General features: G+C 71.4%; 56 protein-coding genes (1 of these 56 cut by a window edge). 31 read left to right on the top strand and 25 right to left on the bottom strand.

Features of this window, described 5'->3' with window-relative positions:
* Positions 1-378 carry the 5' portion of a TetR/AcrR family transcriptional regulator gene (locus WH85_RS06150; RefSeq protein ID WP_211275294.1) on the bottom strand. It extends 213 nt beyond the left edge of the window, so only the first 378 of its 591 coding nucleotides appear in the window; it begins with the start codon at positions 376-378; its stop codon lies off the left edge, out of view.
* A gap of 59 nt (positions 379-437) precedes the next feature.
* Here WH85_RS06150 and WH85_RS06145 point away from each other — a divergent pair, with 59 nt between their 5' ends.
* On the top strand, positions 438-1,094 hold the full coding sequence (locus WH85_RS06145) for an NAD(P)H-dependent oxidoreductase (protein WP_083448823.1): 657 nt from the start codon (positions 438-440) through the stop codon (positions 1,092-1,094).
* On the opposite strand, the gene WH85_RS06140 is transcribed toward WH85_RS06145, so the two are convergent.
* Positions 1,070-1,459: a hypothetical protein gene (locus tag WH85_RS06140; protein ID WP_045740719.1), complete on the bottom strand. Its 390-nt coding sequence runs from the start codon at positions 1,457-1,459 to the stop codon at positions 1,070-1,072. The two genes, WH85_RS06145 and WH85_RS06140, sit on opposite strands and share 25 nt — an antisense overlap.
* 203 nt (positions 1,460-1,662) lie before the next feature.
* Here WH85_RS06140 and WH85_RS06135 point away from each other — a divergent pair, with 203 nt between their 5' ends.
* The 6 genes from WH85_RS06135 (at position 1,663) to WH85_RS06110 (ending at position 6,803) form a co-directional block, all read left to right on the top strand.
* Positions 1,663-2,646 (top strand): Bug family tripartite tricarboxylate transporter substrate binding protein, encoded by a 984-nt coding sequence (locus WH85_RS06135; RefSeq protein ID WP_083448822.1) that lies wholly within the window; start codon positions 1,663-1,665, stop codon positions 2,644-2,646.
* Positions 2,643-3,122, top strand: a complete 480-nt coding sequence (locus WH85_RS46720) for a tripartite tricarboxylate transporter TctB family protein (RefSeq protein WP_052720188.1) — start codon at positions 2,643-2,645, stop codon at positions 3,120-3,122. Before WH85_RS06135 ends, WH85_RS46720 begins: the two co-directional genes overlap by 4 nt.
* Position 3,123: 1 nt before the next feature.
* Positions 3,124-4,611, top strand: a complete 1,488-nt coding sequence (locus WH85_RS06125) for a tripartite tricarboxylate transporter permease (RefSeq protein ID WP_045740718.1) — start codon at positions 3,124-3,126, stop codon at positions 4,609-4,611.
* A 21-nt stretch (positions 4,612-4,632) separates the two neighbouring features.
* The gene (locus tag WH85_RS06120) at positions 4,633-5,268 is read left to right on the top strand and encodes a hypothetical protein (protein WP_045740717.1); all 636 of its coding nucleotides are present in this window, start codon (positions 4,633-4,635) and stop codon (positions 5,266-5,268) included.
* A 213-nt stretch (positions 5,269-5,481) separates the two neighbouring features.
* Positions 5,482-6,174, top strand: a complete 693-nt coding sequence (locus tag WH85_RS06115; protein WP_045740716.1) for a hypothetical protein — start codon at positions 5,482-5,484, stop codon at positions 6,172-6,174.
* A gap of 5 nt (positions 6,175-6,179) precedes the next feature.
* Positions 6,180-6,803 (top strand): DUF6308 family protein, encoded by a 624-nt coding sequence (locus WH85_RS06110; protein ID WP_045740715.1) that lies wholly within the window; start codon positions 6,180-6,182, stop codon positions 6,801-6,803.
* Between the two features lie 21 nt (positions 6,804-6,824).
* Here the strand turns inward: WH85_RS06110 and WH85_RS06105 are convergent, their stop codons facing one another.
* Both WH85_RS06105 and WH85_RS51515 read right to left on the bottom strand, forming a co-directional pair.
* Complete coding sequence (locus WH85_RS06105; RefSeq protein ID WP_045740714.1) at positions 6,825-7,754, bottom strand: winged helix-turn-helix domain-containing protein; 930 nt, start codon at positions 7,752-7,754, stop codon at positions 6,825-6,827.
* 348 nt (positions 7,755-8,102) lie between these two features.
* On the bottom strand, positions 8,103-8,255 hold the full coding sequence (locus WH85_RS51515) for a hypothetical protein (protein WP_169792416.1): 153 nt from the start codon (positions 8,253-8,255) through the stop codon (positions 8,103-8,105).
* A 1,067-nt stretch (positions 8,256-9,322) separates the two neighbouring features.
* Here WH85_RS51515 and WH85_RS50045 point away from each other — a divergent pair.
* Complete coding sequence (locus tag WH85_RS50045) at positions 9,323-9,841, top strand: hypothetical protein (RefSeq protein ID WP_157410805.1); 519 nt, start codon at positions 9,323-9,325, stop codon at positions 9,839-9,841.
* A 119-nt stretch (positions 9,842-9,960) separates the two neighbouring features.
* Here WH85_RS50045 and WH85_RS06095 read toward each other — a convergent pair whose 3' ends face one another.
* The 3 genes from WH85_RS06095 to WH85_RS06085 all read right to left on the bottom strand — a co-directional run bounded on the left by WH85_RS06095 (position 9,961) and on the right by WH85_RS06085 (position 11,739).
* On the bottom strand, positions 9,961-10,317 hold the full coding sequence (locus WH85_RS06095) for a nitroreductase/quinone reductase family protein (protein ID WP_045740712.1): 357 nt from the start codon (positions 10,315-10,317) through the stop codon (positions 9,961-9,963).
* 255 nt (positions 10,318-10,572) lie between these two features.
* Positions 10,573-11,274 carry a hypothetical protein gene (locus WH85_RS06090; RefSeq protein WP_045740711.1) on the bottom strand — a complete coding sequence of 234 codons (702 nt, stop codon included), beginning with the start codon at positions 11,272-11,274 and terminating at the stop codon, positions 10,573-10,575.
* Between the two features lie 150 nt (positions 11,275-11,424).
* The gene (locus WH85_RS06085) at positions 11,425-11,739 is read right to left on the bottom strand and encodes an STAS domain-containing protein (protein ID WP_169792415.1); all 315 of its coding nucleotides are present in this window, start codon (positions 11,737-11,739) and stop codon (positions 11,425-11,427) included.
* 123 nt (positions 11,740-11,862) lie between these two features.
* Here WH85_RS06085 and WH85_RS06080 point away from each other — a divergent pair, with 123 nt between their 5' ends.
* From WH85_RS06080 to WH85_RS06070, 3 genes are read left to right on the top strand one after another with little or no spacing between them, the layout of a single operon-like run.
* On the top strand, positions 11,863-12,540 hold the full coding sequence (locus WH85_RS06080; protein WP_045740709.1) for a response regulator transcription factor: 678 nt from the start codon (positions 11,863-11,865) through the stop codon (positions 12,538-12,540).
* Complete coding sequence (locus WH85_RS06075; protein ID WP_045740708.1) at positions 12,537-13,889, top strand: sensor histidine kinase; 1,353 nt, start codon at positions 12,537-12,539, stop codon at positions 13,887-13,889. Before WH85_RS06080 ends, WH85_RS06075 begins: the two co-directional genes overlap by 4 nt.
* A gap of 59 nt (positions 13,890-13,948) precedes the next feature.
* Complete coding sequence (locus WH85_RS06070; RefSeq protein WP_045740954.1) at positions 13,949-14,509, top strand: GerMN domain-containing protein; 561 nt, start codon at positions 13,949-13,951, stop codon at positions 14,507-14,509.
* Here the strand turns inward: WH85_RS06070 and mnhG are convergent.
* The 8 genes from mnhG to WH85_RS06030 are packed head-to-tail and all read right to left on the bottom strand — an operon-like array spanning position 14,453 to position 22,003.
* Positions 14,453-14,836, bottom strand: coding sequence for a monovalent cation/H(+) antiporter subunit G (gene mnhG, locus WH85_RS06065; protein WP_045740707.1), 384 nt, complete (start codon positions 14,834-14,836; stop codon positions 14,453-14,455). The two genes, WH85_RS06070 and mnhG, sit on opposite strands and share 57 nt — an antisense overlap.
* A complete protein-coding gene (locus WH85_RS06060; RefSeq protein WP_045740706.1) occupies positions 14,836-15,099 on the bottom strand; it encodes a monovalent cation/H+ antiporter complex subunit F in 264 nt (87 codons plus the stop codon). The genes mnhG and WH85_RS06060 overlap by 1 nt, the downstream gene beginning before the upstream one ends.
* Entirely contained in the window at positions 15,096-15,677 is a 582-nt protein-coding gene (locus WH85_RS06055) for a Na+/H+ antiporter subunit E (protein WP_045740705.1), read from the bottom strand. The genes WH85_RS06060 and WH85_RS06055 overlap by 4 nt, the downstream gene beginning before the upstream one ends.
* Positions 15,674-17,188 (bottom strand): Na+/H+ antiporter subunit D, encoded by a 1,515-nt coding sequence (locus tag WH85_RS06050; RefSeq protein ID WP_045740704.1) that lies wholly within the window; start codon positions 17,186-17,188, stop codon positions 15,674-15,676. Before WH85_RS06050 ends, WH85_RS06055 begins: the two co-directional genes overlap by 4 nt.
* A complete protein-coding gene (locus WH85_RS06045) occupies positions 17,185-17,586 on the bottom strand; it encodes a Na(+)/H(+) antiporter subunit C (RefSeq protein WP_045740703.1) in 402 nt (133 codons plus the stop codon). Before WH85_RS06045 ends, WH85_RS06050 begins: the two co-directional genes overlap by 4 nt.
* Positions 17,583-20,396: a Na+/H+ antiporter subunit A gene (locus tag WH85_RS06040; protein ID WP_045740702.1), complete on the bottom strand. Its 2,814-nt coding sequence runs from the start codon at positions 20,394-20,396 to the stop codon at positions 17,583-17,585. Before WH85_RS06040 ends, WH85_RS06045 begins: the two co-directional genes overlap by 4 nt.
* 15 nt (positions 20,397-20,411) lie before the next feature.
* Positions 20,412-21,059 (bottom strand): response regulator, encoded by a 648-nt coding sequence (locus tag WH85_RS06035; protein ID WP_045740701.1) that lies wholly within the window; start codon positions 21,057-21,059, stop codon positions 20,412-20,414.
* Positions 21,056-22,003 carry a sensor histidine kinase gene (locus WH85_RS06030; protein WP_045740700.1) on the bottom strand — a complete coding sequence of 316 codons (948 nt, stop codon included), beginning with the start codon at positions 22,001-22,003 and terminating at the stop codon, positions 21,056-21,058. The genes WH85_RS06035 and WH85_RS06030 overlap by 4 nt, the downstream gene beginning before the upstream one ends.
* 145 nt (positions 22,004-22,148) lie before the next feature.
* On the opposite strand from WH85_RS06030, the gene WH85_RS06025 reads away from it, so the two are divergent.
* The 5 genes from WH85_RS06025 (at position 22,149) to WH85_RS46715 (ending at position 27,888) form a co-directional block, all read left to right on the top strand.
* Positions 22,149-23,378, top strand: a complete 1,230-nt coding sequence (locus WH85_RS06025) for an acyltransferase family protein (RefSeq protein ID WP_045740953.1) — start codon at positions 22,149-22,151, stop codon at positions 23,376-23,378.
* A 2-nt stretch (positions 23,379-23,380) separates the two neighbouring features.
* The gene (locus WH85_RS06020) at positions 23,381-24,196 is read left to right on the top strand and encodes an SAM-dependent methyltransferase (RefSeq protein WP_045740699.1); all 816 of its coding nucleotides are present in this window, start codon (positions 23,381-23,383) and stop codon (positions 24,194-24,196) included.
* A gap of 202 nt (positions 24,197-24,398) precedes the next feature.
* Positions 24,399-26,078 (top strand): putative bifunctional diguanylate cyclase/phosphodiesterase, encoded by a 1,680-nt coding sequence (locus WH85_RS06015; protein ID WP_045740698.1) that lies wholly within the window; start codon positions 24,399-24,401, stop codon positions 26,076-26,078.
* A gap of 371 nt (positions 26,079-26,449) precedes the next feature.
* The gene (locus WH85_RS06010; RefSeq protein ID WP_045740697.1) at positions 26,450-27,121 is read left to right on the top strand and encodes a hypothetical protein; all 672 of its coding nucleotides are present in this window, start codon (positions 26,450-26,452) and stop codon (positions 27,119-27,121) included.
* 398 nt (positions 27,122-27,519) lie between these two features.
* Positions 27,520-27,888: a DUF6578 domain-containing protein gene (locus tag WH85_RS46715; RefSeq protein ID WP_052720185.1), complete on the top strand. Its 369-nt coding sequence runs from the start codon at positions 27,520-27,522 to the stop codon at positions 27,886-27,888.
* A 232-nt stretch (positions 27,889-28,120) separates the two neighbouring features.
* On the opposite strand, the gene WH85_RS06000 is transcribed toward WH85_RS46715, so the two are convergent.
* Entirely contained in the window at positions 28,121-29,563 is a 1,443-nt protein-coding gene (locus WH85_RS06000; RefSeq protein ID WP_045740696.1) for an MFS transporter, read from the bottom strand.
* A 65-nt stretch (positions 29,564-29,628) separates the two neighbouring features.
* Between WH85_RS06000 and WH85_RS05995 the strand changes: the two genes are divergently transcribed.
* The 4 genes from WH85_RS05995 (at position 29,629) to WH85_RS52165 (ending at position 34,080) form a co-directional block, all read left to right on the top strand.
* Entirely contained in the window at positions 29,629-30,168 is a 540-nt protein-coding gene (locus WH85_RS05995; RefSeq protein ID WP_245673841.1) for a TetR/AcrR family transcriptional regulator, read from the top strand.
* A 59-nt stretch (positions 30,169-30,227) separates the two neighbouring features.
* Positions 30,228-31,544, top strand: coding sequence for a KAP family P-loop NTPase fold protein (locus WH85_RS05990; RefSeq protein WP_157410803.1), 1,317 nt, complete (start codon positions 30,228-30,230; stop codon positions 31,542-31,544).
* The gene (locus WH85_RS05985; protein WP_045740693.1) at positions 31,541-33,298 is read left to right on the top strand and encodes an Hsp70 family protein; all 1,758 of its coding nucleotides are present in this window, start codon (positions 31,541-31,543) and stop codon (positions 33,296-33,298) included. The genes WH85_RS05990 and WH85_RS05985 overlap by 4 nt, the downstream gene beginning before the upstream one ends.
* 209 nt (positions 33,299-33,507) lie before the next feature.
* Positions 33,508-34,080: a hypothetical protein gene (locus WH85_RS52165; protein ID WP_211275293.1), complete on the top strand. Its 573-nt coding sequence runs from the start codon at positions 33,508-33,510 to the stop codon at positions 34,078-34,080.
* Between the two features lie 102 nt (positions 34,081-34,182).
* Here WH85_RS52165 and WH85_RS05975 read toward each other — a convergent pair whose 3' ends face one another.
* The gene (locus tag WH85_RS05975; protein ID WP_045740691.1) at positions 34,183-34,926 is read right to left on the bottom strand and encodes a class I SAM-dependent methyltransferase; all 744 of its coding nucleotides are present in this window, start codon (positions 34,924-34,926) and stop codon (positions 34,183-34,185) included.
* Between the two features lie 68 nt (positions 34,927-34,994).
* Here WH85_RS05975 and WH85_RS05970 point away from each other — a divergent pair, with 68 nt between their 5' ends.
* Positions 34,995-36,020 carry a hypothetical protein gene (locus WH85_RS05970; RefSeq protein ID WP_045740690.1) on the top strand — a complete coding sequence of 342 codons (1,026 nt, stop codon included), beginning with the start codon at positions 34,995-34,997 and terminating at the stop codon, positions 36,018-36,020.
* On the opposite strand, the gene WH85_RS05965 is transcribed toward WH85_RS05970, so the two are convergent.
* Entirely contained in the window at positions 35,984-38,233 is a 2,250-nt protein-coding gene (locus WH85_RS05965; RefSeq protein ID WP_052720184.1) for a putative bifunctional diguanylate cyclase/phosphodiesterase, read from the bottom strand. The two genes, WH85_RS05970 and WH85_RS05965, sit on opposite strands and share 37 nt — an antisense overlap.
* A gap of 151 nt (positions 38,234-38,384) precedes the next feature.
* Between WH85_RS05965 and WH85_RS05960 the strand changes: the two genes are divergently transcribed.
* On the top strand, positions 38,385-39,572 hold the full coding sequence (locus WH85_RS05960) for a S8 family peptidase (protein ID WP_045740688.1): 1,188 nt from the start codon (positions 38,385-38,387) through the stop codon (positions 39,570-39,572).
* Between the two features lie 10 nt (positions 39,573-39,582).
* Here the strand turns inward: WH85_RS05960 and WH85_RS05955 are convergent, their stop codons facing one another.
* Entirely contained in the window at positions 39,583-40,434 is an 852-nt protein-coding gene (locus WH85_RS05955) for a hypothetical protein (RefSeq protein ID WP_045740687.1), read from the bottom strand.
* Positions 40,435-40,593: 159 nt separating this feature from the next.
* Between WH85_RS05955 and WH85_RS05950 the strand changes: the two genes are divergently transcribed.
* Together WH85_RS05950 and WH85_RS05945 are read left to right on the top strand one after the other, a co-directional pair.
* A complete protein-coding gene (locus tag WH85_RS05950) occupies positions 40,594-41,181 on the top strand; it encodes a S26 family signal peptidase (RefSeq protein WP_045740686.1) in 588 nt (195 codons plus the stop codon).
* A gap of 65 nt (positions 41,182-41,246) precedes the next feature.
* Positions 41,247-42,608: a glycoside hydrolase family 6 protein gene (locus WH85_RS05945; protein WP_045740685.1), complete on the top strand. Its 1,362-nt coding sequence runs from the start codon at positions 41,247-41,249 to the stop codon at positions 42,606-42,608.
* A gap of 142 nt (positions 42,609-42,750) precedes the next feature.
* Here the strand turns inward: WH85_RS05945 and WH85_RS05940 are convergent, their stop codons facing one another.
* Both WH85_RS05940 and WH85_RS05935 read right to left on the bottom strand, forming a co-directional pair.
* On the bottom strand, positions 42,751-43,221 hold the full coding sequence (locus WH85_RS05940) for a hypothetical protein (RefSeq protein ID WP_045740684.1): 471 nt from the start codon (positions 43,219-43,221) through the stop codon (positions 42,751-42,753).
* Positions 43,222-43,290: 69 nt separating this feature from the next.
* A complete protein-coding gene (locus WH85_RS05935) occupies positions 43,291-44,181 on the bottom strand; it encodes a LysR family transcriptional regulator (protein WP_045740683.1) in 891 nt (296 codons plus the stop codon).
* A 73-nt stretch (positions 44,182-44,254) separates the two neighbouring features.
* Here WH85_RS05935 and WH85_RS05930 point away from each other — a divergent pair, with 73 nt between their 5' ends.
* Positions 44,255-45,346 (top strand): DMT family transporter, encoded by a 1,092-nt coding sequence (locus tag WH85_RS05930; protein WP_063775465.1) that lies wholly within the window; start codon positions 44,255-44,257, stop codon positions 45,344-45,346.
* Positions 45,347-46,176: 830 nt separating this feature from the next.
* Positions 46,177-46,521, top strand: coding sequence for a TM2 domain-containing protein (locus WH85_RS05925; protein ID WP_045740682.1), 345 nt, complete (start codon positions 46,177-46,179; stop codon positions 46,519-46,521).
* On the opposite strand, the gene WH85_RS05920 is transcribed toward WH85_RS05925, so the two are convergent.
* Positions 46,481-49,216, bottom strand: a complete 2,736-nt coding sequence (locus WH85_RS05920; protein ID WP_157410801.1) for a hypothetical protein — start codon at positions 49,214-49,216, stop codon at positions 46,481-46,483. The genes WH85_RS05925 and WH85_RS05920 overlap by 41 nt on opposite strands.
* A gap of 57 nt (positions 49,217-49,273) precedes the next feature.
* On the opposite strand from WH85_RS05920, the gene WH85_RS05915 reads away from it, so the two are divergent.
* Entirely contained in the window at positions 49,274-50,287 is a 1,014-nt protein-coding gene (locus WH85_RS05915; RefSeq protein WP_045740950.1) for a phosphatidylinositol-specific phospholipase C, read from the top strand.
* Positions 50,288-50,404: 117 nt separating this feature from the next.
* On the opposite strand, the gene WH85_RS05910 is transcribed toward WH85_RS05915, so the two are convergent.
* Positions 50,405-51,157, bottom strand: a complete 753-nt coding sequence (locus WH85_RS05910) for a TetR/AcrR family transcriptional regulator (RefSeq protein ID WP_045740680.1) — start codon at positions 51,155-51,157, stop codon at positions 50,405-50,407.
* A gap of 263 nt (positions 51,158-51,420) precedes the next feature.
* Between WH85_RS05910 and WH85_RS05905 the strand changes: the two genes are divergently transcribed.
* Positions 51,421-51,861: a hypothetical protein gene (locus WH85_RS05905; RefSeq protein WP_045740679.1), complete on the top strand. Its 441-nt coding sequence runs from the start codon at positions 51,421-51,423 to the stop codon at positions 51,859-51,861.
* Positions 51,862-52,090: 229 nt separating this feature from the next.
* Here WH85_RS05905 and WH85_RS05900 read toward each other — a convergent pair whose 3' ends face one another.
* Together WH85_RS05900 and deoC are read right to left on the bottom strand one after the other, a co-directional pair.
* A complete protein-coding gene (locus tag WH85_RS05900) occupies positions 52,091-52,894 on the bottom strand; it encodes an SDR family oxidoreductase (RefSeq protein ID WP_045740678.1) in 804 nt (267 codons plus the stop codon).
* Positions 52,895-53,123: 229 nt separating this feature from the next.
* Positions 53,124-53,819 (bottom strand): deoxyribose-phosphate aldolase, encoded by a 696-nt coding sequence (gene deoC / locus WH85_RS05895; protein ID WP_045740677.1) that lies wholly within the window; start codon positions 53,817-53,819, stop codon positions 53,124-53,126.
* 70 nt (positions 53,820-53,889) lie between these two features.
* On the opposite strand from deoC, the gene WH85_RS05890 reads away from it, so the two are divergent.
* Genes WH85_RS05890 through WH85_RS05880 form a run of 3 tightly spaced genes read left to right on the top strand, consistent with a single transcriptional unit; the run spans position 53,890 to position 56,460 of the window.
* On the top strand, positions 53,890-54,609 hold the full coding sequence (locus WH85_RS05890) for a GntR family transcriptional regulator (protein WP_045740676.1): 720 nt from the start codon (positions 53,890-53,892) through the stop codon (positions 54,607-54,609).
* 22 nt (positions 54,610-54,631) lie between these two features.
* Positions 54,632-56,014 carry an FAD-binding oxidoreductase gene (locus tag WH85_RS05885; RefSeq protein ID WP_052720183.1) on the top strand — a complete coding sequence of 461 codons (1,383 nt, stop codon included), beginning with the start codon at positions 54,632-54,634 and terminating at the stop codon, positions 56,012-56,014.
* A 14-nt stretch (positions 56,015-56,028) separates the two neighbouring features.
* Entirely contained in the window at positions 56,029-56,460 is a 432-nt protein-coding gene (locus WH85_RS05880; protein WP_045740675.1) for a hypothetical protein, read from the top strand.
* Positions 56,461-56,623 lie beyond the last annotated feature (163 nt).

The raw sequence follows: 56,623 nt of genomic DNA, 5'->3' as shown, positions 1-56,623 counted from the left end.
CCTCCGCAGTTCGGGTGAGCCGTCCAGCGCCCCGACCAGGCCCGGCACTTCGATGCCTTCGGCGACGGCGCAGCTGATGTACGCGTCCGCGACGATCCCGGCCACCGACGGCAGGTCGTCCGGCGCCGACGCGAGGGCCTGTTCGAGGGCGTCGTACTGGCGGTTCTCGAACTGCCGGTACAGCTCGGCGAGGACCGCGGTCCGGGTGCCGAAGTGCTGGTAGACGAGGGGTTTGGCGACTCCGGCCCGGTCCGCGATCCGGGCCAGGGTCAGGGCGTCGCTGCCGTCGGCGCGGATCAGCAGCCGCGCCGTCTCCAGGAGTTGGGCGTGGCGGGCTTCCCGACTCATCCGCCGCCGCGGGCCTTCCGATGGCTGCACCCGATCATGCTAACTTACGAAAGGTAAGTTACGAATCGTAAGTTAACCGGGAGGTCACCATGCACACGCTCGTCGTCTTCGCCCACCCCGAGCCGGACTCGCTGACCGGCTCCACCGCACACAGCATCGCCACCGGCGTGACCGGCACTCCGGGCCACACCAGCGAGGTCGCCGACCTGACCGCGGAGGGCTTCGACCCCACGTTCACCACGGCCGACCTGGCGGTGATCCGGGGCACCGGCAGACCCCCGGAGGACGTACGCCGCGAGCAGTCCCGCATCGAGCGCGCCGACCGGCTCGTCCTGGTCTTCCCGGTCTACTGGTGGACGATGCCGGCCCTGCTCAAGGGCTGGGTCGACCGGGTGTTCACCGACGGCTGGGCCTACGGCGACGGCGGCGACGCCCTGGTGAACCGCGAGGTGCACCTGGTCGCCCTGGCCGGGGCGTCGGCCGGCGTCTACGACCGGCACGGCTACACCGAGTCGATGCGGGTCGCGATCGACCACGGCGTCTTCGAGTACTGCAACAGCCGGGTCACCTCGTCCCACGTCCTCCACGACGTCGATCAGGTCGGCACCGCCACGCTCACCGCGAAGATCGACGCACTGGTCGGAGTGCTCAACTCGTACCCCGGAAAGCGGCCCGGCCACCCGGGAAGGGTGACCGGGCCGGCAGTGACGGAGAGCCACGATCAGGTCAGCAGTGTCACCGAGTAGTTGAGGGTGGTGCCACTGGCCGTGTAGGTGGCCGTCTGACCGTTGGCGCAGTAGGAGACGAACACGTTGCCGGGCACGTCGTTGCCGGCCTGCGCGTGCACGAGCGGGCGCACGTCGACGCCCTCGGCGAATCCGGTGGAGACGAGGTCCACGATCCGCCACTGGTTGATCGGGTAGTCGTCGGTCGCGGCGGACAGCTGCCCGTCGCGGGTGGTGATCTGGAAGTTCATCACGAAGCCGCCGTTGTTGACCACGGCGACCTTCTGCACACAGGGGACAGCCTGCGCGGATGCCGGCGATGCGGCGAGCCCCACCAGGCCGGAGGTGGCCACGAGGGCGGCGGCGAGCACGGTCCGGGTCTTCATCCGGATCCTCCTTCTCGAGTCTCGGGAACGGTCGACGCCCCAGTATCCGGAGCGACCCGAACCAAACACCCTCATCTATATTTTCTGGTTTTTATATAAGTCGTCACCCGTTAGGGGTACGAAGATCCGTATAGCCAACGACGTCGATACGAGGCAGACTGATCCTCCCGTCACCGGAAGATCACGGAACGTGGTGAATCACCATGCGTGTGCGCGACACCGTCCCCTTCGTCGCCGCCGTCGTCGCGACCGTGCTGCTGGTCGTGACCGGCGGCGGCGACCCGGCCGCTGACGACGACTTCCTCGGCGGGCGGCAACTGCGCCTGATGGCTCCGGCCTCCCCCGGCGGCGGCTGGGACCAGACCGCCCGCGAGATGCAGTCCGCCCTGCGCGACATCGCCGGCCGCACCGAGGTGCACAACGTGGCGGGCGCCGGCGGCACGATCGGGCTCAGCCAGTTCGCCCGGTACCGCGGCGACCCCACCCAGCTGATGGTCACCGGACTGGTGATGGTCGGAGCGATCGAGAGCAACGACTCCCCGGTCACCCTGGCCGCCACCACTCCCCTGGCCCGGCTGACCACCGACTACGAGATCCTCACCGTCCCGGCCGCCTCGCCGATCCAGAACCTGCCGGACCTGGCCGCGCAGATGCGCGCCGACCTACGGGCCGTCTCCTTCGCCGGCGGTTCGGCCGGCGGTGCCGAACACATCCTGGCCGGGCTGATCGCCGAGGCGGTCGGCGCCGACCCGGCCCGGGTCAACTACGTGGCGCACTCCGGCGGCGGCGAGGCCCTGGCCACCCTGCTGTCCGGCCGGGCCACCGCGGGCGTCTCCGGCGTGTCCGAGATGGAGGCGCAGATCGAGGCCGGCACGATCCGCGCGATCGGCGTCTCCAGCCCGCAGCGCCTGCCCGGCATCCCCGACGTCCCCACCTTCAAGGAGCAGGGCGTCGACGTCGAACTGGCCAACTGGCGCGGCATCGTCGCGCCGGCCGGCATCAGCGCGGCCGACGAGACCGCCCTCGAGGAGCTGATCGTGAAGATGACCGGAACTGATACCTGGCGGGAGACGCTGACCCGCCGCGGCTGGGGCGACGCGACACTGACCGGCCCGGCGTTCGACACGTTCGTCCGCTCCGAACAGCAGACCGTCACCGACGTACTCGTCAAGATGGGCCTAGCATGACCGCGCCGGACGTCACCGACGCGGACACCGGGGAGCGCGAGAGCCGTGCCTCGGCGGCGCTCGGTGCGCTCATGCTGCTCGCCGCGATCCTGGTGCTGGTCGACGCGGCCGGACTGCGCGGCGACGACTCCACCCTCGGGCCCGCCGCCGCACCGACACTGATCGGCGTCCTGCTCGGGGTCCTCGGCGCGACACTGCTCGTCCGGTCGCGGCGCTCACTGCGTACCCCGAAGAATCCCCGACGCCTCTGGCGCCTCGCCGCGCTGGTGGTTCTGCTGATCGCGTTTGCCCTGGTCCTGCCCTTTCTGGGGTACGTGGTGAGTGCCGCGATCCTGTTCACCGGCGCTGCGCTGCTGCTCGGTGCGCCGCAGCCCGCCCGCATCGTGGCCTACGGGTGGACCCTCGCCGCGATCGTGTTCCTGGTGTTCGACCGTCTGATCGGGCTCACCCTGCCCGCCGGGCCCTGGGGGTTCTGACATGCAGGATCTGCTCACCGGATTCGCCGACGCGCTGACGCCCGCCAACCTGTTCTGGGCGTTCATCGGCGTCACCATCGGCACCGCGGTCGGCGTGCTGCCCGGCATCGGCCCGGCCCTGACGGTCGCCCTGCTGCTGCCGGTGACGTTCCGCCTGGACCCGGCCGCCGCCCTGATCATGTTCGCCGGCATCTACTACGGCGGCATGTACGGCGGCTCCACCACCTCGATCCTGCTGAACACCCCCGGCGAGAGCGCCTCGGTGGCCACCGCCCTGGAGGGCAACAGGATGGCCCGCTCCGGACGGGCCGCGGCCGCCCTGGCCACCGCCGCGATCGGCAGCTTCGTGGCCGGCACCATCGGCACCGTCCTGCTGTCGGTGGCCGCCCCGTTCGTCGCGGACATCGCCACCGGTTTCGGCCCGCCCGAATACGTCGCCCTGATGGCGGTGGCGTTCGTGACGGTCAGCGCCCTGCTCGGCCCGAGCCTGCTCAAAGGCGCGTCGAGCCTGGTGATCGGCGCGGCGGTCGGCCTGGTCGGCATCGACACCCTGACCGGCCAGCCCCGGCTCGACTTCGGAGTACCGTCGCTGCTCGACGGCATCGACGTGGTGATCGTGGTGGTGGCGCTGTTCGCCCTCGGCGAGACGTTCGGTCACCTGGTCGAAGGCACCGGCGGCAGCCGCGTCGAACCGCTGCGGGGCGCGCCGATGCTGTCCCGCGAGGACTTCCGGCGCTCCTGGCCGGCATGGCTGCGCGGCACCGCCCTGGGATTCCCGATCGGCAGCCTGCCGGCGGGCGGCGCGGACGTGCCGACGTTCCTCAGCTACAGCCTGGAGAAACGCCTGTCGAAGCACCGCCACGAGTTCGGTCACGGCGCGATCGAGGGCGTCGCCGGCCCGGAGGCGGCCAACAACGCCGCCGCGGCGGGCGTGCTGGTGCCGCTGCTGACGATCGGCCTGCCCACGTCGGCGACCGCCGCGGTGATCCTGACGGCGTTCCAGTCGTACGGACTGCAGCCCGGCCCGCAACTGTTCACCGAGTCGGGGGACCTGGTATGGGCGCTGATCGCCAGCCTCTACATCGGTAACGTGCTGCTGCTGGTGCTGAACCTGCCGCTGGTCAAGGTGTGGGCCCGACTGCTGGCCATCCCGGCCTACTACATCTACGCCGGCGTCCTGGTGTTCGCGTGCCTGGGCGCGTTCGCGGCCGGCGGCACGGTCGCCGACGTGCTGATCCTGACCGTGCTGGGCCTGGTCGGCCTGCTGATGCGCGAGGCGGGCGTGCCGGTGGCCCCGGCGATCGTCGGCCTGATCCTGGCCCCGCTGGCCGAGCAGCAGTTGCGGCGGGCGCTGGCCCTCTCCGACGGCGACGCGACGATCCTGGTCTCCGGCCCGCTGACGGTGTCCCTGTGGGTGATCGCGATCCTGGCCCTGCTCGCCCCGGCCGCCGTCAAGTTCTGGCGGTCCCGCCGCCCGGCCCCTTCATGATCATCTATAACATCCTGCGCCGTGACACACAGTGGAGCATGGCGTGACGCGGACCTGAGCACGCCGAACCGGACAGCGGAACTCGAGGTGGCGAACCGGCGCCGCCTGCGCATCTTCGGCGGGGTCGCAGCGGTGATCCTGGTCGGCGGCGGCCTCGGCGTCTACCGGTGGGTAGACCCGTTCGCCTCCGACTGGGCGCCCGCCTGCACCGACCTGGCGCCCCGGCTGACAGAGTTGACCGGCACCGCCTGGACCCAGACGAAACCCGCCGGGAAACGCGAGGACGTCGGCACCGCCCTCTGCGAGATGGCGTTCGTGACGCCGGAGGGGCAGCTCAGCGGCACCGCGCTGCTGTACGCGCACAGCGAGGCGACCGACCGGGAGACCGGCCGGGTGGAACTCGATTCGTGCCTGCTGCTGGACGCGGAACCGGTGAACCGGCCGGAGGGGTACGACGGGTACCAGGTGTGCTCACTGTCGACCACCGGCCACGGGGCGACGTTCGCGATCACCGGGGTCAAGGACGAGCGTTTCGTCCGGCTGCGGATGGTCGTCTACTCCCCGACGGCGGAGACCGACGAGGTGGCGTTCACCCAGGGCGGCGAGCTGGCCCGGGTCGCGGTGGCCGAGTCGCTGGCGATGCCCGAGCCGGACTGACATCCGGCCGGTTCAGACTCCTGGCGGCTGCGGCGTCGTACCCGCGGCGGCCGAGCAGCTCAGCGGGACGCCCTGACGCCAGGTCCACATCCCCCTCGGCGCCGTCCGGCTCATTCGGCAGACGGCTCGTCCGGCAGACGGCTCGCCCGGCGGCCGGCGGTCGGCTCGCTCGGCGGGTTGCGCACGGTGGATTCCGGTGGCGAGGATCGGAGGATGCCCGTTCCGTTCCACGACATCGATCATCGAGAAGCCGAGCGTGTCCTCCTCGCCGACGGCTGGACACCGTGCGGCGCCGGGGACTGGGCCATCGCGCTGCGCTCGCCGGACGGCACGACGGCCGCCCGGATCAGCCCGTTCGACCCGGTCGGGCCGTACACCACCGCCCTGTACCGGCAGGCGGCCCACACCCGGCAGGTGCCTGTGCTGTACGCCCACGAACGGCTGGTGGGCGGCGGCGACCTGCAACTGATGGAGTGGCTGCAGCCGGTCACCGAGGAGGAGGCGGTCGCGTTCCACCGGGCGATCGCCGCGCGGGCCCCGGAGGTGGCCGACCTGGTCGACGTCATCGGCCGGGTCCACGACCGGGCCCGGCAGGAGCTGCCGTGGTGCGGGCCGCTGGACCACAACCCGTCGAACGTCATGCGGGCCACGGACGGCCGGCTGGTCGTGACGGATCTGTTCTACGCGGACGGGCCGGCCCTCTACGCGACTGCGACTGCCGATCCCGGGCTGGTGGCCTCCCGGATTCCCGAGTCCGAGCGCCGGTTCATGACCGAGATCCCGCTGACCTCGTCCGGTCCCTGGGATCCGGAGGCGCAGCGGGCGATGCGCGCCGGACTGGCCGCGGCCGACGCCCGCGCCGATCTCGACTCCGCCCCCGGAGGTGATCTCGTCTCCGGACAATAGGTCGCATGCCGTTTCAGCTTCCCGACGCTCTCGCCACGCCGGACGACGAACCCGCTCTCGCCCTGTTGCGTCGTTACTACGGTGACGACGCGGCGACGGGCGCCGCCTTCGACGGGTGGGACAGCACCGGCACCCGAGCCGCGGACGCCGACCGGTTCACCGCTGACGATCTGGTGGCGGTCACTTTCCTGTCGGTACGCGTACCGCCGGGCGCCGCAGCGGCGATCCTGCGCGACCGGGCGGCCGAGTTCAGCGACCTCCTAGTTGCGCTCGGCCCGGACCGGGATCTCGTGGACGAGGAGTACCCCCTCACCGACGACGACTGGCCGGGCTGGCGGTTGCAGGCGGCGTTACGCGGCATTCCGGGCATCGACACGACCATCGCCACGAAGCTGATCGCCCGTAAACGTCCCCGCCTGCGCCCGATCTGGGACCGGGTGGTCGCGGCGGTGACCGACACCCGCAAAAGCCAGTGGGAACCGGTGCGCCTGGCCCTGCGCGACCAGCATCGCGCCTTGCAGAACCGGCTGGTCCACCTGCACGGAGCGGCCGGTCTGCCGGCGGAGGTGACACCGCTGCGCGTGCTGGACGTGATCGCATGGCGGGCGGGCAAGGACAGCGGCCTCTGACAGCCGAGGGATTCCCGGTCTTCATCGGGCGATGGTGTCCCAGAGGCTGTCGAACCACGTCTGGGACTGCTCGACGAACTGGTTGCCGGCATCCGCCGAACAGTGGAGCAGGGCCGCATCCCGATCCACGGCTTCGAGGACGGGTACGACCTGCCCGCCCACCATGACGGCCCCGCGCACCACCGGGCACAGGCCGAAGAAGACCTCCCGCCGGTTGACGATGTAGAGCGTGGACAACACCGTGGCACCGTGGCTGCGGATCTCGGCGGTGGCGTCCCGGACCAGTCCGCGGGTCGCCAACTCGGTGACCGCCGCAACGATCGCATCGGTGTGCGGGTGAGACAGTCCGGCGGCGTGCTCCGGAACAGCGACGTCGTCCCGGGGCGGCCCATTACTCCAGGAGCCGTCCCGGGGCGGCCCGTCACCCCTGGAGCCGTCCCGGGGCCGGTCTCCATCGGGCAGGCCGTAACCGAGTTGGTCGGCGCGGGCGGGTACCACCGTCGACCGGGTCACATCGGGCACCAGAATCCGAATGGTGATCGACTTCGGAATGAGGCGGCCTGCTCGTACGCCGGCCAAAGGCTCCTCGACGACGTCGCGCAAGGTCTCGCCCGAGACCCCGGAGAAGTCGATGCTGACGTGGGACTGCGCGAACGCGGCGGCGACGTGCGCGCGCAGCCCCGCAGCCGGATCGGTCCGCGCCCGCACGAAGACGCCACTCCCCTGCCGGCTCACGATCAGCTGCTCGTCCCGCAGGATCCGCAGCGCGGACTTGACCGTCTCCCGGGCCACGCCGTACCGCTCAGCCAACTCCAACTGTGGTGGCAGCCGGTCCCCCGGGCCGAAGCGTCCGGCGCGGATAGCCGTCCGCAGCACGCCGGCAATCCGCTTCGACGCCGGCCGCGAGTCGTCCGGATCGAGGCCGTCAAGGTCGCGAGCACCCACCGTCATCCGGGAAGCCTAGAACCGGCAAGCCCACCGACGGAACGGCATTCCGCACGCCTTGCCCAGCGCGTGAACTAGCTACTAGGCTCTTTTTTGACTAGCCAATGCGACCCGATCGCTCGCTTGACGTTGCTCGTCGCCCCTGCGGCGATCTTGTCAGGCGCGTATGTGGCGCCGGGCCCGACGGATTCACCCGCGTGAACACTCCGCGACCCGCCGGCCCGGCGCCGCCTCCAACTCCGCAGCGCCCCTCCGCGAGATCGCGCCCGCCCGCTTCGCCAAGCCCTCACCGGCAGCCGCCCCTGACCGCCACGCACACCTCCGTCACCTGCGTCATCGCCACACGAACGGTCGTCACACATGGGCCATCGACACCCGCGCCCGTATCTGTGTACGGGCGCGGGCGCGGGCGCGGGCGCGGGCGCGGGCGCGGGCGCGGGCGCGGGTGCGGGCGCGGGCGCGGGCGCGGGCGCGGGTGCGGGCGCGGGTGCGGGCGCGCGATGCCACTCAGTTTGAGTTGATCATGAGAGTGGCCATCGCTTTGCTCTGCGGCTGCCACCACCTCTGCCGAGCGCCGTCTCCGGTCGCTTCGCGCGTCGGCGCCGCTGAGCCACTCGCGGCCTCCCGGGGCCGTCGCCGAGATCGGAACGGGTTCGGGGGCATTCCGGCCGCCCCGGCCGTCGGCCACGGTCCGCCCATCACCCGAAAGCAGCCGTGGGCGACGGCCGGGTGGTCCCGAGCCGTCGCCCACGGCTGATTCCCACCCTCCCGAACAACCGTGGTCGACGGCTCGACAGACCCGGCCGTCAGCTGCGGTCCGCCCGAGAGCCGAAAACGACCGTGGGCGACGGCTGGCGGTCGCGCCATGCCACTCAACTTAAGTTGATCATGGACATGACCCCGCACTGCGACAAACGGCTGAGCCGCGCTGATGCGACAGCCACCGTCAACGGCCGACGAGTCGACGCAACGAAGAGGATCGCATGGTTACTGGTCACGACATTGATCAACTCAGGTAAGCGGCATCGCACGGGCTCGGCGCACGGACTCGGCGCACGGACTCGGCGCACGGACTCGGCGCACGGACTCGGCGCACGGACTCGGCGCACGGACTCGGTGAGCGGACTCGGTGAGCGGACTCGGTGAGCGGACTCGGTGAGCGCACCCGAAACGATGATCGGGTGCGCTCACCATCCGGTTCGGGGCGCCCGACGCGCCCAAAGCCATGATCGGGTGCTGACAACGCCCATGATCAGGCGATACAGCGACAACCGGTCTTCACCGACACGACGGCCGAGGCCCGGGACAGCGAGAGCCGAAGCCCCGGACAGCGAAAGCCGAGGCCCGGGACAGCGAGAGCCGAAGCCCCGGGACAGCGAGAGCCGAAGCCCCGGACAACGCGAGCCGAAGCCCCGGACAACGCGAGCCGAAGCCCCAGACAGCGAGACCCGGCTGCACCTACGGAACCACCACCGACCGATCGCACCACGAAGTGCAGCACCACACCGTCACCGGCACGGCCGCCCATGGTCCGGTCACGGTGAACCGGAATCCCGGCCGGCCAGCCGAGCGTCGTGGAAGTGATCCGTGTCTATCGTGCCTTCATGCGTCGAGCATCGATCGTCAAGCCCGTGATCATCCTGATGTCCTGTACCGGCCTCCTGACGTCGGTCACCGGTTGCAGCACGGCCGGACCGGATTCCGCAGCGGCGCCACCGGTGACCTCGCCCGCGGCGAATTCGGCCCCGACTGCGCCAGGAGACGGTGCCGTTCCGGCGGTGTCTGCGAACGGCGCGGCTCCGGGATCACCCGCCTCTGATGATTTTCGGGCGGCGTGCAGGATCGCGGCCGCCATGCCCCGGACCGGCGAGGCGATCGAGATCGACGAGCACGCGATCAAAACCCTCATCGGGTACGCGCAGACGACCGGCGTCGCATCGATTGAACAACGCGGCGCGGAGTTGGAGGCCAGGTACTCCGCTTGGCTGGCGTCCGACATCGGCGACGACTCGGCGACGGCGCTCGACGACATGCTGGACACGGTCGGACAGATCAACGACGCCTGCGTACAAGCCGCCATCACTGTGCCCTGAACCTGCACCTCCGAACGCAACGCAACCTCGGCACCCGATCATGCGTTGGGGTGCACCCGCCCACCCATGAGAGACGGTCGGCGCACCCGAAACCTTGATCGGGTGCGGGTGCCCTCTGGTCAGGGCAGCTGGATCTCGACCAAGGGGCTCCCGGCCAGCCAGCTCTCCAGGCTGTCGGCCCAGGACAGAGTGGGTACCAGCTCGCTGAAAACCTGGAGCCGCTCGTCGGGATCGGTTACCGGGCGGGCCCGTACAGCCAGATCCAAGTCGGTCAAATGCAGGGTGAACTCGGGGTTGGCCACCAGGTTGGCGTACCAGTCACGGGCGCCCGGGCTGCCCGTCAACCAGTAGCGGCCCGCGGCTGTGTAACGCCACGTCTCGATGCGCCGGGGCCGGCCACTTCGCCGGCCGATCGTGGTGATGTCCACGGTCTGCTGCTGGTCGAGCGCCTGCCGCGCCCTGTCCGTCACCGCCATCCGACCATGCTCCGACTTCAAGTCGACTTCAGGTCAAGGCCTTCGACCACCAGCGGATCTCGGTACGAAGCCGCCGACCGCGGCCAAATCTCAGTGCAAAGCCGCCGACCGCGGCCGGATCTCAGTGCAAAGCCGCCGACCGGGGGCGGATCTCAGTGCAAGGCTTTCGACCACGAGCGGATCTCGGTACGAGGGCTCCGACCTCGGATGGAACTCAGGTCGAGGCCGACGTGGGCCACGGGTCGAGGCGAAGCGTCAGGAGTCCTCCGGCTCGGACGGATCGTCGGTCGGGTCGCCGGTCGGCTCGGGCGAGGCGTCCGGGTCGGAAGCGCTCGGATAGGGCTCACCGGACGCGATCGGCATCGGCACGGTACTGGTGGCGGACGACGTGGGCTTCGGCGTCTTGGTCTTGCCCGGTCGAGGTGAGGACGAAGACGAGGACGAAGGTGACGAGGACGGCGCGGGCGAGACCGTCGACGTCGGGGCCGGCTTCGCCTTGCCGGATGCCTGGATCTTCGCGGCGGTGTAGACCGTGCCCACACGCGTACCCGTGATGGTGATCTTGTAGCCGGTGGCGAGCGTCCCCACCGCGCCCTTCTTCCCGTTCACCACGGTCTTGGCGGTCGTCGGGACGGTGACCGTCACCGTTTTGCCTTTGACGTCCTTGGTGCCGCTCTTCACCGCGACCGTGACCGTCCCCGCGTCGGCGTCCACGGCGGTGACCGTGCCGGTGGCGGAGAAGGTGGCCTTCGCCTTCTTCGTGGGACTGCTGCTGGGCTTCATCGCCCCGGCAAGCACCGGCGACGCGGCAGTCCCGGCAAGCACCGGCGACGCGGCAGTCCCGGCAAGCATCGGCGACGTGGCGGTCCCGGCATAGGCGACCGCTCCACCGGCGGCGACTGGAAAAGCGACCGCGGCCGCCAGGGACAGGGCGACGGCTGTACGGCGTACCCGCATAGGAAGGCTCCTCGTCTCGGAAGCCCTGATCCTGTGCCGCCCCGGGTGCGATCCCACCGCCTGCCGGTTGCGTTTGGGTTGCCCCGGCGAAGAAACCGGTTCCCGCATCCCCTGCCACACCACCGCGATCACCTCGGCGAGGTGGACCGGTCAGGCGGGCGCTTCGAGGGTCTCCTCGAAGGTGAGGATGCCGGCCACCCGGGCCAGGCCGAAGAGCTGGCGGACCCGCTGGTTGGGGCCGCGGATCACCAGCCGGGTGCCGCGGCTGGTGAGGAGGCGGTGGACCGCCACGATCAGGGCGATGCCGTCGGCGTCGATGCTGGCCATGTCCTCGAGGTCGAGGACCAGGCGCCGGGGACGGGCGTCGACCGCGCCGTCCAGGATGCCGCGCCAGCGCCCGACCGCCTCGACGGTGAGGGGTTCGGTGATCACCACGATCACCTCGGGGAGCGTCGTCTCTGTCACGAGGATCAGCCTCGTCCCCGGGTACGGCGCTTCGTCCGCGACGATGTGACGGTTGCATGACACTTGGCGGGTACGCCCGCCTGAGGTGGCGGTCGCCGGGTCCGCCCAGGGAGGATGCCCAACGTGCCCGCTGTGCTCGTGATCGAAGACGACGACCGGATCCGGACCTCCCTCCTGCTCGCGCTGGAGGACGAGGGTTACACCGCCATCGGCGCGGCGAACGCCGAGGAGGGCCTGAGCGAGCAGCAGCGGCGTCCCGCCGACACGGTGCTCGTCGACCTGATGTTGCCGGGCATCGACGGTTTCGAGTGCATCCGGCAGTTGCGGCGTACGCAGGACGTGCCGATCGTGGTGATCAGTGCCCGGGACGACACCCATGACATCGTGGCCGCGCTGGAGGCCGGGGCGGACGACTACCTGGTCAAGCCGGTGGCGGTGAAGGAGTTGACGGCCCGGCTGCGGGCGTTGCGGCGGCGCGGGCGGATGCTCGCCAACGACGGGGTCCGCACGTTGCGCTTCGGTGATCTGGAGATCCGTCCGGAGGCGGGTGAGGTGCGCCTGGGCGGCCAGGAGGTGGCGGTGACCCGCACCGAGTTCCAGTTGCTCTGCGAGCTGGCCGAGCACCCGGGTCAGGTGTTGTCGCGCCCGCAGTTGTTGCAGCGTGTCTGGCAGTACGACGTCGGCGACGAGCGCCTGGTCGACGTGCACGTGGGCCGGCTCCGCCACAAGATCGAGTTCGAGCCGGGGGCGCCGCGGCACCTGGTGACCGTGCGCGGCCTCGGATACAAGCTGCAGCCGTGAGGGCTCCCGGCCTGCGCGCGCGGGTCACCACCGGTTTCGCCGCCGGGGCGTTGTGCCTGTCCGCGGTGATGGCCGTGGTGTCGTACCAGATCACCCGCCAGTCGCTGCTCGCCGAGCGGGAGGAGACCGCGGTGCGGGCGGCCTATTACGACGCGGCGATCGTCCGGGCCGGGATGTCCGCCCGCGATCCGGACATCGCCGACATTCTGAGCACCATCGACACCGGTGAGAGCCGCCGGGCGGTGATGCAACATCAGCAGATCTGGTACGCCCGGAACGCCGACAGCACCGGCATCAGCGCGGCCGTTCCGGAGACCCTGCAGCGGCGGGCCGGTGAGGGGCACAGCGCGACCCAGCGGATCCGGGTCGACGGCACCCCGACCATGGTGATCGCGATCCCGTTGTCGGCGGAGACGGTCTACTACGAGGTCGACTCGTTGGCGGAGCTGGACCGGACCCTCCGGCTGGTGGCGCTGGTGCTGGCCGTCGTCGCGCTCGGCACCGCCCTGGTCGGTGCGGCCCTGGGACGGTACGCCGGGCGGTACGTGCTGCGCCCGCTGGACCGGGTCGAGCGGGCCGCCCGGGACATCTCGGCCGGCCGGACCGGTTCCCGGCTGGATCCGGCGGCCGAACCGGACCTGGCGGATCTGGCGAGTTCGTTCAACCACATGGTCGACGAGTTGTCGGCGCGGGTGGAGAAGGACCGCCGGTTCGCCGCGGACGTCAGTCACGAGCTGCGGTCGCCGTTGCAGACGCTGGCCGCCGCGGCGAGTGTGCTGGACCGCCGCCGGGACAAGCTGGACGAGCGGTCGGCGATGGCCGCGCAGCTGGTCACCGACGAGGTGGAGCGTTTCCAGCGGCTGGTCGAGGATCTGCTCGTGCTGTCGCGGGCGCAGCGGGCCGCCGAGCGCCGGCTCGCCGACGTCCGGGAGCTGGCGGTGAAGGTGTGCCGGCGTTGCCGGGTCGACGAGGACCGGGTGGAGATGCAGGGTGAGCCGGCCTGGTCGGTGGACGCCCGGCGGGTCGAGCAGATCCTGACGAACCTGATCGAGAACGCGCAGGCGTACGGCGGAGGGGTGACGGCGGTGCGCCTGGTGCTTGTCGACGGGCGGGGCCGGATCGAGGTGGACGACGACGGTCCCGGGGTGGCCGCGGACGACAAACCGGCGATCTTCGACCGGTTCGTCCGGGGCCGGGCCGCGCATGCCCGCGCCGACGGTCGCGGCACCGGTCTGGGCCTGGCGATAGTGGCGCAGCACGCGGCCGCGCACGGCGGCTCGGCGACGGTCCTGGACCGTCCGGGCGGCGGCGCGCGCTTCCGCGTGGAGCTGGGTGGTTGCCGACCATGAAACGAATGCCGACCGTGAAACCTAAGCCGACCGTGAAACCCATACCGACCGTGAAACGGATGCCGGCCGTGAAACGGATGTCGATGACGGCCGCCGTCATGCTCGTGATCGGGGGCTGTGGTGTGCCCGTCGACGCCGAACCCCGTAACGCCGACGGCCCGGGCGGGCTGATCCCGTCCCAGCCGCCGATGATCCCCGATCAGGGGCTGGTCACGCTGCGCCTGTGTTTCGTGCGGGACGCCCACCTGGCCCGGATCCCGCGCCGCGTCCCGGAGCTGGTCGGCGCGCAGGAGCAGCTCCGCGTCCTGCTCGAGGGACCGTCCGCCACCGAGGTCGCGGACGGTCTGAGCAGTGCCCTGACCGGCACCACCTCGACCATCGAACTGACCCTGGACGGCGGCCGGGCCACCGTCGAGGTCGGCGACCGGTCCCCGCACGGGGTGCGGACCGACGAGATCCTCGCGTTCGGTCAGATCGTCTGCACGCTGTCCAGCCGCCCCGAGGTGGGCACGATCATGTTCACCAGCGGCGGGAAGCCGCTGGAGGTGCCCACCCAGGACGGGTCACTGGCCGGGGGCGCGCTGACCGTCGCCGACTACGACAGCCTGATCACTTCCTGACTCCTCGGTGCCGGCCAGCTCGTCGATCACCAGCAGGTCCCGGCGGGCCTGCCCGGACCGGTACGCCGCCCGCCCGACCATGTGCGCCGCCACCGGCGCGGTCGCCATCTGGAAGATCGCGACCAGGATCAGGGTGGTGCCGTCGACGTGGTCGCGCAGTCGCAGGCCGCAGCCGAGCAGCACCAGCAGCAGGCCGAGGACCTGCGGTTTGGTGGCCGCGTGCATCCGGGAGAGCAGGTCCGGGAAGCGCACCAGCGCCACCCCGGCGGAGAGGCTGAGCAGTGCCCCCAGGATCAGGCAGACACCGGCGATGACGTCGAGAACCATCAGCGGCTCCCCTTCCTGACGGCGAAGCGGGCCACGCTCACCGACCCGACGAACCCGAGAATCGAGAGCACCACCAGGACCGGCAGCCCGGTGGCGTCGCGGGTGAACGCGACCTCGGTGGCGATCGCGACCATCACGATGGCCAGCAGCACGTCGGTCGCGACGATCCGGTCCAGCACGGACGGGCCGCGGACCATCCGGACCAGGGCGAGCACCGCACCGGCACTGAGCAGCAGGGTGACGATCACGGCGACGGCGATCACGACGTCGGCTCCTTCACATGGTGGATGGCCGCGACCGGCAGCTCGACCACGAACACGTCGAGTGCGGCCCGCTCGGCCGGGGACCCGAACGCCAGGATGATCCGGCGTTCCAGGTCGAGCACGTCCTGGCGGAACCGTTCGCAGTCGGGGGGACCGGAGACGCCGAGCACGTGCACGTACAGCACGCCCTTGTCCCGGTCCACGTCGACGATCAGGCTGCCGGGCACCAGCGACAGCGCCTCGGCGGTCAGGGTCAGCCCGAGGTCGGAGGGCGCCTGCAGGGGTACGGCGATGACCGCGCTGCGTGGCTCGTGGCCGAAGCGGAACGCCGCCACGGCCACCTGCGCGCTGGCCACCACCAGGTCGACCAGGAACCGTCCGGCGAACCGGGCCACCCCGGCGGGGTGGATCCGGCCGGCCCAGGTGATCGCCGGCAGCGGGAACACCGCCAGCACGATCACCGCGATCAGCGCGCCGCCGGCGAAGGTCAGCGGGCTGAACGTGCCCCAGAGCAGCACCCAGATGACGGTCAGCCCGGTCGCGGCGACGCACCGGTCCCGCCACCGTCCCCCGGTCACCGGGTTCCCCCGCCGAAGACGGCGGTCACGTACCCGGCGCGTTCCATCAGGTCGGTCGCGGACTGGTCTCCGACGGCGAAGAGCGGGCCGGCCACCACGCTGAGCCCCACGCCGAGGACGACGAGGGCGAGGGTGGGGCCGACCATGAGCGGCGGCAGCAGGGTTCCTCCCGGTTCGGTTTTCGGCATGCTCGGGTGCGGGGCGCGCCAGAAGGCGAGGTTCCACACCCGGGCGATGGCGTACAGGGTGAGCAGGCTGGTCAGCACCCCGCCGGCGACGAGTGCCCCGGCGAGGATCCCGCCGTGGGCGACGCCGGCCTGGATCAGGCCGACCTTGCCGATGAAGCCGGAGAACGGGGGGATGCCGGCCAGGTTCAGCGCCGGGACCAGGAACAGCACGGCGAGCAGCGGGGACAATTTGCCCAGCCCGCCGAGGCGGTCCAGGGCGGTGCTGCCGCCGCGTTTCTCGATCAGGCCGGTGACCAGGAACAGCGTGGTCTGGATGGTGATGTGGTGGACCACGTAGAAGATCGCGCTGGACAGGCCGAGCTGAGTGGCGAGCCCGACCCCGAAGAGCAGGTAGCCGATGTGGCTGACCAGCGTGAACGACAGCAGACGTTTGATGTCCTGCTGGGCGACCGCGCCGAGGATGCCGACCACCATGGTGAGCAGGGCGCAGACGAGCAGCACCACCGAGGCCCGCCCGCCGGGGAACAGCAGCGTCTCGGTCCGGATGATCGCGTACACGCCGACCTTGGTGAGCAGTCCGGCGAAGACCGCGGTGACCGGGGCCGGCGCGGTCGGATAACTGTCCGGCAGCCACGACGACAGCGGGAACACCGCCGCCTTGATGCCGAACGCGAGCAGCAGCATCGCCTGCAGGATCAGTTTCAGTCCGGCGGGCAGCGCGTCGAGGCGCTCGACCAGGTGGGCCAGGTTGAGCGTGCCGGTGGCGGCGTAGATCAGCCCGATCGCGGTCAGGAAGACGACCGACGACAGCAGGCTGACCACCACGTAGGTGGCGCCGGCCCGGATCCGGTTGCCGGTCCCGCCCAGGGTCAGCAGCACGTAGCTGGCGACCAGCAGGATCTCGAATCCGACATAGAGGTTGAACAGGTCGCCGGCCAGGAACGCGTTGGTCACGCCGGCGGTCAGCACCAGGTATGCCGGGTGGTACACCGACAGCGGCGCCTCCTCGTCCCCGTCGGCCATGCCCTGCCCGATGGAGTAGACGAGCACGCAGACGGTGACCGCCGACGAGACGACGAGCATCAGCGCGGCCAGCTGGTCGGCGACGAGCACGATGCCCAGCGGCGCGACCCAGCCGCCGACCGCCACGACCAGCGGTCCCTCGGTGGTCGACAGGTGGAGCAGTGCCGCCGACACCAGCAGGGTCGCGGTCAGCACGGTCAGGCTGACCGTGCGCTGGGCGCGCGGCCGGCCGGCCATCATCAGGGTGAGCGCCGCCCCGAGCAGGGGCATCACCACCGGAAGCGGAACCAGAAACGTCATCGGGTGGGCTCCTCGGTGTCCTCGATGCCGGAACCCTCGTCGCGTTCGGCGAGCCGCATGATGCGGCGGTCCTCGTCGTCGTCCTGCACCTCGTCGTGACCGGACAGCGCCCAGCTGCGATACGCCAGGGCCAGCAGGAACGCGGTCATCCCGAGGGTGATCACGATGGCGGTGAGGATCATGATCTGGGGCAGCGGGTCGGCCATCGCGTCCTGCGGGCCGAGCCCGACGATCGGCGGGGTGCCGGCCGCGCCGCCGAGCAGGATCAGCAGGTTGACGCCGTTGCCGAGCAGGATCATGCCCATCAGCACGCGGGTCAGGCTGCGTTCCAGCACGAGGGAGACACCGGCGGCGAACAGCACGCCGATGATCACCACGTAGACCAGGTTGGGGGTCATACCGGCTCACCCACCTTGTCTGATTCGTCTGACATTTCAGGGATATCCGCCTGTCGATCCAGCTCGGCGCCGAGACTGCGCAGGATCTCCAGGACCATGCCGACCACGATCAGGTAGACCCCGATGTCGAACGCCGCCGACGTGGCGAAGTGCAGGTGGCCGAGGAGCGGCAGGTGCACGTCGATCAGCGCGCTCTGCAACACCTCTCCCCCGGCGATCAGCGCCGCCGCGCCGGTGCCGACCGAGATCAGCAGGCCGGTGCCGAGCACCAGGCCGGCGTCGACCGGCGCGGCCGCGTTCAGCTCGTCCCGCCCGCCGGCCAGATAGCGGGTGGTCAGGGCCAGGCCGGCGACCAGGCCGCCGGCGAACCCGCCACCGGGCATGTTGTGCCCGGCGAAGAGCAGGTAGATCGAGAACAGCACGATGGTGTGGAACAGCAGGCGGGCCACCACCTGCAGGATGATCGACTGGCGCAGCGACTCCGGGACCTCGGCGGCGCGCAGCCAGCCGGAGCCGGTGGTCGGCACGTTGCCCTGCTCGGCGCGACGCTGCTGGAGCGCCTGCGAGCGCCGGAAGATCAGGCTGGCCACGCCGGTCGCGGCCACCACCAGCACGGAGATCTCCCCCATGGTGTCCCAGGCGCGGATGTCGACCAGGGCCACGTTGACCACGTTGTTCCCGCCGCCGTAGGAGACGGACAGGTCCGGGAAGTCGACCGAGATCGGGACGGCCTGGCGGCCCATCACCGCCGCGTACGCCATCCCCGAGGTGACCAGGCCGGTCGCGACGGCGAGCGTGTTACGGGTCCACCGGTTGATCCGCAGCGGGCGGGCCGAGAACCGGGCCGGCAGGCGGCGCAGCACCAGCACGAACATCACGATCGTGACGGTCTCCACCAGGAACTGGGTGAGCGCCAGGTCGGGGGCGCCGTGCAGCACGAACAGCAGCGCAACGCCGTACCCGCAGACGCCGACCAGGATCATCGCGGTCATCCGCCGCCGGGTGTTCACCGCCAGCACCGCCGCGGCCACCACGACCAGCCCGACCACCAGTTGCAGCGGGGTGTCCCACAGCCGCACACCGGACGGCCAGGGCGCGCCGAGCGACAGCGTGACCGCGCCGAGCACCACCAGCACGATCAGGATCGACCCGAGCGAGAACGGCAGCGAACCGCGCTGGGTGGCACCGGTGACCTCGACCGCGGCCCGGTCCACGCCGGACATCAGCCGCCGGTAGACACCGTCCGCCGCCGGGAACCTCTGGCCCGGCCATTCCCGGCGCCGGTGACCGGCATAGATCAGTCCGCCGAGCACGAACACCGCCACCGACAACACCACCGGCAGACCGGGGCCGTGCCACAGCGCCAGGTGGTAACCCGGTCCCTCTTCACCGAAGCCGTCGGCGTACGGGGACAGCAGGGAGTCCAGTCCGCCCGCGGCGACTCCGGCCGCCACGCCGGCCGCGGCGAGCACCAGGGCCGGGGTGACGAACGCGAACCCGGCCCGCTCCGGGACGGTCCCGTCCACCCCGGGCTTGGTCGCGAAGGCGCCCCACAGGAAGCGCAGCCCGTACGCGACGGTCAGGCCGGACCCGGCGACCAGGGTGACGAGCACGACCGCGCCGGTGGTCCCGTCCTCGGCGAACGCCGCGAACAGCGCCTCCTTGCCGACGAACCCGAGAAGCGGCGGTACCCCGGCCATCGACGCCACCGCGAGGCAGCCCGCGACCGCGACGGCCGGCAGACGACGGCCGAGCCCGCTGAGCCGCCGCAGGTCCCGGGTCCCGGTGACCTTGTCGATCACCCCGACGACCAGGAACAGCGCCGCCTTGAACAGGGCGTGCGAGAGCAGCAGCGTCGCGCCGGCGAGCGCCGCGGTCCGGCCGGCCGCCCCGAACGCCACCGTCAGCAGGCCCAGCTGGCTGACCGTCCCGTACGCGAGGAGCAGTTTGAGATCGTGCTGGCGCATCGCCGCCCAGCCGCCGAGCAGCATGGTCGTCAGACCGGCCACGACCGTGACCGGCCGCCAGGGCCCGGCGGCCGACAGCACCGGCCCGAGGAGCCCGAGAAGGAACACCCCGGCCTTGACCATCGACGCGGCGTGCAGGTAGGCCGACGCGGGTGTCGGCGCGGCCATCGCGGCCGGCAACCAGAAGCTGAACGGGAAGACCGCCGACTTGGACAACGCGCCGAGCAGGATCAGCACCACCGCGGTGGCCAGGTATCCGCCGCCGGGCAGCGGTCCGGCCGCGATCTGCGACCAGCGGTACGTGCCGGCGTGCTCGCCGAGCATGACGAACCCGACCAGCATGGCCAGGCCACCGAACGTGGTCACCACGAGGGCCTGCATGGCGGCCCGGCGGCTCGCGGCCTGCTCCGGGCTCTGGCCGATCAGCAGGTAGGAGAAGACCGTGGTCAGCTCCCAGAACACGTAGAGCAGCAGCAGGTCGTCGGTGAGCACCAGACCGGTCATCGCGCCGGCGAAGGAGAGGAACACCGCGGCGAACCGGCCCAGCCCCTCGGCGCCGGGCGTGAAGTAGCTCGCGCAGTACACCAGCACGATCGCGCCGATGCCGCCGACGATCAGCAGCAACAGCCAGGACAGGGTGCCCATCCGCAAGTCGAGACCGATGCCGAGCTGCGGCACCCACGGGATGCTCAGCGTCGGGGTCCGGCCGGTCTGGGTGACCGCCCAGGCAGCCGCCGACGCGGGCACCAGGGCGAGACCGTAGAGCGCACGGTTGCCGAGCGCACGGATCAGGGCGGGGGCCGAAACCGCCGCCAGGGCATGCAGGATCAACAGGACTAACACAGTTTTACTCCGCCGTCACGGCTCGATGAGACCGGCGCGGATCGCGTACCGGGTCAGTTCCTGGCGGTCGCGCAGGCCGAGCTTGGACAGGATGTTGGTGCGGTGCCGTTCCACCGTCTTGACGCTGATGTACAGCACCTGGGCGATCTCCTTGGTGGAGTGGCCCTCGGCGACGAGCTTCAGCACCTGCTCCTCGCGTTCGGTGACGGCCCGGTCCGGGATGTCGGCGCCCGAGCGGGCGCGTTCCAGGTAGTCGCGGACCAGGGTGGTGACCGCGCCGGGATAGAGGAACGGCTCGTCGCGCATGGCGGCGTGACACGCCTCGACCAGGTCGCGGTCGGCGACGGACTTCAGCACGTAGCCGGCCGCGCCGACGCGCAGGGCCTCGAAGAAATACTGCTCGTTGTCGTACATCGTCAGGATCAGGATCTTGGTGTCCGGCAGGCGCCGGGACAGCTCGCGGGCCGCCTGCAAGCCGGTCATCCGCGGCATCGCGATGTCCAGCACGGCCAGGTCGGGCGGATCCACCCGGGCCAGTTCGAGGGCCTCCACGCCGTCGGCCGCCTCAGCGATGACCTCCAGGTCGGGTTCGCCGTCCAGGATCAGCCGCACGCCCCGGCGGACCAGGGCGTGATCGTCGGCGAGCAGGATGCGCGTGGTCATGTCTGTCCTCCCGGGACTCGCAGGGTCACCGCGGTGCCGCCCCCGGGTGGCGACGCGACGGTCACGGTGGCGCCGATCAGCAGGGCCCGTTCCCGCATGCCGCGCAGTCCGGCGCCCTCGGCCGCGCCGCGCAGGCCCTTGCCGTCGTCACGGACGCTGAGCTCGACGCCGCCGCCACCGTCGCCGCCGAGCCGCAGATCGACGTGGCGGGCGCCGGCGTGCCGGGCCGCGTTGGTCAGGCTCTCCTGGGCCACCCGGTAGACGACCAGTTCGGCGTCCTTGCCGAGCGCCGGCAGGTCCTTGCCGACCTGCTTGCGCACCGACAGCCCGGCGGTGGTGAACTCGGTGGCCAGGGCCCGCAGCGCGCTCGCCAGGCCCAGCTCCTCCAGCACTCCCGGCCGCAGCCGGCGGGCGATCCGGCGGATCTCGTCGAGGCTGTTGCGGGTGGTCTCCTGCACCTGCGTCAGCTGGTCCCGGACGTCGTCGGGCGCCAGCTTCGCGACCCGTTTGAGGTCCAGCAGCACCGCGGTCAGCGTCTGGCCGATCTCGTCGTGCAGTTCCTGGGCGATCCGGTGCCGTTCGGCCTCCTGCGCCTGCAACGCCCGGCCCGCGCTGGTCGCCCGCTCCGACTCGAGGCGTTCCAGCATGGTGTTGAACGCGCCGATCAGCGCGGCGACGTCACCGCGGCCACGGGCCGCCAGGCGGGTGCCCGGCCGCAGCAGGTCGACCGTGGTCATCACCCGGGTGAGCCGGGCCAGCGGCGCCAGGCCGACGCGCAGCAGCACGACGTTGGCGATCAGCATGGCGATCATCCCGCCCACCACGATCACGGCCTCACTGGCGCGGGCCTGCGACGATATCGTCACCGGCCCGAACAGCAGCAGGAGCACCGCGACGACCAGCATCACCGCGTTCAGCGAGAAGATCCGCCCGAAAAGCGACATGCCATCATCACCTCACTCCGTCGTCGGTCGCACTGCGTGATTCCACTACGCAGCCTGCCGGGTACGCTCCGGAGCGTCCATCCGGGCTGACCCCCACGTCCGGCACTTTTCCGCTTGTTGATCTTTGTGCGGTATCGTGCGCGCGGTGACGAGCAGAGCCGCCCAGCCGACGACCCCCCTGACCCGGCTGCCGTCGTTGACCGGACTGCGCTGGATCGCGGCGTTCCTGGTCTTCGGCTTCCACGTCGGCACGCTCAACCTCATCGAACCCGACCGGTGGCACCGGGCCTGGGACAGCGTCTTCGGCCTGGGCGCCTCCGGCGTCTCGTTCTTCTTCGTGCTCAGCGGGTTCGTGCTGGCCTGGTCGGCCCGCCCCGGCGACGGGATGTTCCGGTTCTGGGGCCGGCGGCTCGCCAAGATCTACCCCAGCCACCTGGTGACATGGGCCGTCGTGATCGGCGTCATGATCTGGTGGGGCGACACCATCGACTGGAACATCGCCCTCACCAACCTGGGACTCCTGCAGACCTGGACGTCGGCCGACGGCTACCAGTACTCGATCAACTCGGTCAGCTGGTCACTCTGCTGCGAGGTGTTCTTCTACCTCTGCCTGCCGTTCGCGATGCCGCTGCTCAGGCGTACCCCATCCTGGGTCCTGTATGCCGGACTCGCTCTCCTGCCCGTGCTGATGCTGCTCGTCTCCCAGCCACTCGGCCTGCAGGACACCCCCCTCGGGCAGGTCTTCCCGCTCACCCAGTTCGTCTCCGAGGAACAGAGCTGGTGGTTCACCCAGCTGTTCCCGCCGGTCCGCAGCCTGGAGTTCTGGACCGGCGTGCTGGCCGGCGTCCTGATGACCCGCCGCCACTGGTTCGGGCCCGGCCTGTGGATCTCCACGCTGTTCTTCGTGGCCGTGTACGCCACCTGCTCCCTGGTCGTCCCCGGCGAGTACTGGCTCGCAGTCCTGACCGTCGGCTACGTCGTGCTGATCGCGGGCGCCGCCAAGGCCGACCTGTCCGGCGTGCGCTCGCCGTGGCGTACCCGTCCGATGGTCTGGCTCGGTGAGGTGTCCTTCGCGTTCTACCTGGTGCACGTGGCGCTGATCCAGAACGTGCTGCGCCTGCTGGAACGCGGCGGCGAGGGCTGGGACCCGCTGCCCGCGGCCGGCGCCATCGCCGCGTCGGTCGCCGGCTCCCTGCTGCTGGCCTGGCTCCTGCACACCTGCGTGGAGAACCCGATGATGAAGCTGCTCGCGCCGCGCCGCCGCAAGCAGGCCCCGGCGGTTCCGGCTCAGCGCGCGCCCGCCTCGCCTTCCGCGCCCTCCTCGCCTACTATGGCCGGGCAGCTGGCGGACATTGGCGGAAATCGATCGGAGTAGCGGTGACGGAGTCCGACGCGTGGGTGCCCGACGAGGTTGACGTGACCGTTCCGAACGCCGCCCGGGTCTACGACTTCGCACTCGGCGGCGTCCACAACTTCAAGGTCGACCGCGAGTTCTGGGAACGCGCCACCAGCGCCAACCCACACGCCCACCTGGTCGCCCGGGCCAACCGCTCGTTCCTCGGCCGGGTCGTGCGCGACCTGGTCTCAGGCGGCGTCACCCAGTTCCTCGACATCGGCTCCGGCATCCCCACCCTCGGCAACGTGCACGAGATCGCTCAGGAGGCGAACCCGGGCGCCCGGGTCGTCTACGTCGACATCGACCCGATCGCCGTGCAGCAGAGCCGCAGCCTGCTGGCCGGCAACCCCTACGCGCGTGCCGTCGAGGGCGACCTGCGCAAACCGGAGGACATCCTCTACCGCGACGAGGTGGTCGAGTTCCTCGACTTCTCCCGGCCGGTGGCCGTCCTGATGGTCGCGGTGCTGCACTTCGTCCCGGACACCGACGACCCCGCAACGATCCTGGCGACGGTCGGCAACGCCCTGGTCTCCGGCAGCCACCTGGTGGTGTCACATCTCGCCCCGGAGGTCACCCCCGAGGCCCGGGAGAAACAGGAACAGGCCCGCAGACTGTACGAGCGGACGCCGACCCCCGTGGTGATCCGCACCGCCGAGGAGCTGGAAGCCCTGCTCGGCGACGACTTCGCCCTGCTCGAACCAGGCATCGTCGCGGCCACCTCGTGGAAACCCGACCCCGACGAGGCCGACGAGCCACCCCAGCCGACCGCCCTGGTCGCCGTCGCCCGGAAGCGGTAACCCGGGTCACCCGACCGGGGGTGTCCGTTTTCGCATTTCGCGAGGTCCGCCCGCCGCCGGCCTTGTCACATGTCATTGACCTGGGACAACAGTCCGGACTTATACCGGATCATCCCGTACCGCACAAGAAGTGGCCGCCGACCGTCCACGGTGACCATAATGCGGCGGCCCCGACGACGCGGGCCGGACCGGAAGGAACCCGATGACCGAGCTGGACGCGCTCACCGAGCAGTGGCTGCGCGACGTCATGGCGGCCGGTTTCGTCCCCGGCCCGCGCGCCCGGTCCCGCGTCGCCCTGCGCGACCTGATGCAGGAGATGGCCGCCGCGATCCGCGCCGAACCGTTCTCCCCCACACCCGGCACCGGCATCGGCCGCGAACTGGTCGACCTGCGCATGCAGAAACCACAGGTCCTGGGCGCGACCGTACGCCTGTTCGCCGACCGCCTCCCCGACCTCCTCGACGGAGACGCCGACGAGAACCGCACCCGGGTCCTGCTCGTACTGGAAAGCCTGACAACCGGATTCGTCACCGCGCTGCGCGAGGTGTCGGTCAGCGCCGCCGAAGAGATGAACCGCACCGAGAAACTGCACTGGAAGGGCCGCCAGCGGGAACTGTTCGACAGGTACCGCCGGGCGGTACTGCACGACCCACGCAGCGGCCTGCCCAACCGCGCCTCCCTGCGCGACCACCTGCGCACCACGATCACCGCGGCCGGCTGCCGAGACCGGGCCGGCCTCTGCCTGCTCAGCATCGACCGGTTCGCCGACCTCGACGACGCCCTCGGCCACGACCGCGGCGACCGGCTCCTACAGGCCGTCGGCGGGCGCCTGCAGACGGTCGCCGAGGACCGGCACTACCTGGCCCACCTCGGCGAAGACCAGTTCGCCCTGGTCGTGACCGGCACCACCGGCACCGAACAGGTCCTCAAACTGGCCGACCGGGCCCGCGCCGCCCTCGACGCCCGCCCGCTGCTCCTCGTCGACGACCTCCAACTGATGGTCACGGTCACCGCGGGCGTCGTCGAAGCCCCGGTCGCCGGCACCGACCCGGAGACCTGGATCCGCGACGCGCACCTGGCCCTCGGCACCGCCCGCACCGAACGCCGCGACCACGCCGTCGTCGACCCCGACCGGGCCCGCGCCGACCTGCACCGGCACCGGATCGCCGCCACCCTGCCGGCCGCCCTGGAACGGGGCGAATTCTTCCCCGCCTACCAGCCCCTCTACCGCCTGGCCGACCGGACGGTGACCGGCGTCGAGGCGCTGGCCCGCTGGCGCACCCCCGACGGCACGGTCCACGGCCCGGACCAGTTCATCGCGCTCGCCGAACAGACCGGCCTGATCAAGGCGCTGGGCCGGTCCCTGCTCACCCAGGCCTGCCGGCAGGGCGCGGCCTGGCACCACCAGGGCCACGACCTGCTGATCAGCGTGAACCTGTCACCACTGCAACTGGACGACCCGTCCCTGGTCGGCGACGTCGCCGACATCGTGCACCGCAGCGGCCTCCCGCTGCACCTGCTCCAGCTGGAGATCACCGAGAGCGCCGCGGTCGTCGACCGGCACGACACCCTGCGCCGCCTGCACGACCTGGGCGTCACCCTGGCGATCGACGACTTCGGCACCGGCTGGTCCAGCCTGGGCAGCCTGTCCCGCCTGCCGATCAGCACCGTCAAGCTGGCCGCCGAACTGGTCGCCGACCCGGCGTCACCGATCCCCCGCCACGTGATCCGCCTCTGCCACGACCTGGGCATCACCGTGCTCGCCGAGGGCATCGAATCGGCCGCCCAGGAACGCTGGCTCCACTCACTGGGTTGCGACGACGGCCAGGGCTACCTGTTCGGCCGGCCCACTTCACCCCGCGACGTCACCGCTCTGCTCTGACCCCCACCCGCCCCGCCCGCCGATCACGGTAGACCCGTCACGGTGCCCGTGTCGGTGGTGCCCGTGCCTACCGCTGACTTTCGACGATCGGCGCAGTCGCCCTCCGAACTGTCGACGTGCGAGCCGCCCCACACCCGGTAAGTCATCCTAGGACCATAGGTCGAAAGTGCTCCCCCGTCCGTAGCCGGCAACCGCCCGCCCCCGCAGACCGCGGCGTCGCGCCCCAACCCCAGCGATCTTGGTGCGCTGACCTCCGTCGGCGCAGGTCAGCGCACCAAGATCGGCCCGGGCTCGGAGGCTGAGCAGTCGGCGGGCGGCTTGATCGGCCAGCCGCTACCCGGACCGGGCCGGGACGTGACAGCATTCTCGGCGTGACTCCGGCCGAACCCGACCCGCACCTGCGGCTGGCGACCGACTTCGTCCGGGTCCCGCTCGCCGGCGCCCGCACCCTGGCCGGCACCGAACAACTACTGTTCACCGACGAGGTCGACGCGGCCCTCGGTGACCTGGTGCTCGCCCTGCTCCAGGACGGTGAGCTGTTGGCCGCCCTCCGCGCCGAACGCCGCCGTCTGCTGCTGCGCGAGTGCCGCAGCCGGGGCGCCCCGAGCGCCTTCGACCGCGTGCCCGAGCTGGCCGGGATGACCGCCGGCGCGACCGCCGCCCTGATCGACCGGGTCTACGGCCGGCAGAGTGGCGCCCCCACCCTGACCACGTTGCAGCAGGTGATCGCCCTGCAGATCGACCTGGCGTCCAGCCTGCCGGAAGGCGTCGACAACGGCGGCCCGCTGCACAACCTGGGCCTGAGCCTGCACGCCCGGTTCGCGCTCACCGGCCAGCACGCCGACCTGGCCCTGACCGTCGCGGTCGCCGAACAGGCCGTCGACCTGGCCCCGCCCGGACACCCGGCCCGCGCGAACCGGCTGGTCTCGATGGGCAAGGTCTACCTCGACTGCCACGAGACGTTCAACGACGCCGAAGCACTGGACGACGCTGAGGCCGCCTTCGACGAGGCCCAGAAACTGATGGCCCGGCCGGGTCCCTGACGGCCATCGCAACGACGCCCGGCCAGGCCCGAGAAGTGATCCTGACTCCGCCGCATCGTCACGTGCCCGCCGCTGCCGTTGCGCGAGAAACACGACACCACTGCCGCCGCTCGACGAGCACGACGCTTGCTGCGCCCGCCGCACGACAAGTACGACACCACTGCCACCGCCGCACAAGAAGCACGGCCGCTGCACGACGAACACGACGCTGCTGCCGCCGCGACTGTGCGACGGGCACGACATCGCGACCGCCGAGCACCGCGAATACCATGGGGTCGGCGATGACGACCGAGAACTCACCGCGAGGCATCAGTGCCAGACCGGCACGAACCTGGCTGGGCGGCCCGCCGACGCCACGGTCGGGGAAGTCCGGCTCCGACTCGACGGCTGGTGAGGACATGCTCCAGGTCTGGATGGATTTCTGGCAGATGGAGTGCTGCGGCACGCCGTTCAGCGTGGGCGACGAGGTGTCGTGGCTGCTGCGACCTGCCGACACCACCGCGCTCGGGTGGCCCGGCGTGGTGCTTGACGGCGTGACCGTCGACGCGATCGAGGACCACCACGGTGACGCGGAGGCCCCGCAGACGGTGGGCACGGTGACCTCGATCGCCACCGCGCACTATCGCCTCGCGACGAAACCGGTCCCCGGGTCCGGCATCGTGACGCCCGTCGACACCGCCGAGAGGTGGAACGACGACCGGGGCGATCATCGTTTCGGCGGGTTCCTGATCGGGCTCCTGGTGACCACTGACCCGACAGCCGGGTAGCCGGGGCCACCACCAGCGTGCGCTGATCACCATCCGGCCGAGGACGTGACCACGCTGACCGCCGACTGGGACGACGCGCCCCGCGCCTACCCGGCCCGGACCACCAAGCTGGTGTTGCAGCGCGAATGATCACCACCCACCCGGCCCGGTGGGCGCGTTACGGCCTGGAGGGGCGGGGGCATCGCGCTGGGGGCCACGGGACTCCCGGCAGCGCGTACAAAATGGGTGGTTGTCAAGCAGGCACCCGGGTGAGGCCCGGCAGGGGCTCGGGTTCGGTGGCCTCGGGGATGTCGGTCGATGGATTGCGGGACGGGACCAGCAGGGCCACCGCGAAGGCCGCGGCGCTGGCGCAGGCCAGGATCAGGAACGACTCGGTGAAGCCGGTCTCGGCGGGGATGCCGGACGGGCCGGTGTGGGCGGCGACGACCGCGCTGACCACCGCCGTGCCGAGGGAGGCGCCGATCGTGCGGATGTTGGTGTTCATGCCGCTGGCGGCGCCGGTCTGGTGGGCCGGGACGCTCTGCACGATCAGGTTGACCATCGACGAGTAGATCAGGCCCAGACCGATGCCGAAGATCGCTCCGGCGAGGGCGACTGTCCATTTCTGATCGTGCAGCAGGGCGAGTGAGAGGCAGGCGATCGTGCCCATCGCGGAGCCCCAGAGCAGTTGCGCCTTGTTGCTGACCCAGCGGGTGAGCGGGCCGCTCGCCGAGCCGAAGACGGCCATCGCGACCAGCATCGGGGCCATCAGCAGGCCGGCGCCGGTGACCGTGGCGCCGAAGCCGTAGCCGGAGACGGCCGGGACCTGGACCAGCTGCGGGACGAACGCGAACACGCCGAACATCGCCGCCCCGAAGAGCATCGCGACCAGGTTGGTGGTCCAGACCGCGGGCAGGCGCATCATGCGCATGTCGATCAGCGGCTCGGCGGCGCGGAGCTCGGCGAACAGCCATCCGGCGAACAGGATCGCCGCGGCGGCGAACAGGATGAGGGTACGCCCGGAAGTCCACCCCCAGGTGCCGCCCATGCTCAGCGGCAGCAGCAGGGCGACCAGCCAGCCGGCCAGCAGCAGGGCCGAGCGGACGTTGATCCGGCCGGGGCTGCGCACCGGTGACGCGGGGATCAGGCGCCAGGCCAGAAGCCCGACGATGATCACGACGGTCATCGGGATCCAGAACAGCCAGCGCCAGTCGAGGAAGCCGACGATCGGGCCGGCCAGCACGATGCCGACACCGGAGCCGGTGGCGATGACGGCGGCCATCGTGCCGATCGCGGACGCGACCCGGTGCGGCGGGAACTCGTCGCGGATGATCCCGAAGGAGACCGGGAAGACGGCGGCGCCGAGGCCCTGTACGACGCGGGCGGCGATCAGCACGCCGATGTTCGGGGCGAGGGCGGCGATCAGGCAGCCCACCGCGATGGCGGCGAGCGCGACGAGCAGGGTGCGGTCCTTGCCGAGCAGGTCGGCGACGCGGCCCATCAGCGGGGTGGCGACGCTGGCGGCGAGCAGCCAGGCGGTGAGCACCCAGGTGACGGTGCTCGTGGTGGTGCCCAGATCCTCCCGGATGGTCGGCAGCACCGGGGTGAGCAGTGACTGCATGAGGGCGAACGCGGCGGCTGCCGCGGCCAGCACCGCGAAGGTGATGCTGGGCCCGGGCTGGTAAAGTCGAGGCATGCCTCCACATTAGCGGAGGTATGCCTCCGGTTCGCAAGCGGATTGATTGTCAGGAGTGTCACGCGATGCCACGCCCCGTCCGCGCCGACGCCCGGCGCAACTACGACGCGCTGCTCGTGGCGGCCCGCGACGTCTTCGCGGCGCACGGGGCGGACGCGTCACTGGAGGAGATCGCGAAACGGGCCGGGGTGGGGATCGCGACCCTCTACCGCAACTTCCCGACCCGGCAGGACCTCTTCGAAGCGGTGTACGTCGAGGAGATCGAGCAACTGGGTGAGGTCGCGGCGGCGGTCGCCGCACTGCCGCCGTGGGAGGCGCTGCAGGCGTGGCTGACCCGGTTCGTGCAGTACGCGGCCACCAAACGGGCCGTCATCGACGCGCTCAACCGGGAGTCCGCGATGTTCCGCAGCTGTCGCGAGGCGATGTACGCGGCGGGCACCCCCCTGTTCACCCGGGCGCAGCAGGCCGGCGAGGTCCGGCCCGACGCGAGCTTCGACGACGTCCTGCGGATGATCTCCGGGCTGACATCGGCGGCGTTCGTGGACGCCGAGCAGCGGGGTCGCGTGCTGGAATTCGCCCTGGACGGCATCCGCCCACGTGCCTGACCCCGGGAATAGTCCTTCGATCGAGTGCACCGGCCAGCGGAGATCCGGATTCCGCGGGCGTGGTCCGGCAGCGGCCGTATTCTCCAGACGTACTCACGTCTCCGGAGCGTCTCATGAGCGTAATCGCTGGTCCGCCCCTGCTTCTGACCGACAATCCGGTCACCGGGTGTGAGGGCGATCAGTTCGGATTCGGTGCGCACAGTCGCGTTCTCTGCGACGCCGTTCAGGCCACCGTCCACCTGCCCCTGACCGTCGGGGTATTCGGTCCCTGGGGTACCGGCAAATCCAGTTTTCTGAACATCTGCCGCGAGACGCTGGACCGGCGCGACATTCCCACCATCGCCTTCAACCCGTGGAAGTACGACGAGAAGGAAGCAGTCTGGCATGCGCTGATCCAGACGGTCCTGACCGAGATCGCCGCGGATCAGGACGGGCGCCGGTCCGATCTGAGCGCCAAAGCCGGCCGTTTGAGCAGCGCTGCCGCCTGGCTCCTACTGCGGCGTTCGGCGGGACCCCTGACCGGTGGTTTCGTGAACGGCAACGACGTGACCGCGGTCAGAGATGCCTGGCAGGCGCGGGGCATCGAGAACTACCGGCACATCAACAATTTCGAAGCGGACTTCGCCGAGGTCGTGCAGGCGTTCGTCGGCGACCGGGGGCGCCTCGTCATCTTCGTCGACGATCTGGACCGATGCCAGGGTGACACCGCCATCGCGGTGCTCGACGCGCTCAAGCTCTTCCTCGGCGAGGCGTCGTGCGTCTTCGTGCTGGCCATGGACTTCGATGTGATCTCGACGGCGGCCGCCAAGCGTTTCGACGGTGATCACGCCAGGGGCCGACAGTACCTCGAAAAGCTGATTCATTTTCCTTACCACCTTCCGGGCGTACGGTTCGAGGCCGTCTTCCAGCAACTGCAGGATTCGGTGGTGCTGGAACTGCGCGGGGATCCGGCGTTGTGGCGGCTCGCCGAGGACGCGTTCGGCGACAATCCCCGCCGGATTCGCCGGTTCATCTCGGCGCTCAACCTCACCGCGGCGACGCTCTGCCTGCATTCGCGGCCGAGCCGGGACAGGTTGATGCAGGCGGCGATCCTGTTGGCCCTACGGATGCGCTTTCCCGACTTCTTCCAGCGTGTGCAGGCGAATCCGGCGGTGTGGGAACGGCTGGACGAAGCGGCCCGTACCCAGAACAACGCCCGGCTCCGCCAGGACGAGGTGGACCTGACCACGGCAGAGCCCGCGCTGTCGAACCTCCTGCTGGCCGTCACGCCCGGTGAGCGCAGCGGGTGCTCGTTCCCGCACATCCCGACGAAGGCTCAGATCGAGGTCGTCACCCAGGTCCTGACGGTGACCGGCGGTCCGGGAGAACAGTCGTGACCGACGAGGCCCGCTATGTGATCGGACTGGACATCGGCGACGGGGAGAGCTGCCTCGGATGGGCGCCGCTCGACCGCCCCGGGGAGACGCTGATCTATGCCCGGCCGCGCACCGCCGAACGCAGCATCGTGACGGCCATGGCGCAGCCGCCGGCCGGCACGGTCCACCGGCTCATCGGCGACGAGGCCGTGACCAGCCCTGGGGCGACACACATCAGCGTCAGTTTCAAGCGGGCGCCGGACGCGCTCGGCACCGGGATCCCGGACGCTGTCCTCTTCGCGCAGTCCCTGCTGCTGGAGTTCCGGGAGCAGCATCCCGAGGTCTTCCGGGACGCCACGGTCTGCGTCGGGCATCCGGCCGGGTGGCCGCCCGAGGCGGTCGCCGCGTACGACCGGCACCTCGCTCTTCTGGGGTTGCCGGTGCGGCTGGTGCCGGAGTCACAGTCAGCCCTGCTGCATGTCCGTGATCGGGGACGTGCCGAGTCAGAGCTCGAACGAGTATTGGTCGTCGACATCGGTTCCTCGACGACTGACTTCACCGTCGTCGAGGACCTCACACCGAGGAATCTGCCGGTCGGCGCCGCAGTCGGGTGCCGGCAGATCGACGAGTGGCTCGCCGGCCGGGTCCGGTCCGCGCTGCGGCACGACACGGCACTGTCCGCGGCGCTGGCCGTCGACGGCGGCCCGGCCCTGCTGCTCCTCGCCTGCCGCTGGGCCAAGGAGGCGCAGTTCTCCGGCGAGTCCCGGCGGATCATGAACCTTCGTGAGTCGTGCGACGAACGTTTCCGGCCGATCGTCGCGACCGCGTGGACCTGGCTGCTCGATCTCGACATCACGCACATGCTGACGGAGCCCGGCGGGTGGGGTGACGACTTCCGTGCGGTGCTCGCCGAGGTGGCGGCTCTGCTCGGAGACCGGCACCCGACCCTGGTGGTCCTCACCGGTGGTGGGTCGCGCATACCCCTCGCCGGCCGGCTGTGCCACGAGATCTTCCCGGCAGCGGCGGTCGAGCAGGACGAGGAGCCCGCCTTCGCCGTCGCCCGAGGGCTGGTGAGCAACGGCCGACGAAGGGCCGAGGTCCGCCGGTTCCGGCAGGACGTGGCCGACCTGATGCGTGCGCCGGAGACGGAGGCGAAGGTCCGGACGGAGGCTGTCCTGGCCCTCGACGGGATGAAGGACAAGATCGCCGAGCAGGTGCTGGAGGCGAGGGAGTCATCCGCCGATCTGGCGAACCACATCAAGTTCGGCATGTTCGACGCGAAACTCGCCCTGGCCGAGTCGCTCGCCTTCTACCTGTCCATGCGGGTGGAGCGAATCTGCCGACGTTACGGTGTCCCCGCCCATCGGGTTCACCTCGAGCTGAACCTGCCGGACCTGTTCACGGCTCAGCTGGACCGAATCCTCGACCGGGTCGGCAAGGCCGAACGGCTCACCGAGTTCAGCACCCCGGCGGGACTCGCCCAGTTCGCTGCTCCGCAGAATGTGGCGCATCACCTCGTCAGCTCAGCTCTCGAACGGGTCCGGGCGAGATTCGCGCCGGCCCTGACCCCGGAGGTGGCGGCGTTCGCGATCGGTGCCGTCACCACCGGGTCAGGCTTTGCGGCCGACCGAGCCGCACGTACATTCATCCAGCGGATGCTCCGGCTCGGCGAGTACTCCCCCGATGAGCTCGACCAGATCACCGCTGACGTGCTGAAGGCGATCACCGAACAGACCGACGACCGTGCCCGTGAGCTGGAACGCTGGCTGGCCTGACCCGCCCGACGCACTGCGGATGACCGCCGCTGACGTCGACGGCGTTCGGGGACGCCGAGCAGCGGGGTCGCGTGCTGGGATTCGCCCTGGACGGCATCCGCCCACGAACCGGATCCACCGGCGTTTAGCCGCCTTCTGTCGCGTTTTGGACAGTTCATCGATGCGCGTGTCGGCGCGGGACGAACCGGACCCGATGGCACGATCGCGGAATGCGAAAAACATTCACGGTCGGCATGCTGCTCGCTTTCGTAGCGGCATGTGGCACCACTCCGGCCGAGTCGAACGCCGCCGATGCACCGGCCGCGTCGGCCCCCGCAACGGCCACAGGCGCTGCGGCAGCGACAGGCACGACGACGGACGCGGGTGCGGCAGCGGACGCCACGGCAACGGCAACGGCAGCGGCGGACACGAACAGTCCCCCGGCGCTGGGTACCGCCCAGCTGATCAAGACAGAGCGCTTCACGGCCACGGTGACGGTCAAGGCCGCCACCGTCGCCGCGGAGACCGGCGATGCCCCCTACGGGATCGACGTCCACGTGGAGCTGACCGAGGGCGCCTGGGGCTACGGCGTGTCCCCGGTCCAGCTCGTCTACGCGAACGGCTCCGCCCACGACCCGATCGAGCACGCGGACACCATCGAGGGCTCCCCTGACCTCGACGCCCCGAACAGCTTCGACTGGCGGCTCTTCTACGATCACCCGGCCGGCGCCGGGGTCGGGCAGGGCGCCCGCGTCACCATCAGCAGCAACGACGGCAAGCCCCTGGCCACCTGGCTGACGTAACCCGCCCGGCTACCAAGGCCCGTCATCCGTCCGGCCCGCAGCCGGACAGATGACGGGCCTACACGTTCCTCAGCGAGCCTCGAGACGGGCCGGTCACGTTCCTCAGCGAGCCTCGAGGCGGGCCAGCAGGGAGAACGCGTTGGGGAGCCGGCCGTTCCAGGCGGCCGCCTCGACGCCTCCCATCCTCCAGAACGGCTCCGGGTATTCCGACAGGTCGACGATGCGGAACCCGGCCGCCGACACCGCCGTCACGATCCGGCCCAGAGTGTGCTGGGACTGGACGGCGCCGCCCGCCGGGAACGAGTCGTTCACGTGGTGCGGGGCGAAGTAGTCACGGTCCGGGCGGATCCGGGGTTCGTCGGCGTCCCAGCTCCACAGCGGGGCGGCCGGGTGCTCGTCGTACACGAAGAGGTGCCCGCCGGGGCGCAGCAGCCGGGCGATGTCGTGGGCCCACTCCCCGAGGTCGGGCATCCAGATGATGCCGCCCTTGCCGGTGTAGACCAGGTCGGCGCTCGCGTCGTCCAGGGGTGCCCCGGGCAGTGCCGCCCGCACGTAACGGCAGGGCAGGCCCAGTTCACGCGCCCGCTGCCCGGCGACCCGGACCGCGGTCTCGCTGAAGTCGAGCCCGATCACCGACCGGGCCCCGGCGTGGACGAGCGCCACGTCGTCGGTGGCGTTCCCGCTCTGCCAGTGGATCACTTCCGGGCCGGCGGCCAGGATGTCGCGCAGCAGTTCCCGTTCCAGCGGGAGGAGCGAGGTGCCGCCGATCGCGACGGCGGAGATCTCGTCGTACTCCCGGACGTACTTCTCGCCGGCGGACTCCCAGGCCCGATGGTTCACATCCATGCCGGGACAGTGACTGACGACGATGCCTCGGGGCAACCGGATTCCCCGGCCTCTCCTACGATCTTGGAATGGCCTTTCACAACCTCAAGCTGGCTCGTTTCGTGTTCGGCCACCCGCCGTCCGGCACGCCCGACTTCGACACCGAGGCGCTGCACAGTGATCCCGCGTTGCGGCAGGCGCGGGATCGCGCGGCGGCCGGCGACTGGATGTCCGCGCGGCAGGTGATCGACGACGCCGGCACCGACTGGGAGCTGCGGGCGACCCGGATCGGCGTGCTGGCCCGGGCGGCCGCCGAGAACGACGGCTGGGTCTACGCCTGGCTGGGCGCCGAACCGGACAACGTGGCCGCCGTGCTGGTGCAGTCGTCGATGCTGAGCCACCGCGCCGGCGAGGCCCGGGGTTCCGCGTCGGCCAAGGACACCACCGAGGAGCAGTTCCGCGACTTCCACCGGCTCTCCCGGGAGGCCGCCGCGGCCGGCCAGCGGGCCCGTGAGCTGGCCGGGCCGGACGACCCGATCCCGTGGGTGGAGGCGCTGGGCACGATGTTCGGCGATCAGATCACCCGCAGCACGTCGTTCGACACGATCTACACCGAGGGGCGCCGTCGCGACCCGCACAACTTCGACCTGCACCGGACCGCGATCGCGTTGCGGTGCGAGAAGTGGTACGGCTCGCACGACCTGATGTTCGGCACCGCCCGCCAGGTCGCCGCGGACGCCCCGGAGGGCGCGCACGCGGTGCTGCTTCCGCTGTACGCCCATTTCGAGTACGCGATGCGCACGTTCGCCTGGGACAGCCGCAGCAAGCAGGCGATGGGGGCGTGCCGGGAGTTCTTCCGCCGGCCGGACGTGCAGCAGGAGCTGGACGGCTGGATCGCCAAGTGGCAGGCCGGCCCGCACAGCCCCGGCCGCCTGAACCACGTCCGGCAGTGGATGGCGCTGTACTACACGCTCGCGGGCCGGCGTGACCAGGCGCGCGACGTCTTCGACGAGATCGGCCCGCACGTCGGCGAACCGGTCACGGCGTGGGCCTGGTTCTGGCTCGGTGACAGGTTCGGCTACCTGCGCGCCTGGTGGTGGGCGCACGGGAAGTAGTCCCCGGCCATCTCGGTGATCCGGTCGGCGGGCACCGGACGCGACCACAGGTATCCCTGGCCGTACTCGTAACCGAGGCCGCGCAGCAGGTCACGCTGCTCCACGGTCTCGATGCCCTCGGCGACCGAGGAGAAGTCCAGTGCTGACGCCATCTGGCTGACCGCGGTCGCCACCGCGGCCTGCCGCCCGACCGTCGTGATCGACTCCACGAAGGAGCGGTCCAGTTTGAGGGTCGTCACCGGACAGGTGAGCAGCAGGCCCAGCGAGCTGGCGGCGGTGCCGAAGTCGTCCAGGGCGAGCCGGACGCCGAGGCCGCGCAGGGCGAGCATCGCCTCGTGGGACTGTTCGTCGTCGAGCACCGCGGTCTCGGTGACCTCGATGCTCAGGCTGCCGGCCGGCAGTCCGGAGTCGGCGAGGGCGGCGGCCACGTCGGCGGCCAGACCGGGGTCGCGCAGCTGCCGGCCGGCCACGTTGACGCCGACGGTCAGTGGTTCGCCGTCCGGGAGCAATCGCCGCCACTCGGCGCCCTGGCGGCACGCCTCGCGCAGCGCCCAGCGGCCGATGGCGACGATCAGCCCGGTGCGTTCGGCGATCGGGATGAACTCCACCGGCGGCACCGTGCCGCGGGTCGGGTGGTTCCAGCGGATCAGCGCCTCCACCCCGGTCATCCGCTCGTCGCTCATCCGGACGATCGGCTGGTAGAGCAGGGTGAACTGGCCCTCCTCGACGGCCTGGCGCATCTCGCGGATCAGCACCGCCTCGGCGTTGATCCGTTCGCCCATCTCCGCCGAGTACGCGACCCACATGCCCTTGCCGCGGCGCTTCGCCTCGTACATGGCGATGTCGGCGTCGACCAGCGCCGGGGCGACGCCGACGCTGGCCCGGGTGATCAGGGTGTGGTCGCTGACCTCGATCGGCTCGGCCAGCCGGCTCAGGATGGTCTCGGCCATCAGCGCGGCGTCGTCCGGGGCGGCACCGGGCAGCACGACGGCGAACTCGTCGCCGCCGAGCCGGGCCACCAGATCGCCGGGGCGGACCGCGTCACGCAGCCGGCCGGCCACGGTCACCAGCAGCTGGTCGCCGGCCGCGTGTCCCATCGTGTCGTTGACGGTCTTGAAGTCGTCGAGGTCGATGAGCAGCACGGTGGCGTCGCCGGGGCGTTCCAGAGCGGCGAGCAGGGTCGCCCGGTTGGCCAGCCCGGTCAGTGAGTCGAAGGACGCCGCCGCGTCGAGCCGGCGGATCAGCCCGGCGTTGTCGTGGAAGGCGACCAGTTGACGCCCGGCGACCAGGCAGGTGATCACCACGACGCCCAGGGCGGCGCCGGTCAGCTGGGACGTCGCGTGGACGGGCAGCATCTGGAAGAACACCGCGAAGGTCACGGCGATCATTCCGTACGGCAGAAGGCTGTACGGGCGGCGCTTGGCGGTGTGGTGTTCCCGGCCGCTGCGGACGAGCACGATCTGGATCCACGGGCCGGCCGCGATCAGCAGGGACGGCAGGAGACGGATCGCGTACACGTACCCGTGCTGGGCGCTCTGGAAGTCGCCCGGCAGGAACGTGCTGACGCCCTGGATCATCGCCGCGATCACCATCGGCCACGCCGCGATCCGCGCCATCGGCGGTTCCTTGATCAGGGCGACCTTGGTGGCGGAGAAGGTGGCGACCAGGACGAGCGCGCCGGTGAGCCCGGCGCTGAGCCGGTCGGTGTGCGTGCCGCCGACCGGGTTGACCGCGTAGCACCAGGCGACCACGCCGCCACCGACCAGCACGGTGGTGGCGTCCAGCCAGAAGACGAAGCGTTCGCGGGCGGTCCGCAGGCCCTGCGGGAAGATCAGGCAGGCGATGACGTTGCTGGTCATGCCGACCGTGAAGAAGATCATCTGCACCGGTCCGCCGGCCAGTGACGGCGTGCCGGGGTCGAGCAGCACCACCAGGCTCTGCTGCAGGTCGCCGATGGTGAACATCGTCCCGGCGAAGCCGATCAGCGTCCAGAACCGGCGGTACCGGTCGTGGCAGAGGCGGCGCAGCTGCCATCCGCCGATCGCCAGGGCCGCGTCCAGCGGGATCTGGAAGATCCAGAACGCCTGCATCTGCCGGACCGGGTGGCCGTCGAGGACGACGAAGAGCGCGCAGCCGATCAGGGTCAGCGCGAGGAGAGCGCGCAGGACGGGGTCCCGGCGCAGCTGGTCCCACGGCTGCACGCTGTTCGGCACCCCGGGACCATCGGGCGGCGCCCGAAACATCCGAGCATTTTCGTCAACAGGACCGTGTCGACTTCCTAAAACATCGTTGATCGTCAATCAATATTTCCTCCCTAACGTCATGGGCAGGCGTCAACCGGACGTCTCGACCCCCGGAGGAACAATGCGACTCAAGTCCACCAGAGCCGCCGCGGTGATCGTCGCCGCCACCGTCGCCGCCACCGCGGCGACGCCCGCCTTCGCTGCTCCGAAGACCGGCACCATCCTGGCCGCGGACAGCCCGAACGCCATCGCCGGCAGCTACCTCGTCACCCTCAAGAACGGGCAGCAGATCGACCAGGCCAAGGCCGACAGGCTCGCCCAGCGCTACGGCGGCAGCGTCGGCAAGGTCTTCGGCCACGCCGTCGAGGGCTACGCCGCGAAGCTGTCCGCCGCGCAGGCCGCCCGCCTGGCCGCCGACCCGTCGGTCGCCTCCGTCGAGGCCGACCAGGTCGTCCGGATCGCCGACACCCAGTCGTCCGCGCCGTGGGGACTGGACCGCATCGACCAGCGGGCACTGCCGCTGAGCGGCACCTACACCTACGGCCCGAGCAGCGGCGTCACGGTGTACGTCATCGACACCGGGATCACGATCACGCACCAGGACTTCGGCGGCCGTGCCAGCTACGGCTACGACGCGGTCGACGGCGACAACGTCGCTCAGGACGGCCAGGGCCACGGCACGTTCGTCGCGGGCGTGGCGGTCGGCTCGACGTACGGCGTGGCGAAGAGCGCGAACGTCGTCGGCGTCCGAGTGCTCGGCAACGACGGCTCCGGCACCACCGCCGGTGTCATCGCGGGCATCGACTGGGTGACCGCGAACGCCGTGGCCGGCCGGTCGGTCGCCAACCTGTCGCTCGGCGGCGGCACCAGCACCACCCTCGACGCGGCGGTCCGCCGGTCGATCACGGCGGGTATCCCGTACACCATCGCCGCCGGCAACTCGGGCGTCAACGCGAGCACCACCTCGCCGGCCCGCGTCACCGAGGCCCTGACCGTGGGCGCGACCAGCAACACCGACGCCAAGGCGTCCTGGTCCAACTACGGCTCGGTGCTCGATCTGTTCGCCCCGGGCGTCTCGATCACCTCGGCCTGGCGCACCAGCAACACCGCCACCTACACCGGAAGCGGCACGTCCTTCTCCGCCCCGCACGTCGCCGGCGCGGCGGCGCTCTACCTGGCCGCCCACCCGGGAGCCTCGGTCACCACGGTCAACGCGGCCATCGTCGACGCCGCCACCACCGGCGTGGTCACCAGCCCGGGCACCGGCTCCCCGAACCGTCTCCTCTACACCGCCACCCTCTCCAGCTGACAGATCATCCTCATCGTGTACGCCGGACGGCCGCTCCCGTGGCCGTCCGGTCGCGTGCGCCGTCCCGTTCCCGCGGATCGGCTCCGCTGTCTCGTTGCCGCGGGTCGCCTGCGCCGTCCCGTTGCCGCGGCAGCAGCCGGATCGCCGGGGCACGGTCGAGGCGCGCGCCGCAACGGCCGAGCAGCACCACCGCCGGGTACCGGTCCAGGTCGCGGGTGACGTCACCGGGCAGCGTGTCCAGCCCGTCCAGAATGATCATCAGTTTGCCCCGGTCGACGAGTTCCGCGGCCACGTCCCGGCGGCCGCCCAGGTGCAGGTCCGCGACCTGCCGCCGGATCCACGGGGTCAGGCCCCCGGCTCCCGGGTCCCAGGACGCGAGGTCCAGCAGCACCGGCACCGGATCGCCGTCGGCGCGGCCGGCCAGCAGCCCGCGCAGCAGCAGGACCGCCATCGCCCGGGCACCCTCCCCCACGATCACCAGACGACGTTCCGGAACCTGACGGAACAGGGCGGCGAGCCGGGCCGCGGCCCGCTCCGGGTCCGCGCCGTCCAGCAGGTAACGCACCGAGGGATCCACATCGGGGGTCGCCGCGTCCGGATGGCTCAGGTCGGCGTCCCGCATCCAGCGCAGGGCGATCGTACCGCCGGCCGGCAGCGGCCACGCGGCGTCGACCGCGGACGCGAGATCCTCCTCGGGCCGACGTACCCGCCACTCCTGGGCGACGATCACCGCCCCGGTCACGACGCTGAGCCCACCGAGCACCGGTTTCCCCCACACCGCCGCGGCCAGGGAACCGAGGCAGACCGCGGCCAGGACGCTGCGCCGCGCGACTCGTGCTCGGTTCGTCTCAACGGGCGGCATGCGGGACTCCTGGGGGTCGAGAGGGTGGCCGGCCCCGCGGAACGGGAAGCCACTGCGAGCATCGAACGAGGTGGATCATGGAAGGGGTGCGGCCATCCACGGTGATTCACACTTGCGGGAGGTCTTGAGCGGGTTGCGGGGGCATAGCAAGCTGGCGTGATGGAGCGGATCCGCAGGACCTGCCGCGGGCTCGGACTGGCCCTGCTGCTGTCCGCCACCGCCCTGCTCCTGGTGCGCTACCGCGTGCACGCGGTGCCGGCCGCCGGGATGTCCCCGCTGATCGGACCGGGTGACCGGATCGTCGTGGACACCTGGACCCACGACGCCGTCCGCGGTGACGTGGTGCTGGTCGGCGACCGGGCCGCACGGGTGGCGGCCACCGCCGGCAGTTTCGTGTCCTGCTGCGACGCCGCCGGCCGGATCCTCGTCGACGGCCTGCCGATGAACGCCGGGCACGGCGCGTTCACCGTCAAGGTCCCGCGGGACCGGCTGTTCCTGCTCGGCGACGACCCTGCCGTGCTCCTCGACTCGCGGGAGGTGGCGGCGGCCGGCGACGGCACGGTGGCCGCCGGCGAGGTGCGCGGCCGGGTCATCGCGGTGATCGGTTCCGGTTCGCGGGCGTCCACGTTGCCCGATCCGGCGGTGCGCACCCTGGTGTGGACGTCCCGTGTGGCCGCGGCCGGCCTCGCGCTGATCCTCCTCGCCGCACTGCCGGTGTGGCGCCGGAACCGGGCCTCATGTCATTGACAGTTGCCGATCACTGAGACACGGCTTATGTTGGGAGCGCTCCCACACCGTCCTCAGGAGGAGCCATGTCCCCATCCCCCCGTTCCCCCAAGATCCGGTCGGCGCTGCTCGCCGCCACCGTCGCGTGCGCCACCGCCGCGGCCGGCGTCGCGCTCACCACCGGGACCGCCTCCGCCGGCACACTGTCCGGCACGCTCTACCGCGACCCGGACAGCGCGGCCGCCCGCTGGGTCGCCGCCAACCCCAGCGACTCACGGACCACCGTGATCAACACCCGGATCGCCAGTCAGCCGGCCGCCCGCTGGGTGGCGAACTTCAACATCAACACCGTCCAGGCCGAGGTCGCCGAGTACGTCGGCGCCGCCAACGCCGCGTCCCAGGTGCCGGTGCTCAGCGTCTACGGCATCACCAACCGCGACTGCGGGGGTGCGAGCTCCGGCGGCGCCCCCGACCTCACCCAATACCAGAGCTGGATCACCAACCTGTCCCGCGGACTCGGCGACCGCACCGTGGTGATCATTCTGGAGACCGACTCGATCGCCCTGCTGACCTGCCTGAACAGCAGCGAGATCAACGCCCGCAACCAGGCGTTGCGGACCGCCGTGCAGACCCTGAAGGCGGCGAACGCCAACGCCAAGGTCTACCTCGACGGCGGGCACTCGGCGTGGAACAGCGCGTCCGACCAGGCCGCCCGCCTGGTCGCCGCGGGCGTCGCGGTCGCCGACGGCTTCTACACCAACGTCTCCAACTTCCAGCCCACGAGCGCGGAGACGGCGTACGGGCGTGCCATCATCAGCGCCCTGAACGGCCAGGGCGTGACGGGCAAACGCCAGATCATCGACACCAGCCGCAACGGCGGAGCGGCCGGCGACTGGTGCGGCGACGACAACACCGACCGGCGGATCGGCCGCTACCCGACCCTGGCCACCGGTGACGACGCCATCGACGGATTCCTGTGGGTGAAGCCGCCCGGGGAAGCGGACGGATGCGCCTTCGCGGCCGGTTCGTTCCAGCCGTCCCTGGCATACAGCCTGGCCACCGGGGTGGCGGATCCGACCACTTCGCCCAGTAGCCCGCCGAGCAGCCCGTCGAGCAGCCCGTCGGCCAGTCCTTCCGGGCAGCCGCCGGCGGGAACCGCGTGCAGCGCCTCCTATCGGACCACGAGCACCTGGTCCGGCGGGTTCCAGGCCGAGGTGACCGTGACCGCGGGCGACGCGCCGATCTCCGCGTGGACGGTCACCTGGACGCTCGCCTCGGGACAGTCGATCAGTCAGGTCTGGAACGGGACACTGGCCACCAGCGGCAGTGCGGTGAGCGTACGCAATGTGTCCTGGAACGGAGCCCTCGCCGCGCGTGCCACCGCGCAGTTCGGCCTCCTCGCGTCCGGCGGCGTCACCACGCCCAGCCTGACCTGCGCCACCGCCTGAAGCTGCGGGCCCGGGCGGTTCGCCCGGGCCCGTACCCGGTCGCCGTCAGCCGTCCGCCGCCGGGCGGCCCGGCGGCCGTGCCGTCTCCTGCCGGACCCCGGGGAGCACCTGCGCGGCGGCACGGAGGACGGACGTCGGCTGCTCAGAGGCCGGGGCAGGCGGTGAGGCTCAGCGACTGCAGGTGCAGGGCCCAGCCGCCGTCCACCTCGACCGCGTTCAGATCGAGGCTCTCGCCGTCGATCGGCCGGTCGTCGAGCAGGTCGACGTCCACCCCGATCCGCACCGGCCGCGGGTCCATCAGGTCGGCGCCGCTCGTGTCGAGATACCACCGGCCGGCCGCCGACTCCCGGGCGAAGCTCTCGGTGGAGACGAACGTGATCTGCCCGGCGAAGGCCGCCGACATCGGCACCAGCGTGAACCGGTTGCCCGGGTCCAAGGTCAGCACGTCGCCCTGTGCGGAGCACCACGCGCCCTGGAAGTCCTCCTCCGGCGGGGCCGCCTCGGTGACCAGCATGGAGCCGGCGACGCTCACGGCGGCCACGGCCACCGCCGCGACGCACAGGCCGGCCAGTCCGAACAGGGCGGAGTACGCCACCCACCGCTTCGTGATCACGACTGGATTGTGGACCTTGCGCCGCCTGTTCCGGGGCGTCTGCGCAGAACCTTCACACTCTCCACACCATCACGGGGCCGCCGCGCGCAGTGCCGACACCTCATGCAGTTGCTCGACGACTGCACGAACGGTCGTACGATGCAAAGTCTCCGGCCGCGACAGAACGTCGATGTGCCGTCCCGCCGGGATGTCCGCGAGCGGCCGCAGCACCACCCCCGGACCCGGCACCCGGATGTACCCCGGCAGCAACGCCAGCCCGGCCCCCGCCGCCACCAGCGCCGCCGCCACGCTGAACTCGTTGATCCGGTGGCGGATCTCCAAGGGACGCCCGGCCGCCGCGGCGACCGCCGCCAGGATGCCCTCCAGCGGGAACCCGTCGTGCACGCTGATCCACGGCTCGGCCGCGACGTCAGCGGTCGCCAGCCGGTCGTCCCCGGCCAGCCGGTGCCCGGTGGGCAGCGCGACGAACAGCGGCTCCTGCATCAGCGGGATGACGCTCACCTGCCCGGCCGGCCACGGCGGACTGTGCGCGAGCCGGTGCGCCACCACCAGGTCGTAGTCGGCGACCAGCGCCGGGTAGTCGGCCTGCGCCACGTCGGCGTCCACGCACCGCACCGGCAAACCGGACCGCAGCAACGGCGGGAAGTAGGTGAGCGCCGCACTGTGGAACGCCGCCACCGTGACCGGCTCGTCCGGATCCTCCAGATATGCCCCGACGGCCCGGTCCGCCCGGTCCAGCGCCTCGAACACGTCGACCGCCGCGGACGCGAGGGCCCGGCCGGCCGGGGTCAGCGCCAGCCGCCGCCCGCGACGTTCGGTCAGCGGCGCCCGGGCGGTCCGCTGCAACGCCTTGAGCTGCTGCGACACCGCCGACGGGGTGATGTGCAGGGCGCGGGCCACGGCGGCGACGCTGCCCCGCTCGCCGAGTTCGCGCAGCAGCCGCAGGTGATGCAGATCCATTAGTATTTACTACACTATCGATTCAGCAGGTGCCTTCTTGTCTTCACGGTCAGGGCGCGGCAGGCTTCCGACCGTGCTACTTCTCGTCGTCGCGGTCGTCTGGGGCAGCAGCTACCTCACCGCCAAGAACCTGACCCTCGCCGCCGGGGTGATCGGCCTGCTCGCCCTCCGATACGCGATCTCCGCCGCGGTGATGCTGCCGTCCCTGGCATTCCGCCGCCCGACCCGACGCACGGTCCGCGTCGGAGTGCTGCTCGGCCTGACCCAGGCATCGGTGCTGGTCCTGGAGACCTACGGCGTGTCGATGACCAGTGCGAGCAACGCCGGCGTCCTCATCAGCCTGACCATCCTGATCACCGCCGCGCTCGACCGGCAACCCGGCCGGTTCCTGCTGGCCGCCGGGGTGGCCGTCGCCGGCGTGATCCTGCTGGTGGCCGGTCCCGGCCTACGGGCGCCGTCGCTCGGCGACGGATTGATGCTCGCGGCGGCGGTGGTCCGCTCCGTGCACGTGCTGCTCTCCGCCCGGCTCACCCGGGGCCTGGACCCGGTCCCGCTGACGACGATCCAGCTGCTGGTCGGCACGGTCCTGTTCGCCCCGGGCCTGGTGCCGGCGGCCCGCGCCTACGGTCCGGCCGAGTGGGGCGGTGTGCTCTACCTGGCGCTGGGCTGCAGCGTGTTCGCCTTCCTGGCCCAGCTGTGGGCGTTGCAGCGCACCTCCGCCGGGCGGGCGAGCCTGCTGCTCGGCACCGAACCGGTCTGGGCGGTCGTCATCGGCGTCCTGATCGGCGGCGAGACCCTGGGCTGGGCGACCACCGCAGGCATAGCGTTGGTGCTCATCGGAACGTACTGGGGACGCAAACTCTCCGTGGAACCCACCCCCGACCCGTCACCGGAACCGTTCGGTGGTGACCGGGACCAGCCCCATGCCACGCACCATCCCGGTCAGCTCCCGCAGCACTCCCCCGACGCTGTCACCGCCGTAGACGGCGCGGTACCCGCCCCCGGCGTCGCCGTCGCGCCCGCCTCCGGTGCGGTGGGGGTCACGCCCACCGCTGTCGGTGCGATGGGGGTCACGCCCACCACTGTCGGCGCGGTGGGGGTCACGCCCACCGCCGTCGGCACGATGGGAACCACGCCCACCGCCGTCGTCCGCACCCGCCAGTGAGACGGTCACGTCGAGCGCCCAGGCCACGCCGTTGCCCACCGTCCGCAACTCCCATCCGAACCGGTCCGCACCGACCTGCCGCCGCCCCCGCGACCGCACCGCCCATTCGGGAGGACGCCCCGCCAGCAGCACCCGGTAGAGCCGCTCCCCCGGTTCGTCCGGCCCCAGCCGCAGCATCGACGCCACCGGAAACCGTTCCCCCGGCGGAAATCCGGCCCTCAGCGCACCCTCGTCAGGCAATCGTTCCCCACCACCGAGGCGCCGATAGACCTCCTCCGCGGTGGTCCGGCTGATCGCCTCGGCCGCGGCGCCTTCTCGTGTACGCAACGCGCGCCCGACCTCCACCCCATCGCTCCACCGTCGGGTGCCCGCCGCCCAGTGCAGTCCACGAAGCCCGACCGCGGTGTGGTCCGCCGCCCGTGTGAACTCCTCCACCAGGATCCCGCCCGCCACCAGGTAGTAGTCCAACTCCCCCCGGCCGCTCCCCACCACCGCGACCGCCCGCTGCGCAACCATGCGCCACACGGTAGTTGCCCCCACCGCCCCACGGCAGCCCCGCAGCCCGCACGCCCACCGCAGCCCCGCAGCCCCGCAGCCCGCACGCCCACCGCAGCCCCGCAGCCCGCACACATCACCGACACGGCAGCCCTGCCATCCGCACGCCCCCAGCGCCCGGGCACCGGGCCTGCAACATGCCCGCGTTCGCCGCACACGGAGACCGCCAACCGCCCAGGGGAAGCCAGACATCCCCACTCGCGTCGCCAAGCCGGGCGTCGATCTCCTCCCGGGGGAGGACCGCGGGTCCCGAACCGGGCGCTATCGTTGCCGCCATGATTCCGGAGAACCCGAGCCCACTCCCCGAGTGGGAGCGTCTCCGGGTTCAGCGTGCCGAGTTCGAGTACGAATCGGTCAAGAAGGATCCCCGTGTCGCCTACGCCCTCTGGTGCGTGCTCGGTCTGATCGGCGGCCACCGCTTCTACCTCGGTGACACCGCACGGTCGATCGCGATGCTCTTCACCTTCGGCGGTCTGGGTGTCTGGACCGTCGTCGACCTGTTCTTCGTCGGCCGTCGTGTCCACGCCGTCAACCAGCGGCGCCGGGCCGCCGTCATGGACCGTTACGGCATCCTGGACCTCACCCCGCCATCGCCGCCCGCAGTCGTCGCGCCTCTCTGACCACCCGCGCCTTCCCTTTCTGCTCCGCCAGCCCGGCGAGCGCATGCCAAGCCGCCACTTCCGCCATCTCCGCCAGCGCGGGCGGTCCCACATCGACGGGTGAGTCGACGGGTGAGTCGACGGGTGAGTCGACGGGTGAGGAAGCCCCGCTCACCGAAGAACCCACGCCCGCGAAGTCAGGCCCACCCGCAGAAACGGCGCCGTTCGCCGGGAAGGCATCGCTCGATGGCGTGGATCCGCCATCCGAGGACGTCTCGCCCTCCTCGGAGGCCGTCTCACCCTCGGAGGAGATGCCGCCCACGGAGGAGATGCCGCCCACCGGCGATGGGCCGGCAGAAGGAGAGTCGCCCGTGGCAGGGGACTCACCGCCGGAACACGACCCGCCCGTAGGGCAAACCTCGCCCTCCGGGACCGCCGACCGCACCTGCGCACCCAACTCCAGCAGGTCGGCCAGCCCGTGCGAGCCGGCCGCCAGGACCGCGGGCACCGCCGCCACGATCACCTCCCACACCGCGGCCGACGCTCCCGCCCGATGCGCGTCGCCCAGAGACTGCACCGCCCGCCTGAGTTTCACCCGCTGGTTCGCCACCAGGTAGCCGAGCTCCGCCCCGACCGCCGCCGCGAACGGCTCGGCCCCCGCCGCCAGCAGCAGGAACGCGTCGACGGCCGCCACCCGGTCGGTCTCGTGCCCGGCGGCCAGCACGTAGGCCAGCCCCGCCGTCAACGCCGGCCCGATCGGCCCGTCACACTCCGCCAGCAGGGGCAGCAGCAAGCCGGGCCCGCGGACGTCGCTGTCGCCCGCGCGGGCCAGCTCGGAGATCGCCCAGGCCGCGCTGACCTCGCGATGATGGGGCAGGGCCGCCGCCAGCACCGAGAAATCCGTGATCCACGGCCCCCGATCCCACTCCGAGACCAGGTAGCGGGTCCACGACACCAGCGGTTCCTCGACCTCGAGTGTCGGGGGCCGTGCCGGGCTCAGATGTGTCACGATCCGCCGCGGTGTCCCTTTCTGCTCCGCGCGGGTGCTCACCGGGTCGGCCAGGCCACCCGCGGCCAGCCACCGCGCGAGGCGCACCCCGGCCGGTGAGGTCAGCCCGTCGGCGACCGCCGGGTCGGTGCCCCGGGGCAGCCGCAGCAGCGCCTGCTCGAAGTCGACCGGCCAGGGCTGCCACCCGTCCTCCTGCGCCCGGCGCAGGCGCGAGACCAGCGTCGCCGCGTCCAGGCTCCCGTTGACCCGGGTGGGTGTCGCCACCAGCATCGGCACCGGCTCGGCGACGAGTCGCGTCGCGATCTCGGCGATCCGCAGGCCCAACAGCCGGTCGGGTGGGCCCTGCACCGACTCGGTCTCCAGGTCACCGGCGCATCCGTCGAGGACCGCCCGGATCACCGCCCCGAGGTGCTGGAACTGGGGCCGCGCCGGCCAGTGGGTCTGCCCGAACTCGCCGCCGTGCCGCTGCACCAGGTTTCGCAGCGCCGACCGGTCCGCCCCGGCGGGCAACGCGACCAGCCCGGCCAGCACGCGTTCCCACCGGACGGCGTCCTCCTCGTGCATCAGGACCGCGATCTCCTCGGCGAGCTCCACGGCCCCGCTGAGCGGCGGCGGCATCACACCCGCCTCGGCGACCGGTGGCAACGAGACGGGCCGCGACGGCGATCCGGGCCGCGCGGACAGGACGGGCCGCAGCAGCGAGCCGGATCCGGGTGACGCCTCGACGGCCGGGGCCGTGCCGACCAGCGCCCGCGCCAGGTCCTGCACGTCCAGAGCCGGGTGGGTCAACGCCACCTCGGCCACCGGCCGCACCACCGCCGGATCGTGCCGCGCCAGCCAACCCAGCTGGGCCGTCACCAGCGTCTTCTCCTTACGGACCAGCACCGCCGCGCTGACCTCGAGCAGCACCTCCACCTCGAGCATCCCGGCGTCGTCGAGCGCCCGCAGCGCCCGCTGCCCGGCCCGGGCGACCGTGGACGGGCCGTCGGTCAGCAGCCGCGCGTAGTCGGCGACGTGCCCGGCCGTCTCGTCCACGGTGGGCTCCAGCTCCTCGTGCAGGTGCAGGAACGGCCGCAGCCGCGGACCCGTGCCGCCCCGGACCAGCCGGTCGACGGTCGCCTCCAGGATCTGCCCGCGGGCCAGCCGCCCGGACGCCACCAGCACCGCGATCTGCTCGGCGGTCGCCAGGTCGAGAAGGTCGAACGCGAACACCCCCGGCAGCAGCAGGTCGAGGAAGGGGCCGGCACCGAGGTCGCGCCCCGACGCCGGCAGCCAGCCGGCGACCACACCCTCGGTGACCGGCGGCATCCGCCCGGCCTCGATCAGCAGGCCCGACACGAGGTCCCACCCGCCGAACCAGCGGTCCTCGGTGCGCAGCCGGGACGCCAGCCGGACGGCCAGGTCACCCGTCCACGCGACGCCGCGGGCCCGGAGCAGCGCGACCGCGGTGTCCGGCGGGATCTGCCCCCAGACCGCCCGCATGTCCCGGCGGCAGAGCAGCGCGGCGGCCCGGGCCGCCGACGGCATCGTGCCCAGAACGATCAGGCCGTGGGCGCCGGCCGGCTCGCGCATCGCCCGCGTCCGCGCCTCGACCTCGGACGCCAGCGCACGCCGCTCCGCCTCACCGGCCGCCGCCAGCAGCGCCGCGACGGTCACGGCATCGCCGCGCCGGGCATGCCGGTCGAGAACCCCCCACTGCAGAACCATGCCGGGAATCTAACGCGGGGGTACGACAACAATCGGAAGATCGATAGCCTGCTGTCCATGAAGCGCAAGCGGTCCCTGCTCCTCATCCCCCTCGTCGTCGGCGCGGTCCTCGTCGCTCCCCAGGCGGCACACGCCGACGACGCCTCCTACCGCACTCTGAGCACCGCGTCCAACCCCGACTGGATGCGCTCGCTGCCGGACTCGCGCAGTCTGTCGGCCCTGTCCATCCCCGGCACCCACGAGACGCTGTCGATCCTCGGCGGCTCGCTCACCCAGACACAGGAGAACTTCGGCGAGAGCGCGGCCACCCTGACCGCACAGCTCACCGCCGGCATCCGCATGATCGACGTGCGGGCCCGGGTGAACTCCGGCAACACGTTCACGATTCATCACGGCGCGACCTATCAGAACGCCAACTTCGACGACGTCCTCACGAAACTGTCGTCGTTCCTGTCCGCGCACCCCGGCGAAACGGTCGTGCTGCGGTTCAAGCAGGAGTGCACCGGCGAAATCGGATCGTGCACCGACGCGAGCGGCCAGAACGGCTTCACCGACATCTTCGACGGCTACACGGCCCGCTATCTCGGACTGTTCTGGGCGCCGTCGGTCTCGCGTACCGCCAAGGCATCCGTCCCCACCCTGGGCGCCGTGCGCGGAAAGGTCGTCCTCGCGGCGATGCACGGCCCGCGCGGCGGGAACTTCGCCGGTTACGGCCTGTCGCAGTTCTCCGGCTGGAACGACGGTTCGTCGACCTACGTCCAGGACAACTACACGGTGTCGAGCGTCGGGGCCATCGCCACCAAACGCGACCAGGTCCGGCGTTTCCTCGACGTCACCAGCGCCGCCGACCCGAGCCTGATGTACGTCAATTTCGCCAGCGGCTCGAGCCTCTTCGCCCAGCCCTATCAGGTGGCCGGGGGTTCCCTCGGTGTGCAGGGCGTCAATCCGTTCCTGCTCATCTATCTGAACGAGGGCCCGGAGGTGCACACCCCGGTCGTCCGCACCGGCGTGATCGTGCTCGACTTCCCCGGTGGCGGCCTGATCGACAAAATCATTTCCCACAACATTTAGGGGTACGCCGAAAGCACACGCCCGCCCCGGCCCGCATCACGCGCGTCCCGTTTCCGGAAGCTCTCCGTCGTCGTGGGACATGACGCCACTCCGGTACCATGTCCCCCGTCCGGCATCTCAGTCGTGGTCCTCGGCGAAGACCATCGCGCCGTGCAGGAACAGGTCGACGAGCTGTTCCACGGTCACCTCCGGCTCGCCCGCGCCGGGCAGACGGCCCCGTCCCATGAACAGCCCGGTGAACGCCGCCGCCACCGCCTCGGCCGGGAGCCGCAGCCGGTCACGATCCGGTTCGATCAGTTCGAGGATCGCCTGCCGGGTGGCCGCCGTCGACGCTGCCCGGTCGAACGCGGCCGCGTGATCCTGCCGCTCCCCCGGCCCGTCGCCGACCGACCGGGGCCGGGCCGGCGCCTGATCACCGCCGTCCGGCACCTGATCGCCGCTCTCCCGCCGTGGACGGGCCGGCCCGTGATCGTCGCGGTAGCCGCCCGGTGGCCGGGGCCGGAACAGGCCCCCACTCGCCACGCTCATCGCCCCCACCACCGCGCCCATCCGCGACAGGTGGGCCTCGAGCGCGTAGACCGCCTCCGCCAACCGCGCCTCGATCGGCTGCTCCAGCGGGATCGACCGTAGCTCCTCCAGCACCGGCGCGGGATCCATCGCCGCGACGATGCAGGCCCGCAGCACCGCGTTCTTGTCGTCGAAGACCCGGAAGATCGTCGCCTCGCCGATCCCGGCCGCCCGCGCGATCTTCGCCGTCGTCACCGCCGCGCCCAGCTCGGCCACCAGCGGCAGCGCCGCCTGCACGATGGTCTCCCGCCGACGCTCCGGACTCATCCCCGCCGCTCGCCGGCGGTCCACTGTGTTCGCCATACCCGTCAAGCTACGGAGTGAGTACTCACTCCGTCAACGCCCACCACGTGCCACACCCGCCCCGGCGCCCCTGACGGCCGCCCGCCCGCCGGTCGCCCCAGGACATCCGATCTTGAACGTTCGACCACACCTGGACGTGGTCGAACGTTCAAGATCGACGGGAAACCGAGAGGTCCACCGGCAGGACGGGCGCGCCACAGCACAGACGTGTGGCAGACGGACGTGCCCGCCGACCGGGGACGGTGGCAGGCTAGGTTGCTGGGGTGACTCTCCTGAATGACGTGGCCGAACGTGACGGCTGGCGCTGCTGGGTGTGCGACGAGCGGGTCGACGCCGACATGTCGGTGAACGATCCCCGCGGCCCCAGCGTCGACAGCCGCACCGCCGACCGCAAGGCCAAGATCGCCGAACGCCTCGCCCACCGCGCCTGCAACACCCGCAAGGGCGCCGTGAAGGTCGTCATCGCCTGGCCGGACCGTCTCCAGGTGATCGAACCCGCCCCGCTGATCACCGTCGCGGAGCGCCTCGAACGCAAGGGCGGCCGCGAGTTGGTGGCCCGCTGCGCGAGCCGCAAGGACGCCCAGGACGCCGCCGACTGGCTCGTCGACCGCTTCTCCCGTCTGGCACCCGGCCTGCCGGTGACCGCTTCCGTCGAACCCGGCGCCGGCCAGTTCCTGGTAGCCCTGGCAACCGGCCGCCGCTGACAGGCCGGTTCTCTCCTGATAGCCCCAGCCACGTTCCGCGGTCAGTCCGCATGGTGACTACGGCCGCGCTGCACGCCCCAGGTCACCACACCCGACGTGGGCGTGGTGATTACGGGCGTGCTGGGCGCCCCAAATCACCACACCCAACCTGAACCGTGGTGACTACGGGCGTGCTGGGCGCCCCAAATCACCACGCGGACGGGGTTGGCAGCCTTGCCAGGGGACGTTTCTAGCGGTTCAGGTCGTGCCTGCGGTGGACCAGCTTCTCCATGAACGTCGCCGGGGTCAGGCGCTTCAGCAGGAACACCGCGGGCGCGCTGCTGCCCACCGCGTAGAGCGGCTCGGGCCGGTCAGCCTCGACGGCCGCAACGATCGTGGCCGCGACCCGGGCGGCGGTGATGCCGGCGCGTTCGTTGCGGTCCAGGGCCGCCACCATGGTGGTGAACTCGGGGGCGTAGACCGAGTCGTCGGCGACGTAACTGGTGCGCCGTTCGCTGATGCCGGTGCTGATCGAGCCGGGTTCCACCGTGGTCAGCCACACCCCGAACGGGGTCAGCTCCTGCCGCGCGCCGTCGCTGAAACCCTTGAGGGCGGCTTTGCTCGCCACGTAGGACGACCGGTACGCCAGCGGGAACGACGCCAGCATCGAGCCGATCATGACGATCCGGCCGTAGCGCCGGGCCCGCATCCCGGGCAGGGCCAGTTGGGCGAGCCGCACCGGACCGTGCACGTTGATCTCGAACAGGCGCCGCAGCACGTCGCCGGGCAGCTCCTCGAACGGCCCGGACTGGCTCTCGCCGGCATTGTTGATCAGCACGTCCACGGTGGCCAGCGGCTCCGCGAGCGCCTCCACCGATGCGGGTGACGCGAGGTCGAGCGCCAGGTATTCCACCCCGGTGATCCGGTGGTCGGCCGGGATCGCGGCCGGCTCCCGGCTGGTCCCGAGAACCCGGTATCCCTTGGCCACCAGGGCCGCCGCCGTCGCCTTGCCGATCCCGGACGATGCGCCGGTGACCAATGCCGTCCTCGTCACCGCTGCACCCTATCCCGCCGCCGGGCCTCCCGGATCCCACCGACAGCCGCTGTGGACCACGGGCGCGGCGGGCGATCACTGTCGGTCGCCACGGCGAGCCGCGGCCCGCACCGCGGCAAGCATGCGCGGCAGACGATCGATGTCGGTCAGCCGCGCCGAGCTACCAACGGCGGGACGGTCCGGTCCGCCGCGGGGGCGGGACCGGTCGTTCTCCCGTACGGCAGAAGACTCAAGCGCGACCGCCCGGGGCCGTGAGCTGACGGCGGGTGAGGTCCTCGAGGATGTCGGCGGTGGACGACGAGCCGAACCGGGTGACGCCGACCGCCGTCATCGCCAGGATCGCGTCCAGGGTGCGCACCCCGCCGGATGCCTTGACCTGCACCTTTGCCGAGACGGCGGAGCGCATCAGGGCGACGTCGTCGACGGTCGCGCCCTTGGGGGCGAAGCCGGTGGAGGTCTTGACGAAGGCGGCGCCGGCCCGCTCGGACGCCCAGCAGGCGGCCAGCTTCTCTTCGTCGGTCAGGTACGCCGTCTCGAGAATGACCTTGACGTGGGCGTCCCCGGCGGCCTTGACGATCGCCTGGATCTCCTGCTCGACGGCGTTGATGTCGCCGCCGCGCAGCCAGCCGATGTTGAGCACCATGTCGATTTCGGTCGCGCCCTGGGCGACGGCGAGTTCGGTCTGGGCCACCTTGGTCTCGGTGGCGCTGTCGCCGTGCGGGAAGCCGATCACGGTGCCGACCTTGACGTCGCTGCCGGCGAGCAGCTGCGCGGTGAGGGGGACGTCGGCGGGGCGGACGCACACCGAGGCGACGTTGTATTTGAGTGCGATCGCGCAGCCCTCGCGGACGTCCTCGTTCGTGAACTCGGGCCGGAGGATGGAGTGGTCGATCATCTTGGCGATCTGCGCGACGGTGAAGTTCATGGGACAGAAAACTACCTGTCTAGACAGCCACCTGTCTAGACAGGTTGCGATCGTGGGTAGGGTGAGGCGCATGTCCGGGGGACCCGATTTCGCGCCGCGCTACTTCCGCATCGAGCAGGCGCTGCGCGCCCGGATCGCGCAGTCACGCCCGCACGACCCGCTGCCCAGCGAGCCGGAGCTGGCCCGCGAACACGGGGTGAGCCGGATGACCGCCCGCGCGGCGGTGACGCAGCTGGTCAACGACGGCCTCGCCTACCGCGCTCCGGGCCGTGGCACGTTCGTCGCGGTGCCCACCGGCCCGCGCCGCGCCGACAACCTGGTCCGGCTCAGCGAGGAGATCCGCAAACAGGGCAAACATCCCTGGTCCCGGGTGGTGCTCGCGGAGCTGCGGCCGCCCACCACGGTCGAGGCCACCCGGCTGCGGCTGCGCACCGGCGACGTGATCGCCATCCACCGCGTGCGGCACGCCGACGAGGAGCCGATCGCGTTCGAGCGCGCGATCTATCCCGGCACGGTGCCCGCACTGCTCGACGCCGACCTGACCGGCTCGGTGCACGAGGCTCTGGTCGCTCTCGGACACACCCCGGTCCGCGGCACGGCGACGCTCACCGCCCAGTCGGCCACCGAGGAGGACGCCGGGCTGCTGCAGGTCACCCCCGGCTCGGCGCTGCTGGTCGAGGAACGCCTGATCCTCGACCAGGACGGCCGGCCGCTGGAGCTGAGCGAGTCACGGTACGCCGGTGACCGGTACCGATTGGACGTGGCTTTCGGCGTGGAGCCCCTCGGCTGAGCCGGAGATGCGACGCTGAGGCATGCGCCTCACCCGTCGCGCGTTACTCACCGGCGGCCTCGGCCTGCTGATCCCGCCACCACCCGGCCCGGACTGGAAAGCCCTGGCCGCCGGCGTCGACGGCGCGGTCCTGCTGCCCGGCCAGGCCGGCTACGACAGTGCCCGGCGGCTCGTCGACCCGCGCTTCGACCGCATCCGGCCACCCGCCGTGGTCCGCTGCTCCGGCGCGGGCGACGTCGCGGAGGCGGTGCGCTTCGCACGCACGTCACGGTTGCCGGTGGTCGTCCGGGGCGGCGGTCACTCGTACGCCGGAGCCTCCGTCTCGTCCACCGCGCTGGTCCTGGACGTCCGCGAACTCGACGACGTCCACGCCGACCCGGCGAGCGGAACCGCCACGATCGGCGGCGGCGCGCTGCTCGGCGACGTCTACCAGCGGCTGCACACCGCCGGGCGGGGCATCCCGTCCGGGTCCTGCGCGACGGTCGGGATCGGCGGCATCACGTGCGGCGGCGGAATCGGCCGGTCCGCGTCCGCGTGGGGCCTGACCTGCGACGCGGTCGTCGCGGCGGAGGTCGTCACCGCGGACGGGCAGCTGCGCACCGTCGACGCCGACCGGGAACCCGACCTGTTCTGGGCACTGCGCGGCGGCGGTGGCGGGGCGTTCGGGGTGGTGACGTCGTGGCGGATGCGGACCTTTCCGGCGGGGACGGGCGGGAGTTTCGTCATGGCGTACCCCTGGGAAGCGGGACCGCAGGTCGCCGCCGGATGGCAGCGGCGGATCGCCGCGGCGCCGGACGAGGCCTGGTCGGTCTGCCGGTTCGTCACCGACGCCGAAGGCCGTTGCGAGGTGCGCCTCGGCGGCCTGGTCCTCGGCGGCGACGCGGACGACGAGGTGGCGGTGCTCGGCCGGGCGGTCGGCCGGGAGCCGGCGTCGGTCACGGTCGAACTGGTGACGTACCCGGAGGTCCCGGCCCCGGTGACCCGCCGTGCCACCGACTACGTGGGCAGCGAGGTCTTCCGGCAGGAGCTGCCGCCCGCGGCCGTCGAGGCGCTGATGGCCGTGGTGGCGCAACGGGCCCGGGACCGGCGGCCGGGCAGCGCCGAGCTGAAACGGATGACCGGGGCGCCCGCGCGGGTGCCGGCCGGGGCTACCGCGTACCCCTGGCGGGATGCCCGGACGGTCATGCAGTGGCTGGTCCGCGGGGTGGACGACGCCACCGCCCGGCCGTGGATAGAGGCGGGCCACCGGGCGATGGCCCCGTGGTCGGCCGGCCGGTACGTCAACTACCTGGAGCCGGGGAGCACCGACTCGGCGGTCTACCACGGCGCGCACCTGGATCGGCTGCGGAGCATCCGCGCCGCGTCGGATCCGGACGGGCTCTTCCGTCACGTTCCGCCGGGCTGACCCGTCCTCGTTGCATGATCAGTCCCTCTGGCAAGCGCGTGCTCGTCGCGCTCCTGGCCGTGACCGCCGCCGTCGTCGGGGTGTGGGCCGCGGCGTTCCCGGTCTCCTTCCACACCGACTTCCCGATCGCCGGGCGCGGCTGGGTGTCGGCGCTCGGTCCGTACAACGAACATCTGATCCGGGATGTCGGCGCGCACTACCTGGGTCTGCTGGTGCTCAGCGTGTGGACGGTGCGGCGGCCCACCCCGGCCGCACTGGCGGTGACCGGCGGCGCGTGGACGGCCTTCAACAGCGTGCACTTCCTCTGGCACGCGCTGCACCTGGGCGTGTTCCCGGTCGCCGACCGGATCGGCAACATGGTCGCGCTCGGCGCCGTCCTGATCGCCTCGCTGCTGCTGCTCACCCCGTCGCGTAAACCGGTCGACACGGCCGCCGTGCCAGAGTAGGAAACGAGGGCAGGTCCGCCGAAGCGAGGAGCATCCGATGCGCCGACTCATGAGTGATTCCCCGGCCACTGACGTGATCTCAGCGAGCGGCGGTCAGGTATCGGTATTCGAAATGGATGAGGTGAAGTGCTGCGGCGACGATGTCGCCGATCCGGCTCGGGCT

Source organism: Actinoplanes rectilineatus (genome assembly GCF_000962825.1).
GTDB classification, from domain to species: domain Bacteria; phylum Actinomycetota; class Actinomycetes; order Mycobacteriales; family Micromonosporaceae; genus Actinoplanes; species Actinoplanes rectilineatus.
This window is presented reverse-complemented; position numbering and strand designations above follow the sequence as displayed.

Bases quoted from the DNA above. Each gene is read 5' to 3' on its own strand.
- WH85_RS06145 (WP_083448823.1), top strand. From the start codon at position 438: ATGCACACGCTCGTCGTCTTCGCCCACCCCGAGCCGGACTCGCTGACC.
- WH85_RS06140 (WP_045740719.1), bottom strand. From the start codon at position 1,459: ATGAAGACCCGGACCGTGCTCGCCGCCGCCCTCGTGGCCACCTCCGGC.
- WH85_RS06135 (WP_083448822.1), top strand. From the start codon at position 1,663: ATGCGTGTGCGCGACACCGTCCCCTTCGTCGCCGCCGTCGTCGCGACC.
- WH85_RS46720 (WP_052720188.1), top strand. From the start codon at position 2,643: ATGACCGCGCCGGACGTCACCGACGCGGACACCGGGGAGCGCGAGAGC.
- WH85_RS06125 (WP_045740718.1), top strand. From the start codon at position 3,124: ATGCAGGATCTGCTCACCGGATTCGCCGACGCGCTGACGCCCGCCAAC.
- WH85_RS06115 (WP_045740716.1), top strand. From the start codon at position 5,482: ATGCCCGTTCCGTTCCACGACATCGATCATCGAGAAGCCGAGCGTGTC.
- WH85_RS06110 (WP_045740715.1), top strand. From the start codon at position 6,180: ATGCCGTTTCAGCTTCCCGACGCTCTCGCCACGCCGGACGACGAACCC.
- WH85_RS06105 (WP_045740714.1), bottom strand. From the start codon at position 7,754: ATGACGGTGGGTGCTCGCGACCTTGACGGCCTCGATCCGGACGACTCG.
- WH85_RS06095 (WP_045740712.1), bottom strand. From the start codon at position 10,317: ATGGCGGTGACGGACAGGGCGCGGCAGGCGCTCGACCAGCAGCAGACC.
- WH85_RS06090 (WP_045740711.1), bottom strand. From the start codon at position 11,274: ATGCGGGTACGCCGTACAGCCGTCGCCCTGTCCCTGGCGGCCGCGGTC.
- WH85_RS06070 (WP_045740954.1), top strand. From the start codon at position 13,949: ATGCCGGCCGTGAAACGGATGTCGATGACGGCCGCCGTCATGCTCGTG.
- mnhG (WP_045740707.1), bottom strand. From the start codon at position 14,836: ATGGTTCTCGACGTCATCGCCGGTGTCTGCCTGATCCTGGGGGCACTG.
- WH85_RS06050 (WP_045740704.1), bottom strand. From the start codon at position 17,188: ATGACGTTTCTGGTTCCGCTTCCGGTGGTGATGCCCCTGCTCGGGGCG.
- WH85_RS06045 (WP_045740703.1), bottom strand. From the start codon at position 17,586: ATGACCCCCAACCTGGTCTACGTGGTGATCATCGGCGTGCTGTTCGCC.
- WH85_RS06035 (WP_045740701.1), bottom strand. From the start codon at position 21,059: ATGACCACGCGCATCCTGCTCGCCGACGATCACGCCCTGGTCCGCCGG.
- WH85_RS06030 (WP_045740700.1), bottom strand. From the start codon at position 22,003: ATGTCGCTTTTCGGGCGGATCTTCTCGCTGAACGCGGTGATGCTGGTC.
- WH85_RS06015 (WP_045740698.1), top strand. From the start codon at position 24,399: ATGACCGAGCTGGACGCGCTCACCGAGCAGTGGCTGCGCGACGTCATG.
- WH85_RS46715 (WP_052720185.1), top strand. From the start codon at position 27,520: ATGCTCCAGGTCTGGATGGATTTCTGGCAGATGGAGTGCTGCGGCACG.
- WH85_RS06000 (WP_045740696.1), bottom strand. From the start codon at position 29,563: ATGCCTCGACTTTACCAGCCCGGGCCCAGCATCACCTTCGCGGTGCTG.
- WH85_RS05995 (WP_245673841.1), top strand. From the start codon at position 29,629: ATGCCACGCCCCGTCCGCGCCGACGCCCGGCGCAACTACGACGCGCTG.
- WH85_RS52165 (WP_211275293.1), top strand. From the start codon at position 33,508: ATGCGAAAAACATTCACGGTCGGCATGCTGCTCGCTTTCGTAGCGGCA.
- WH85_RS05975 (WP_045740691.1), bottom strand. From the start codon at position 34,926: ATGGATGTGAACCATCGGGCCTGGGAGTCCGCCGGCGAGAAGTACGTC.
- WH85_RS05970 (WP_045740690.1), top strand. From the start codon at position 34,995: ATGGCCTTTCACAACCTCAAGCTGGCTCGTTTCGTGTTCGGCCACCCG.
- WH85_RS05960 (WP_045740688.1), top strand. From the start codon at position 38,385: ATGCGACTCAAGTCCACCAGAGCCGCCGCGGTGATCGTCGCCGCCACC.
- WH85_RS05955 (WP_045740687.1), bottom strand. From the start codon at position 40,434: ATGCCGCCCGTTGAGACGAACCGAGCACGAGTCGCGCGGCGCAGCGTC.
- WH85_RS05950 (WP_045740686.1), top strand. From the start codon at position 40,594: ATGGAGCGGATCCGCAGGACCTGCCGCGGGCTCGGACTGGCCCTGCTG.
- WH85_RS05945 (WP_045740685.1), top strand. From the start codon at position 41,247: ATGTCCCCATCCCCCCGTTCCCCCAAGATCCGGTCGGCGCTGCTCGCC.
- WH85_RS05935 (WP_045740683.1), bottom strand. From the start codon at position 44,181: ATGGATCTGCATCACCTGCGGCTGCTGCGCGAACTCGGCGAGCGGGGC.
- WH85_RS05925 (WP_045740682.1), top strand. From the start codon at position 46,177: ATGATTCCGGAGAACCCGAGCCCACTCCCCGAGTGGGAGCGTCTCCGG.
- WH85_RS05920 (WP_157410801.1), bottom strand. From the start codon at position 49,216: ATGGTTCTGCAGTGGGGGGTTCTCGACCGGCATGCCCGGCGCGGCGAT.
- WH85_RS05915 (WP_045740950.1), top strand. From the start codon at position 49,274: ATGAAGCGCAAGCGGTCCCTGCTCCTCATCCCCCTCGTCGTCGGCGCG.
- WH85_RS05910 (WP_045740680.1), bottom strand. From the start codon at position 51,157: ATGGCGAACACAGTGGACCGCCGGCGAGCGGCGGGGATGAGTCCGGAG.
- deoC (WP_045740677.1), bottom strand. From the start codon at position 53,819: ATGAACTTCACCGTCGCGCAGATCGCCAAGATGATCGACCACTCCATC.
- WH85_RS05890 (WP_045740676.1), top strand. From the start codon at position 53,890: ATGTCCGGGGGACCCGATTTCGCGCCGCGCTACTTCCGCATCGAGCAG.
- WH85_RS05885 (WP_052720183.1), top strand. From the start codon at position 54,632: ATGCGCCTCACCCGTCGCGCGTTACTCACCGGCGGCCTCGGCCTGCTG.
- WH85_RS05880 (WP_045740675.1), top strand. From the start codon at position 56,029: ATGATCAGTCCCTCTGGCAAGCGCGTGCTCGTCGCGCTCCTGGCCGTG.